The sequence below is a fragment of the Gilliamella sp. App6-5 genome (assembly GCF_001690525.1).
GTDB classification, from domain to species: domain Bacteria; phylum Pseudomonadota; class Gammaproteobacteria; order Enterobacterales; family Orbaceae; genus Gilliamella; species Gilliamella apicola_H.
This window is the reverse complement of the sequence record NZ_LZGT01000072.1, coordinates 1-57,671: the sequence shown is the minus strand read 5'-3', so window position 1 is coordinate 57,671 and position 57,671 is coordinate 1. Positions and strand designations below refer to the sequence as shown.

The 57,671-nt window shown below is 36.7% G+C and carries 49 protein-coding genes (1 of these 49 running past the window's edge); 9 read left to right on the top strand and 40 right to left on the bottom strand.

Annotated features, from left to right (window positions below; all coding sequences use genetic code 11):
- The 11 genes from A9G24_RS08575 to gss form a co-directional block, all read right to left on the bottom strand.
- Positions 1 to 304, bottom strand: partial view of a hypothetical protein gene (locus A9G24_RS08575; RefSeq protein WP_065638638.1) — the 5' portion only. 179 nt of this gene lie to the left of the window's left edge; only the first 304 of its 483 coding nucleotides appear in the window; the start codon lies at positions 302 to 304; its stop codon lies beyond the left edge, outside the window.
- A gap of 2 nt (positions 305 to 306) precedes the next feature.
- The gene (locus tag A9G24_RS08570) at positions 307 to 996 is read right to left on the bottom strand and encodes a hypothetical protein (RefSeq protein WP_081303142.1); all 690 of its coding nucleotides are present in this window, start codon (positions 994 to 996) and stop codon (positions 307 to 309) included.
- Positions 996 to 2,612 carry an SUMF1/EgtB/PvdO family nonheme iron enzyme gene (locus A9G24_RS08565; protein WP_081303141.1) on the bottom strand — a complete coding sequence of 539 codons (1,617 nt, stop codon included), beginning with the start codon at positions 2,610 to 2,612 and terminating at the stop codon, positions 996 to 998. Before A9G24_RS08565 ends, A9G24_RS08570 begins: the two co-directional genes overlap by 1 nt.
- On the bottom strand, positions 2,569 to 3,792 hold the full coding sequence (locus tag A9G24_RS08560; RefSeq protein WP_065638636.1) for an ABC transporter permease: 1,224 nt from the start codon (positions 3,790 to 3,792) through the stop codon (positions 2,569 to 2,571). Before A9G24_RS08560 ends, A9G24_RS08565 begins: the two co-directional genes overlap by 44 nt.
- A 3-nt stretch (positions 3,793 to 3,795) precedes the next feature.
- The gene (locus A9G24_RS08555) at positions 3,796 to 4,512 is read right to left on the bottom strand and encodes an ABC transporter ATP-binding protein (protein ID WP_065638635.1); all 717 of its coding nucleotides are present in this window, start codon (positions 4,510 to 4,512) and stop codon (positions 3,796 to 3,798) included.
- Between the two features lies 1 nt (position 4,513).
- The gene (locus A9G24_RS08550; protein WP_065638634.1) at positions 4,514 to 6,478 is read right to left on the bottom strand and encodes a vWA domain-containing protein; all 1,965 of its coding nucleotides are present in this window, start codon (positions 6,476 to 6,478) and stop codon (positions 4,514 to 4,516) included.
- 12 nt (positions 6,479 to 6,490) lie between these two features.
- Positions 6,491 to 7,483: a hypothetical protein gene (locus tag A9G24_RS08545; protein WP_065638633.1), complete on the bottom strand. Its 993-nt coding sequence runs from the start codon at positions 7,481 to 7,483 to the stop codon at positions 6,491 to 6,493.
- Positions 7,484 to 7,613: 130 nt separating this feature from the next.
- A complete protein-coding gene (locus A9G24_RS08540) occupies positions 7,614 to 10,286 on the bottom strand; it encodes a putative virulence factor (RefSeq protein ID WP_065638632.1) in 2,673 nt (890 codons plus the stop codon).
- Positions 10,283 to 13,309, bottom strand: coding sequence for a virulence factor SrfB (locus tag A9G24_RS08535; protein ID WP_065638631.1), 3,027 nt, complete (start codon positions 13,307 to 13,309; stop codon positions 10,283 to 10,285). Before A9G24_RS08535 ends, A9G24_RS08540 begins: the two co-directional genes overlap by 4 nt.
- Before the next feature lie 9 nt (positions 13,310 to 13,318).
- A complete protein-coding gene (locus A9G24_RS08530; protein ID WP_065638630.1) occupies positions 13,319 to 14,875 on the bottom strand; it encodes an SrfA family protein in 1,557 nt (518 codons plus the stop codon).
- Between the two features lie 284 nt (positions 14,876 to 15,159).
- Positions 15,160 to 17,034 carry a bifunctional glutathionylspermidine amidase/synthase gene (gss, locus tag A9G24_RS08525; protein WP_065638629.1) on the bottom strand — a complete coding sequence of 625 codons (1,875 nt, stop codon included), beginning with the start codon at positions 17,032 to 17,034 and terminating at the stop codon, positions 15,160 to 15,162.
- Positions 17,035 to 17,227: 193 nt separating this feature from the next.
- On the opposite strand from gss, the gene ybeD reads away from it, so the two are divergent.
- Positions 17,228 to 17,494: a DUF493 family protein YbeD gene (gene ybeD, locus A9G24_RS08520; protein WP_065638628.1), complete on the top strand. Its 267-nt coding sequence runs from the start codon at positions 17,228 to 17,230 to the stop codon at positions 17,492 to 17,494.
- Positions 17,495 to 17,787: 293 nt separating this feature from the next.
- Here the strand turns inward: ybeD and adk are convergent, their stop codons facing one another.
- From adk to putP, 11 genes are all read right to left on the bottom strand, one after another.
- The gene (adk, locus tag A9G24_RS08515) at positions 17,788 to 18,432 is read right to left on the bottom strand and encodes an adenylate kinase (RefSeq protein WP_065638627.1); all 645 of its coding nucleotides are present in this window, start codon (positions 18,430 to 18,432) and stop codon (positions 17,788 to 17,790) included.
- A 38-nt stretch (positions 18,433 to 18,470) separates the two neighbouring features.
- Positions 18,471 to 18,722, bottom strand: a complete 252-nt coding sequence (locus A9G24_RS12515) for a YfgJ family double zinc ribbon protein (protein ID WP_081303140.1) — start codon at positions 18,720 to 18,722, stop codon at positions 18,471 to 18,473.
- Positions 18,723 to 18,725: 3 nt separating this feature from the next.
- Positions 18,726 to 20,192, bottom strand: coding sequence for a ribosome biogenesis GTPase Der (der, locus tag A9G24_RS08510; protein WP_065638626.1), 1,467 nt, complete (start codon positions 20,190 to 20,192; stop codon positions 18,726 to 18,728).
- A 19-nt stretch (positions 20,193 to 20,211) separates the two neighbouring features.
- Positions 20,212 to 21,384, bottom strand: coding sequence for an outer membrane protein assembly factor BamB (bamB, locus tag A9G24_RS08505; protein ID WP_065638625.1), 1,173 nt, complete (start codon positions 21,382 to 21,384; stop codon positions 20,212 to 20,214).
- Between the two features lie 26 nt (positions 21,385 to 21,410).
- Positions 21,411 to 22,103: a YfgM family protein gene (locus A9G24_RS08500; RefSeq protein WP_065638624.1), complete on the bottom strand. Its 693-nt coding sequence runs from the start codon at positions 22,101 to 22,103 to the stop codon at positions 21,411 to 21,413.
- A gap of 18 nt (positions 22,104 to 22,121) precedes the next feature.
- Positions 22,122 to 23,399: a histidine--tRNA ligase gene (gene hisS / locus A9G24_RS08495; RefSeq protein ID WP_065638623.1), complete on the bottom strand. Its 1,278-nt coding sequence runs from the start codon at positions 23,397 to 23,399 to the stop codon at positions 22,122 to 22,124.
- Between the two features lie 24 nt (positions 23,400 to 23,423).
- A complete protein-coding gene (ispG, locus tag A9G24_RS08490; RefSeq protein ID WP_065638622.1) occupies positions 23,424 to 24,533 on the bottom strand; it encodes a flavodoxin-dependent (E)-4-hydroxy-3-methylbut-2-enyl-diphosphate synthase in 1,110 nt (369 codons plus the stop codon).
- A gap of 85 nt (positions 24,534 to 24,618) precedes the next feature.
- On the bottom strand, positions 24,619 to 25,059 hold the full coding sequence (locus A9G24_RS08485; RefSeq protein WP_065638621.1) for a helix-turn-helix domain-containing protein: 441 nt from the start codon (positions 25,057 to 25,059) through the stop codon (positions 24,619 to 24,621).
- Positions 25,060 to 25,113: 54 nt separating this feature from the next.
- Entirely contained in the window at positions 25,114 to 25,986 is an 873-nt protein-coding gene (gene pdxY / locus A9G24_RS08480; RefSeq protein ID WP_065638620.1) for a pyridoxal kinase PdxY, read from the bottom strand.
- Between the two features lie 4 nt (positions 25,987 to 25,990).
- Positions 25,991 to 27,262, bottom strand: a complete 1,272-nt coding sequence (gene tyrS, locus A9G24_RS08475; protein WP_065638619.1) for a tyrosine--tRNA ligase — start codon at positions 27,260 to 27,262, stop codon at positions 25,991 to 25,993.
- A 50-nt stretch (positions 27,263 to 27,312) separates the two neighbouring features.
- Complete coding sequence (putP, locus tag A9G24_RS08470; protein WP_065638618.1) at positions 27,313 to 28,806, bottom strand: sodium/proline symporter PutP; 1,494 nt, start codon at positions 28,804 to 28,806, stop codon at positions 27,313 to 27,315.
- Positions 28,807 to 29,056: 250 nt separating this feature from the next.
- Between putP and nth the strand changes: the two genes are divergently transcribed.
- Together nth and smrB are read left to right on the top strand one after the other, a co-directional pair.
- Positions 29,057 to 29,695, top strand: coding sequence for an endonuclease III (gene nth / locus A9G24_RS08465; RefSeq protein WP_065638617.1), 639 nt, complete (start codon positions 29,057 to 29,059; stop codon positions 29,693 to 29,695).
- Between the two features lie 6 nt (positions 29,696 to 29,701).
- Positions 29,702 to 30,244: an endonuclease SmrB gene (gene smrB / locus A9G24_RS08460; RefSeq protein ID WP_065638616.1), complete on the top strand. Its 543-nt coding sequence runs from the start codon at positions 29,702 to 29,704 to the stop codon at positions 30,242 to 30,244.
- A gap of 358 nt (positions 30,245 to 30,602) precedes the next feature.
- Here the strand turns inward: smrB and cgtA are convergent, their stop codons facing one another.
- The 4 genes from cgtA to rplU form a co-directional block, all read right to left on the bottom strand.
- The gene (gene cgtA / locus A9G24_RS08455) at positions 30,603 to 31,769 is read right to left on the bottom strand and encodes an Obg family GTPase CgtA (protein WP_065638615.1); all 1,167 of its coding nucleotides are present in this window, start codon (positions 31,767 to 31,769) and stop codon (positions 30,603 to 30,605) included.
- Entirely contained in the window at positions 31,769 to 32,734 is a 966-nt protein-coding gene (locus tag A9G24_RS08450; protein WP_065638614.1) for a DMT family transporter, read from the bottom strand. The genes cgtA and A9G24_RS08450 overlap by 1 nt, the downstream gene beginning before the upstream one ends.
- An 88-nt stretch (positions 32,735 to 32,822) precedes the next feature.
- Positions 32,823 to 33,083: a 50S ribosomal protein L27 gene (rpmA, locus tag A9G24_RS08445; protein ID WP_034915250.1), complete on the bottom strand. Its 261-nt coding sequence runs from the start codon at positions 33,081 to 33,083 to the stop codon at positions 32,823 to 32,825.
- 15 nt (positions 33,084 to 33,098) lie between these two features.
- On the bottom strand, positions 33,099 to 33,407 hold the full coding sequence (gene rplU, locus A9G24_RS08440; protein ID WP_025314436.1) for a 50S ribosomal protein L21: 309 nt from the start codon (positions 33,405 to 33,407) through the stop codon (positions 33,099 to 33,101).
- Positions 33,408 to 33,638: 231 nt separating this feature from the next.
- On the opposite strand from rplU, the gene narX reads away from it, so the two are divergent.
- The 3 genes from narX to A9G24_RS08425 all read left to right on the top strand — a co-directional run bounded on the left by narX (position 33,639) and on the right by A9G24_RS08425 (position 37,311).
- Positions 33,639 to 35,441, top strand: coding sequence for a nitrate/nitrite two-component system sensor histidine kinase NarX (gene narX, locus A9G24_RS08435; protein WP_065638613.1), 1,803 nt, complete (start codon positions 33,639 to 33,641; stop codon positions 35,439 to 35,441).
- 10 nt (positions 35,442 to 35,451) lie between these two features.
- Positions 35,452 to 36,105, top strand: coding sequence for a two-component system response regulator NarL (narL, locus tag A9G24_RS08430; protein ID WP_065638612.1), 654 nt, complete (start codon positions 35,452 to 35,454; stop codon positions 36,103 to 36,105).
- A gap of 183 nt (positions 36,106 to 36,288) precedes the next feature.
- Entirely contained in the window at positions 36,289 to 37,311 is a 1,023-nt protein-coding gene (locus A9G24_RS08425) for a DUF4272 domain-containing protein (protein ID WP_065638611.1), read from the top strand.
- 177 nt (positions 37,312 to 37,488) lie between these two features.
- Here the strand turns inward: A9G24_RS08425 and cysG are convergent, their stop codons facing one another.
- The 4 genes from cysG to nirB all read right to left on the bottom strand — a co-directional run bounded on the left by cysG (position 37,489) and on the right by nirB (position 42,749).
- A complete protein-coding gene (cysG, locus tag A9G24_RS08420) occupies positions 37,489 to 38,862 on the bottom strand; it encodes a siroheme synthase CysG (protein WP_065638610.1) in 1,374 nt (457 codons plus the stop codon).
- A 232-nt stretch (positions 38,863 to 39,094) separates the two neighbouring features.
- Positions 39,095 to 39,865, bottom strand: coding sequence for a nitrite transporter NirC (gene nirC / locus A9G24_RS08415; protein ID WP_065638609.1), 771 nt, complete (start codon positions 39,863 to 39,865; stop codon positions 39,095 to 39,097).
- A 27-nt stretch (positions 39,866 to 39,892) separates the two neighbouring features.
- The gene (gene nirD / locus A9G24_RS08410; protein ID WP_065638608.1) at positions 39,893 to 40,225 is read right to left on the bottom strand and encodes a nitrite reductase small subunit NirD; all 333 of its coding nucleotides are present in this window, start codon (positions 40,223 to 40,225) and stop codon (positions 39,893 to 39,895) included.
- A gap of 1 nt (position 40,226) precedes the next feature.
- Entirely contained in the window at positions 40,227 to 42,749 is a 2,523-nt protein-coding gene (gene nirB / locus A9G24_RS08405; RefSeq protein ID WP_065638607.1) for a nitrite reductase large subunit NirB, read from the bottom strand.
- 291 nt (positions 42,750 to 43,040) lie between these two features.
- Here nirB and A9G24_RS08400 point away from each other — a divergent pair, with 291 nt between their 5' ends.
- The 3 genes from A9G24_RS08400 (at position 43,041) to A9G24_RS08390 (ending at position 45,879) form a co-directional block, all read left to right on the top strand.
- Positions 43,041 to 43,538, top strand: a complete 498-nt coding sequence (locus A9G24_RS08400; RefSeq protein ID WP_065638606.1) for a MarR family winged helix-turn-helix transcriptional regulator — start codon at positions 43,041 to 43,043, stop codon at positions 43,536 to 43,538.
- Between the two features lie 74 nt (positions 43,539 to 43,612).
- The gene (locus A9G24_RS08395) at positions 43,613 to 44,725 is read left to right on the top strand and encodes an HlyD family secretion protein (protein ID WP_081303139.1); all 1,113 of its coding nucleotides are present in this window, start codon (positions 43,613 to 43,615) and stop codon (positions 44,723 to 44,725) included.
- Complete coding sequence (locus A9G24_RS08390) at positions 44,722 to 45,879, top strand: ABC transporter permease (protein WP_218056268.1); 1,158 nt, start codon at positions 44,722 to 44,724, stop codon at positions 45,877 to 45,879. Before A9G24_RS08395 ends, A9G24_RS08390 begins: the two co-directional genes overlap by 4 nt.
- A gap of 272 nt (positions 45,880 to 46,151) precedes the next feature.
- Here A9G24_RS08390 and A9G24_RS08385 read toward each other — a convergent pair whose 3' ends face one another.
- From A9G24_RS08385 to A9G24_RS08340, 10 genes are all read right to left on the bottom strand, one after another.
- Positions 46,152 to 47,540 carry a hypothetical protein gene (locus tag A9G24_RS08385; protein ID WP_065638605.1) on the bottom strand — a complete coding sequence of 463 codons (1,389 nt, stop codon included), beginning with the start codon at positions 47,538 to 47,540 and terminating at the stop codon, positions 46,152 to 46,154.
- Entirely contained in the window at positions 47,537 to 47,800 is a 264-nt protein-coding gene (locus A9G24_RS08380; protein WP_065638604.1) for a PAAR domain-containing protein, read from the bottom strand. Before A9G24_RS08380 ends, A9G24_RS08385 begins: the two co-directional genes overlap by 4 nt.
- 32 nt (positions 47,801 to 47,832) lie before the next feature.
- On the bottom strand, positions 47,833 to 48,702 hold the full coding sequence (locus tag A9G24_RS08375; RefSeq protein ID WP_065638603.1) for a T6SS immunity protein Tli3 family protein: 870 nt from the start codon (positions 48,700 to 48,702) through the stop codon (positions 47,833 to 47,835).
- An 11-nt stretch (positions 48,703 to 48,713) separates the two neighbouring features.
- On the bottom strand, positions 48,714 to 49,460 hold the full coding sequence (locus A9G24_RS08370; RefSeq protein ID WP_065638602.1) for a T6SS immunity protein Tli3 family protein: 747 nt from the start codon (positions 49,458 to 49,460) through the stop codon (positions 48,714 to 48,716).
- Positions 49,460 to 50,329: a DUF5110 domain-containing protein gene (locus A9G24_RS08365; RefSeq protein ID WP_065638601.1), complete on the bottom strand. Its 870-nt coding sequence runs from the start codon at positions 50,327 to 50,329 to the stop codon at positions 49,460 to 49,462. Before A9G24_RS08365 ends, A9G24_RS08370 begins: the two co-directional genes overlap by 1 nt.
- Positions 50,330 to 50,340: 11 nt before the next feature.
- Positions 50,341 to 51,087, bottom strand: coding sequence for a T6SS immunity protein Tli3 family protein (locus tag A9G24_RS08360; RefSeq protein WP_065638600.1), 747 nt, complete (start codon positions 51,085 to 51,087; stop codon positions 50,341 to 50,343).
- The gene (locus tag A9G24_RS08355) at positions 51,087 to 51,956 is read right to left on the bottom strand and encodes a T6SS immunity protein Tli3 family protein (RefSeq protein WP_065638599.1); all 870 of its coding nucleotides are present in this window, start codon (positions 51,954 to 51,956) and stop codon (positions 51,087 to 51,089) included. The genes A9G24_RS08360 and A9G24_RS08355 overlap by 1 nt, the downstream gene beginning before the upstream one ends.
- 11 nt (positions 51,957 to 51,967) lie before the next feature.
- Positions 51,968 to 52,711 (bottom strand): T6SS immunity protein Tli3 family protein, encoded by a 744-nt coding sequence (locus A9G24_RS08350; protein WP_065638598.1) that lies wholly within the window; start codon positions 52,709 to 52,711, stop codon positions 51,968 to 51,970.
- 3 nt (positions 52,712 to 52,714) lie between these two features.
- On the bottom strand, positions 52,715 to 55,306 hold the full coding sequence (locus tag A9G24_RS08345; RefSeq protein WP_065638597.1) for a T6SS effector phospholipase Tle3 domain-containing protein: 2,592 nt from the start codon (positions 55,304 to 55,306) through the stop codon (positions 52,715 to 52,717).
- Positions 55,307 to 55,309: 3 nt separating this feature from the next.
- On the bottom strand, positions 55,310 to 57,671 hold a 2,362-nt coding region (locus A9G24_RS08340; protein ID WP_065638596.1), incomplete at its 5' end, for a type VI secretion system Vgr family protein.

Sequence of the window (57,671 nt, the reverse complement as noted above, 5' to 3'; positions counted from 1 at the left end):
GTTTAGTTAAATCCGTTTTCAACTTTTGCTGCTGTGCCTTTTTTTGTTTAATACTTAACGCGGTGGCGTTTTTTTGCTTCTCGATAGTGGCATAAATCTCTTTAAACTGCTGATTAGCTCTTACTTCATCTTCTAGAATTTGTTTTTTCTGATCAATTCGAGCCTGATAATTTCCTGAATAATTACAGCTAATTTTATCCATAATTCCAATGTTGGTATTAGTTGGATCGCACTGCTCAGGCGTAGTTGAACAACCGGCTAAAAAAATAAATGGACTGAGTAATAAAATATATTTTTTTTTCATAATTAGCTAACCTTAACTGCTGAACGTTGTTTAGTAACAAGATTAATTTGATTTTCAAGTACTGCAATTTGTTTATGCAATTGGCTGATTTGTTGATCCAGTCTTGATACTCTAACACCTGATTGTCGTTCTTCGGAGGATATTGAAACCCAATCATTTTCAACTTTTTTCATGCGTTTTAATTTGTCTCTTAAATAAGCAATATTTGCATCAATTTGAGTCAAATCATTTTGTGCTTGTTTTTTATTGATCGTATCATTTTTTATCTGATTATTTAATACTTTAAGTGTTGCTAAATTCTTATCTAATACCGCTTTAGCAGTTTCGGTCACCGCTTGTACTTCGTAGGTGTTTTTTTGCACGTCTTGGATATAAACATCTAGACGCATCTCGTCATCAGCATATTCAGCTCGCTTACTATCAAGATAATAGTTAGCACCCATCAATACACCACAACCTACCGCCGCAGATGCAAGACATACCCCTGTTTTTCCACCTGCTAACACACAGCCAATACCGCCTAAACCAGCACCAATAGCACAAGATTGCCACGCTGATTTACTAAAAAATTTAGCCGTATTACTTTTAGTTAATGCAGGATCGACATTTCTAGAACTCGCTCGCCCTGTACCTTGACACCCAGTTAAAATAATCGATATACATAAAGTCAGTGTTACTATAATTTTGTTCATCATTTTTTTCCTTTTATCTCATTACACGTTTGTAGCCAAGTTGTTCGCTCGACCTTCCCCGATTCAATATATTGATTAATATGTTTGAAATAGAGTTTTAAATAATCGCTCATATTTGCTTTGCCACTATTTTCTAGAATAAATTGCGTTGATTTGACTTGATCATTAATCGTATTTTTCTCGTAATTTGACGCCGTATTAACAATCGTATCAGCATAATATTTCAATATAAAGTCCCGTGCATTTTTAGACTCATCAACAACCTGTTTTAAATTATCTAGCTTTACTTTTGAGCACATATTGTCATCGGCCACAGTATCGGTTTCTTTTAAATCACAAACTTCATTAATCATTGTTTTGTATAAATTATCATTATACTCAAACTTGCTGTTTAAATCTGAAACATTAGCGCACAAAAATGCACCTAATTGTAATGCTGATTGAATAGAACGATCTCGTTGCTCATCGCGCGCTTGATTAGCGCTACGTAAAAGTGCATTGAGTTGATTTAATTCTTTTTTTGTTTTTTCATCTTCAACTTGTTTAGTAATTTTTTCAAGCTCGCTGACAACATTACCATTTTTTGCGCTGTCCGTTTCACTACCTAATTGACTCCATTCTTTGTCTAGCTCTTTGATTTTATCATTCGAATTCATCACTTCAGTTGTATAAACTAAGCGAAATCCAACATCTTTACTTTTATAAGCACTTTTATCATCATAGAAAGGCTTTTCAATACGAAAAGCACTGGTGGTTGAAGATTCGGGCGTTAAATAGCTCCCCCCACGCACAATCATTCCGCCTTGTTGACCATGGTAGCGATCAAGTTTATTCATTCTAAACGAATCAAACATCATTTCGCTCGCATTACCTAAAATATCATACAGATCTAGGGGATTAGGATCTAACTTACCAATAAGTTGCAATTTACCATTAGCCGACTTAGCACCAGAAAACCACGCATAACTTTCGAGATTTTTAGTCATAGGGAATCGTGATTCTCGAAATTCCGATTCTGTCACTTTTGAACCACCACGCGCAGCATATTCCCATTCCGTATTATTGGGTAAACGGACATAACCATTCGGTAAACTCATTGATTTTATTTTTGACTGGTTTGCAATTAACCAACGATTATATTTATCTGTAAAAGCAATAGCATCAAACCAGCTAATATCCGTGATAGGAAAGGCAAGATTCACGTTAGGGGTTGGGCAAGTATCATTCATGACGGATTGATATTGCAATGTGGTAATCTCATATTTACCTATCAAATAATAGCGTTCTTTATCTGAATCAGAAAAACTACCCGCAATATAATTGGGTGTGGCATACTCGGCAAAACCGAACTCTTTTTGATTGCTCCCTAAAATGACTTTGACATCATCTAGCGGTTTATTGGTAGGGGTAAACACCTTTTTCATCACTAAACTACCGTCACATGGCATCGGTAAAATGACATCATCTTTTGTCGGCTTGGGATTATAAAATTTACTGTCCCAAGGTTCAGCAAAGCTTAATGCCGGTAGTAAGCTAATTGTAGCCAACCCCCAACAAGCTAATCGAGTATAATTATGCTTCACGTAAGCTTTCTGCTGGTTGAATTTGAATAGCATGTCGCCCTCCTATAACCACAATGCCCGCTGAAATCAATAAAGTCAGTAAAAATGCAATAATAAGATGATAAAATTGTAATTGACTCACAACGGATTGTGAAAGCAAATTTTTACCTAACACTGAATTAAAAGCACAATTTCCTACCGCAAACAGCCCACAAGAGATTATAAAAGCGAAACAGCTCAAAATCATTGCTTGGTTAACTAAATAAAACATAATGCCTTTTGAACGAAATCCAAGCAATCGCATAAAAGCAATATCTTTGCGTTTACGTTCAATATTCGATAAAAATGACCCCGTAAATGATAAAACACATCCCAATACTGCCGTAATGGCAATAACGCTAAAAATAAAATTAAGCACTCGATTAATCGCTTGCAGGTTTTCAATTGCATTAGCTTGGGTACGCGTTTCGATATGTTTTTCTCGTAATTTATACGCTAATGGTGCAACATTATCCAGCGAGTCCGCATAAATACGGGCTCGCGCAAACGAAGTATGATTAGGCGGATTTAATTGCCCCGTTGAGGTTAGAAAAACATCACTTTGATACCCATCGTAATAGTTTTCCATATCAATCAGTAAATCTAAAGAGACAAAAGCCCCAGCACGGCTATAACGATTTTCGGGAATAATGCCAACTACCTCTAATTCAGCCATTCCTTTTTCAAGTTTTCCATCAAGCTGCCTTGTGATCACCATTTTCACGTGACTGCCCATCGTGACTTGCATTTTTTCGGCTGATAACGAACTTAATAAAATTTGTTTTTTATTATTCGGTAATGGCAAATTTTTTGTTATTGGATCATCTTTGGCTGTAGGAATAACTTCGGCATTATTAACAAAATGGCTAGCATCTTTCATTAAATCAGCTTGCGTATTTAATGAACGCGTGAGTGGAATCACAAAAGCTGTTTCAGGTTGCTGTTTTATCCACTCAAACATTTCATCTTTAAGTTGCAAATTTCCCACAATTTTTACTTCTAAATTTTGCGGATCACTGAGTAATTGTTCTCGAAGTTGCGAAACAACCCCGTACTTTAAGCTAAATAACAATAACAAGGGTGTAATCACTGATATTACTGAGGCAATAATACAAAATGATACTTTTTTGTCATACCATAAGTCCGCTAACGATAAACGAGTAACAAGTAACCATTTTGATATTGCTTTAGTCATTTTTTACGCCTTATCTTGTAACGGTAAAAATTCTGATGATTGTGCCGAGGTTAACTTAGCCGATAAAGTCAATAATCCTTTGTCAGCGATGCGTTGCCAGTCATGTGTGACAATCATGGCAGCAATGTTATCTTGCTGAGCTTGTTCAATAATTAAATTAAACAGTAAATTCGCATTATAGGGATCCAATGCCGAAGTCGGCTCATCGGCAAGTAACAACGCTGGCTTATGAATAATCGAACGAATAAAAGAAGCTCGTTGCCTTTCACCAATTGATAACTGTTTAGGATATTTATTGAGCAAATGAACGATATTGAGTTTTTGCACTAGATAATCAAACCGGCTATTATCCACTTTTTTTTGTAATAACTTCAATGATAATAAAATGTTATCACGAATCGTCAAAAATGGCAGTAATCCACCTGTTTGCAGCATAAAACCTAAATATTGAGCACGAATATCAGCAAGTTCATCAATTTTATCTTGCTTGATTAGCGTTGCGATATCAATATTACAATTATCAACAACTAAGTTATAACCATCAATTTGGTCTGGTTTTAAAATCATTCCCACCATTTCAAGTAAAGTGCTTTTACCCGTGCCGCTATCACCTTGAATAACAACAACTTCCCCCGCTTTGACAGTAAGCATCGGCAGGCAAACGCTAAAAAAGGATTTGCCTGTGGAGCGTGAAATCGATAATTGCTTAATATTTAACATTTTACGGCAACATTTCTAATGGTATAGGATAAACATTTTCGCGAGGATCACTGCCGTCAGCTAATGAAATCCAACGATCGACATCCGCATTACATTTTTGATAATAGCGAATTTTACTGTTTAAATTACGAATAAATTTTTCTTGTTCAAGCCCACTCATACTTTTCCATGTATCTTGATCAAGTCCAGTGACATCGCTTTTATAAGGGATATTATCTAAATATTCACCCAGCAAACCTAAGTCAGCAATTTTTGTGACGGAATCAGATTTTAATTTACTTGGATCTTGCCCCATTGCAGCCGCAACAGAACGAAGTTGAGAGAACATATCATCGGCAGAAATCAATCCATCATTAGCCGCATTAGCAATTTTGCTAACCACATCGCTCAAATCACTCAGTTGCGATTTTGTTAATAATATACGTGGCTCTGCTGTTGGAATAGTCGGTTTGACAAAATCTTTATCGGCAATCCATGCTTTAAAAACTGACGGCGCTTGAGTACCCTTAACATCTCCCAAATAAGCCAGTTGCATGGCCTTGCTTAGTAGCAATGCATCTTTTAACATGTCTGAATTATCGTCTTTTGCATTGATGGCATTACCAACAGAAGCTTCACCTTTATAAGCCAGTTTAACTTGTTCAGACAATGCTTTTGCTAGCAAATCAACTTTTTGACCAAACTCATTTACATCACCTGCATTCACTGGGTAATAAAGTGATTTATGAATAAAATCGTTATACGTTAAGTCCGAATATTGTTCTGCCGCAATTTGATGATCTTTTGCACCACTTGGCGTTTTTAAATGTAATGCATAAATCGCAACACCTTTATGCTGCGCTTCAAGTCTTAATTGCGCCGCATCCATGCCTGTACTAGAGAGCTTATCATCACCCGGAATTGCACTTGCATCGGTTATCAAAATCATATAACGCGCCCCAAAGCTATTCCAATTAATATCATTTAATGCTTGAGCGATACCTGCATAGGAATCTTCGGCAAAATACGAGGTAGAAACAGAAGCTTGTTTAAGTGAAGCACTTAGTTGTTTAAAGTCCTCTTTATCTTTAACTTTATTGGGATCCGCAAAAATTTTGCTCACAAATTCAAGCTTATCAGAGGCTTTTAAACTTGACCGAAATGAAACCAAGCCAAACTTAACTTGATTTTGTAAATTTTCTTTTTCAATATGTTGATAAACTCGCGCTACTGCCTCCTTAGTTCTTGAAATATAAGGATCCATAGAAATAGTCGAGTCAATAACAAACACGATGGCGGCTTTAAAAGGGGCTACTTGGTTAGCACTATCATCAGTTGTTTGGGTAGTTGTTGATTTTGTGTTATTTTTTATCAATGATGCTTGTTTACTAACTGAGGCAACTTCTAACACTCGCTCATAAAACCCTTGCCCATTCATCACTTCTTCACCTTGTAAAATAGGTAATAAATAGAAGTTACTTTTAAAATCAACGAACTCTTTAGGTTCTTGAGCCACTACATCTAAAGCGGGTTTATTGGCTTTTAATGCATCACGAATAGGTTTTAATAAAGCTTCAGGCTTGTCTGCATCAACAATTGCCGTTAATGCGGCCTTATCTTTAAAAAATAGCAAAGGATCACGATCAACTGGATTTGTAAAAACCAATGTCATTTGCATATTCCAAGCAATCGCACATGAATTATTAATCCAACCAATGGTTTTCCCATAAGAATCAGGGCCAACACTAAGCCACTCTTGATTATTGTCATTTTTGCGTTCATAAACATAATAACGGGAAAATGCAGGCAAGGATTTGCCTGTAGCATCGGTAATATTGTTTTTTAATTCACACGTTGGGGTACTTAATACACGTTGGTATAAGGTTGTTTTTCCAGCCTGTTTAAGTGGCTCAGTTGCAAATCCCATCAAAGGCAGGCATGTTAGACCTAGTGTGCCAATGAGTTTCGAGATAGCTAGCTTATTCATTCTTGCTCCTCACTATTTTTGTAATTCGGTTAAACGATCTTTAACGAACGTATTATTTGCATCGTTAGTCAAAGACGTTTCATACCAATAAATAGCCGTTTCTTTATCCGCTTTAAAACAATTATTTGCTTCATAATATTTTTCGTCATACTCTTTTGCATATAACATCGCAATTTTAGGGTGAGTTTGAGCCTGATTGGCATATAACCGCTGAGCGATATTACATTTTTCAGCTTTTTTAGCTTCAGTGATGATCTGAATAATGGCATCTGTCTCTGGCTTGGTCTGTAAACATTGTTGAATAAAGGTTAAATCATCAGTAGAGGCGTTGTTCAAACTACATTGACCACTAATTTGCACTGCTGGAGTTGGTTGTGATGGATTTTTGAAATATAAAAAATACCATGCAGCCATGCCAAGTCCAATTAGCACTATACAACCGATAATAATAGCCATAATTAACCCTAGGCGACTTTTCGATTTAACTGGTGCTTCTGGTATGATTTCTGGTTCGATAGGTTCGGCTAACGTTTCATTTTCAGCTTTAAGGCTAGATTCTTCAATTAATGGTGTTTGATCTTCAATAATAGAATCACTAACAGGATCTGGCTGTGCTATAGTTCGCTCGTCATTAGGTAATGCGGTTTGCAAGTTTAATGCGGTTGATGCAAGAACCGAATCAGCAATGCTCACAACGCCCCCATCAACATACTTCTCATTTTGCTTATCACGAATTTGTATAAGAAATCGAATCTGACTTTCTTGTGATAATAAAGAGTCAACTAGCCATTCACCAATTTGTCCGGTTAATTGTCCATTATCAACAGACATATTTTCAACGGTGTGCCAGTTTTTTTCAGGGCTCCATTGATTTAAACCCGATAAATAATAGCCATCTTGATTTCGTTGTATCAGCATATCAATGTCAGAACTACCACTCCATTTTTGAGCTAAAAACTTCGCAATACCGGGTTTATAACTAGCTAATTCAATTCTTAATGCCATGATATCCTCTATTTTTATACTCAAATAGGTGAGTATTGTTTATCTGTGCTATTGAATAGGAAAGCTCTTTTTGCTCAAAAAGACTTTCCTACTATACTTTGTTATTTATTCAATATTGTGTTATTTAATTTTAATTAATCTGCGATTGCTTGAAAAAAGCAAGAATTTCACCCAATCGGCTATTTTGTTCTTGGCTAATTTCGCGTCCTGCATGATGCCCTACATTTTCTTGCGCAAGCATAGCAAAGGCAATAAACCAATCAAATATCGCATACTGAGAATAATTTTTAGTGTTATCGTCCAGTTTTGGTAATAAATGCGATGATTGCATATTAAATTCGCTTAGTGGTGAAGAAAATATTGGTTTTCCTTGATTAACTTTGCTCATGGGTATATCACTTGCTTGCCCTTGAATAAAACCCAGCCAAGCAATAAAGTCTGCCAGTAACGTATGAATAGTACTGACTTGTCTAGACTCTAGATCATCACGTTTACTACCTGTATTTTCATTATTCAAAATGCGTTCGCTTAAACTTGTTTCAAGTTTCATTCGATTCGCAGCAGTAATCAATTCTTCTACCATAAAAGAGAGTGATTTTTGATTGATACCGAAAAACTGCAAGATATGCTTATCTAGCACAATATTTCTTAAATGCTCTAACCATGCCGAGAAAACCGTTTTTGCAAACTTTGATTCGGTAGGGAATATGGCGACTTGTTTGGTGGATGGTGATGAACTCACATCAGAAAATAGCTCAAAATCAGCAGTTAAACCAAAATCATTAGATAAATTATCTAACACATTATCATTACCTGCTTGCTGCGTTTCATTTTCGACAGTATTGGAATGATAAAGCGCTCTAATGGTTTGATCTGGCAATTCAAACGCTTTTAGTAGCTCACCTAATAATAGTGCTTTACTCTGTAACTCTTTAACAACATCAGCAATGATTTGTTTTTTCTTGGCTAGTTCTTCATCATTGTCTGCTTGATACCAAGTATCAAAACGCATATTAATAATATATTCAATTTTTTCATTAAGCTGTTCAACAATTCGTTGCTGTTTGACTTCAGTAATAGCAACTTGTTCTAAGTATTGGCTAATTCGCCCTATACCACCATCATTGAGTTTTAACATGGCATCCCATGCTTCTTCTGGCTGGAACACGTACTGTTTGATATCACTGTTTTGCACAAATGTATTTCTTAATGCATTCATTTTATCTTGATAATTTGCATTATAAGATTGCTCTTGACAAGTGTTCGGCTCGACATTTAAAAACGGTACATCAAATCCTGGTTTGCGCACAAGAAAGACATTATTAAATTGATGATCGTTAGACCAGTTGCTTAACCAATCGTAACTCCCAAATCGCTCTAAAATGGTTTGCTGAAGTAACCCACCTTTACCCCAGCTATTTTTAAGATTGTCTTCTGATAGAGTTAATGAGGTACCAATGCGTTTATCAAACATGGTAATTGCCCATAATAATCCCGCTTTTTTCGTCGCTCTTTTTTCAGCTGTTTCACCTTGTGTTTTATCGATCCAACGTTCAAGTACTGGACCAACATCATTAACATCAGATTGTTTATCTGACGGAGTACACACAACTAGCACGTTCATTTCTTGGCTATCAGTATATTTTTCAAAAAGATAAGCAACTTTACCCCGTAATAAAAGCTGAGCAATAGGGTTACCTTCTTTCACATCTGAAATCGATATCAAATTTAAACGCCCTCGATATCCAGGAAAATCAAGTAAATCCACATTTTCAAAAGTTGGTACTCTGGTTTTATTGACTAATGGGAAAATCAATTCGGCGGTTAAAAAAGCCAATTGCGCTAAAGATATTGATGTTGGTTCACTATTTAACGGTGTTATGGTAATCGATGAATCTTTGTCGGTATTTAATCGCTCAAGAATATCAACATTCATAATACTGTCAATTTGCGACTTGGTGCCATTATTCTCTTTCACTAATACTGAAAGCGGCGCATACACAGTTTCAGCATGGTGTAAATTTGATAATGTTGTCGCTAATTGAGTATAAATTATCGTCAGCTCAGTAATTCCACCCCATAAGACAGAAAACAGCTCGCCACGCTCTGCTATTGATAAATAAGGAATAAGGTGCGTTACTTTTTCCCAATAGCCCCCTTTCAATTCTTCGAGCGAGTTACCAAAGTTTTCAGATAAATAATCGTAAAGATCAACAATATCATCCTCGCTAACACCACCGACATAATTAGTTTGTTTCTGATTTTCCAAACGTTGAATTGTCTGATTTAACGGTGCAAACTCGATTTTATTAGATACTTTTTGCTGATCAAAATCTTTAAAATAAGCATTTATCAAAATTTTGACAATTTCGATCTCTTTAAACAATTTTAATTCTAACGGATAGTTAGGTATGCCACCTTTGGCAATGCGGCTAAAGCGAGTAACAAGCCCCGTCGCCTCTTTGCCACTACCCACGGGATTAACATGGTCAATAAAATCTAACACTTCATTATCGACAACCGTTTCAAGCTTACCATTCTCACCAGCTGCAAGTGCTGAAATTAAATAGGATTTACCGGCCTGTGATAATCCAAAAAAACCAACTGCAACAGATTTTGTTGATACATCTCCCAATCGTTTTGCGCTGTTACGTAACCGACGCAAATCCAAAATTAAGTTATCCGCTTCGCTATTTAAACGTTTAGATGAATGGCGTGTTTGATTCACCCACTCAATGGCCTTTGCAGATGCTTGATAGACCTGATCCCAAGATTTAGGCAGCTGTTCGTTTAAGTTTTTCATCGTTTTATCATTCCACTATCAAGCCAATATTGCGTACTTATTAACCCCGAATTAACCATGGTGTTTAAACTGAGTTTAATATCCTGATTTTTATTACAGGCTCGACCATCAGAGGCTTTTACCTCTTTAATATAAAAATTCTCGACCATTTTTTGTTTATTTTTTATACCTAAAGTCACTTCTAGCACGACGCCTTCAGCGCTTAATCGCTTAGCCACTTCACTGCTTTCAATCGTTAAAATATAGATAGGCGATGCTGGCCAACGGTCAACTTCAAGTTGCCTAAAACCAAGTCTTGTGGTCCCTCGTATTTCAAATGAGAGATTAGGAAAATCATAATTAGGATTATCCAGATCAATATCTTGATAATAGACATTTTCTTTTTTAATCATATTAAGATTATCTAAAAGTCCAATGTACTTAACGGTTGAATATAAATCTATATTAGAGGCTCTAAAATAGAAATTAGGTAATCGTAAATTCTTACTTAAAAAACACAACATCGCCCCCACGGCGGCCGTTGTTTTAGGATCATCAATTCGTTCTTGTTTATGGAAAGGATACCAACCACCAGTATAATAACCATGCAAAGGTAAAATTCGCCCAGCAGGCATGGATAAGCGTGATCGAAAATAACTTTGGATACCCGGTAAACGCGAAGGACGACCAGTTAACAAAAGCACATCACACTGATAACAACTAATAATCTCCGATAGCGCATCAAACGTTTTACAAATATTGTAATAATCGCCCCGAATAAACAAATAATGAATACGTTTAAGGTTAATCTCGATACTTAAATCAAGTACTGAAAAATCAGGATTATTCAATGCGCGCTTAATCGGTTCATTAATAAAATTAAGCACGTTATCGGTCATCATATTGCGTTGTAATAATTCACCGAAAGTAGAACAATAGACATGTTGCTCTGCGTGTAATGGGTCATAAAGTTCATATGCTTTTAATATTTGTAACCCAACTGGTATAAATAGCTGTAAGGTAAGTTGCTGGCGCAATACCGCATCTTGAATTGATAGTTGCTGAGAACCAATCGTTATGGACAAAATAGGATTAGGATCAGCAATTCCAGCTTGTTTCAAACCATTTGTTAAAGCTGTTATAACGGTATCTTGGATAAGATCAAGTAAAATATCATCTCCAGCCACTTTAAATCCATCACGAAAACGCTGTGTTGGCACAATATAGGCATTACTGCTGTTGGCTTGCCCGCTAACGCCGTAGTCTAATTGATAATCGTTAATCACTAAATCGGTTGTACCACCACCAATATCAACTGTTGCAATAGTTAACTTTTGCTTATTGGTTTTATCTGGACGGATCATTGATGCAATAAACTCTTCGCATCGCCCATTATAATTATTTTGCGTTTCGTTAAAAAGATACACAACTTGGCCACAAGTCGCTTCATCCCATTGGATATAAACTTCAGGAATATTTGGCCAAACACTTTTTAATTGCTCAGAATTATTGAAATCAATATTGTCATCTGAACTATCCCAACCAAGGCTTTTCCAAACCAAACCAATGGCTTGATATACGCAACTTTTAAATATTGCTTGTTCGGGTTTTGGCATGGCTGGCGGAATCGTTAAAATGATTGAACGTAAATTACGTGGTGTTTTCGCATGCTCTAGTTTATTACGCTGAGCGACACTATTCATTTGCATTAATGCATGCATTAATACTTCACATAACATAAACGTCATCAAAGAACTGCGAGAGTATTTTGGGTGGAAAACCGGCATTTTGCGATCATACTCGTCTTGAATATCATTGCTAAGAATATGCAACGCTTCTCCATATTCATTAATTAAACTAGAAAAAGGTTCTGCTGTTGCAAATGGTTCATGATCACTTTTTACATAATGAGAGTTAAAACGCCACCCTTGTTCATATTTATCTTGATCCCATAAATAACGTTTTGGGCTTGAAAGCCCCGTTGCACCTTCATTGCCTTCACGCCGGCTAGCAAGTCGGCTTGCTTCTTGACCTACACGGACAATACTTGGCCAACGAAAAGTATCGCGTCGTCCACTTTGCAAAGAAAAATGTTCCTTGCCAAAAAAAGTTTGGGCAAATTCTACTCGACTTTCAAACGGTTCATTATAGATATGCTCAGGCTGAGTTAAATCACGGATTTCAAGCTCATAACGATGATTTAAACTATCTTTATCTTGAGCATGATCTTCAATTAGAATCCCACAAGTGCGTGAATTACCCACATCTAAAATCATATCGACAGGAATTGATTTCACCACATCATCTTTACTGTTTGACACAATTTTAATTGTCGGTAATTGCAATGAATCGGCAAGTAAATGGATGATATTTAGGTAGTGCCCATAATAAGATTTGTTTTTAATTTCTTGATTAAGATCATCTTTATGGATCTTTAACCGTTCAGATTGTGGCGCCAGCTCTTGAAAGAGATCAATTAACCAACTGGTTATCCATTTAAGCTCTAAATACCATGAAACCTGATCTGAACGATGTGCTAAACTAAAGACTGCGCCAGTCATCACATCATTTTCGGTTGGAGCAAGGTAAGCCACATCTTGTAAGTTAGCAAATACTTTTGTATCAAAAGCAAACGTAATTCGATGTGTATTGCCATCAGGATCTTCACCTTCAGGAATACTAACAATTCGAACTCGGCTCCAATTATGCGGCCCTTGATCAAAACGCTCTGGTGGTATTGAACGCAAAACAGGCACAGGTAACCAAATACCATCGTATAATTTTAACGACTGATCAACACTAATTTCTTGTGTCGGTTTGACAGCAAATGTTGGATTATCAGGTGTAAAAAATTGACCACTTTCCACATCTTCAAACAATCTGATGAGTGCGCCACTTTCTGATGGGTCAATAAAAGCCCCATTAACTTTACTGCGCCATTGATTATCTTTCCAATCGATTTTAAGTGCAAAATCAAGAAACTGAATACCACTATTCATAATCAGTGTCACTTCTTGACCATAATTGCGTAATTCTGGAAGCATATACAACCTTTATTGTTTTTTCATCGTTATTGGGAATAAAATCCCATTATTATAAATTCCTTGGCAATTGGCTTTATTATCCTTGCCTGGTGTGCATTGAATTTTGGGTAATTGATATTTGGTGTTATCACTACAAACAGCTTCAGTATTACCCGCTATACCTAAATTAGCGTTTTTAATATCAGTGCCAACATTACCCGTACATTTCACACCGTCACTACGCGTTATAGTAACTTCGCCATTGCCATCTTTAAAGTTATAACTTAATTGCAATGGTTTACCTGTGGCTTTATCTTGAATGCCACCATTGACAGACCATTGACCATCTAAGAACTTTGTGGTTCCTTGCTTGATTGCATCTGCTGGTAAAGCTAAATTATTTGTTTGATCAACCTCAGCGTTAGAATCTGCTTTATTATCTTTATCTGATGGCGAAGAAGTTTGGTTGGCGCTATCTTTGTCTTGTCCATTTTGAACATCTGTATTATCTTTTTTATCGGGATCGATAGGCGTTGATTTTTCATCTTTATCATCTGTTTTACCTATATCAGGCGGAGTCACTTGATCATTTTTATGATCTTGCGCATCTGGATTTGAAGTATTATTCCCCTCATTTGCATTATCTGGTGCTACAGAATGATCAACCGCATCACTTGCTACATTGGAATTAGTCGGAGTATTGGTTGTATTGTCTAAAATGGTACCATTTGGTATGGCGTTACCCGTGACAGCCAACCGATTATCAACAACCACATCTCTTGGCTCAGTTTTTAATTCTGGTTCTGTCGCTTTTTTATCCTGCTTGTCATCCTTTTCAGGTTGACTAATATTATTATCTAAAGATACATTCGGATTAATCGATATCTCAGGTTTTAACCAACAACCGCGTAGCAAAAACAAGGCTAATAAAAGCAACAATAACGGTAATAATCCCAGCAACCATATCCACCAACGCTTCCACCATGGTTTATTATCAATAGGCGTGGCAGAAGTAACGGCTGCTGCTTGTGCAACTTTTGCTACCGATTCTAAACTATAGAATGGAGAATTGGCCTGAGAGGTGTGCGGATACACAAATCCCCAGAAAGTAATCACCGGTTTACCGTTAACAATATAAACAAATTGATTACTTGGAAAACGTATTGCCATCAAATTAGGTTCGGCACTATCAACATTATTTTTGGGATCATAAATAAGACGACTAAAAAGCAGTTGATCGCCTTCTAAATTAGGATGACTGGCGAGTTGTTTGCCAAAATTCATCACTTTATGTTCAAATTCTTTCAGTAAAGCCAGCGCTGACTGTTGCTCAGATTCACTAGCTGAAGTCCAAGGAACAATATCATATTGCCCATCGGGCTGATTTGAATCAAAAGGAATATACCAATCGATAATATTGCCGTGATCATTACGTTGTGGAATAGCTAAATAATCAGCATATTGTTTACCTAATTTAACTCTAAACATTTCACGAATTTGAGCTGCAACTAAATAAGCGGCTTTACCATCATGCCCTAGCATTTTAAAATCTTTAATATCACCGCTTCGAAGTAATGTATTTGCCATATGTTCCTTTCTATTTCTTTCTATTATTTTATTTCTCAGCATTTGTACGCAACAAAAATAAGTTTAACAGAAAACACTATTATTGTAATTGATATCATTATGGATATTATGAATTTTTATTTATATTTTTGATAAGTTCCACTACAAATAAAACGCTTTATATAAACCATACATAAAAATTTATAACTATTTGGTTTATAAAGTTTTTCAAGTTAATTATGATTCTGCTAGCCTGTTACAAATTTATACTGAAACACATACTTTCCTGAAAGTTTTTTACAAAATTATTTTAAAAAATCTTGATCTGTTAATACGAGTAATGGTTGCATATCGCTTTCACCTTTTATCACTAATGTAGGATCTGAACGTAAACAAGTCCCACCATAATGGCCACCAACCGTAAAAGTACATAACTGCAAATACCTTTCATCAACTTTAGGTAAACACCATAACTCTTGATAAATATTTTCTTGTTTAGTAAATTTGCCAAGTGTTTTATCGAGTATTTGCTCTTTACTGTTGACCAGTTCAATATTACTGCCCCTTCGCCCCGCAATAGGTTTAATCGCATAACCTTTTTTTATTAAGTTATCGTTGAGTTCAAAAGTCGATTCTAATAAATAACGATGGTTAGGGAATAATGACCACAATACCGGCAAAATCGCCTTATTACTTGGAATAACAGTCCATAAAGGTTCAAAAACAGATACCTCAGGCCGTAAAAGCACATCAATTAATCTTACGGTATTATCAGGATGCCAAGTACGAATCGGCAAACCTGCAACTTGTGCTTCACTTTCTTGTCGAAGCTGTTCTAAAACAGTTTCCCAAGCCCATGTTTTCCAAACACAAGTGACTTGGCGATCTTCATCGTCCACTAACCGACCTCGTTTATCCCATCTCAGTCCACTTAGTCCGCGTAAAATTTTGCTATCTATTCCGGCCAAAGTCATGGCGTTTTGCATAAATAAAGCGTGATAATTTTCTTCACTATCATCATCACGCATAATATGTACAAATGCTTGCGCATCACTATGCTTCCAGCAATTAGCTAAAGCATTAAGTAATCCCTCACTCGGATTTGTTCCTACACTGATTCTTGCCTGTGTCGCCCAGTTTGATAATATTTTCCCTGCTTCGGTATGACAAGAGGCTGAATCGGCATTATATTCATAGACTTTAAAGCCACGTTCATCCATACAAAAATCTAATCGTCCTGTAATCATTTGATAACGACGCTGCTGCCACGAAAGTCTTAATCTTGGCCATAATATTTCAGGAATATTAAAATTAAGTAATAAATTATCGTCCTTTAATACCTTGTCGGTGGCATGTAAATACATTAAATGTAATTCATTGGTAGCCCGAATTAACTCTTGCTCAGCACTTTCTGAAATAGTGAAATAACGATAATGATCATCATGGCTAATCGCATGACCTGCCGCTAATACATACGCATGTTCTAATGGATCTGATTCATCTAACCATTTTTTATCAAATTGACCTTGATTTTCAATATGAGCACTATGAATTTGAAGTAAAGGCTGAGGAATTTTAGGTTGAGGTAAACTATACTCTGTCTTATCAGTTTGAATCATCCAACCTAAAATTTTCGTGTCATCAAACGTATCATGTAAATGATAACCTTCACTAGACACCGTCATTTTAAGTTCACGCGTCCATTGCTGTCCAATGGGTAAACGGGTATGTATTACATTTTGTTCAGCAACTCGGACTTTGTCTTCAAATACTTCAGTGATAATAGCTACATGGCCTGTTCTGTCAAATACACCACCATCATCCCATACCAATAAAGAGCCTGCTTCTGGCATTTTTTTGCTACCATTAGCAAATGCTTGCAAAGGTAAAATCGCCTCGTTAACAACTTGCCTTAAAAAACGTAGTGAAAAAATTTCGTGCGCCATTCCTACATCAGTAAAAACGATACCATAATTTAAGAATAAAAAACGCCTTGCAAATTCAACACATTGCCATTTATATCCCATATACTCATAGCCAGAATAGCTACGAAATGATCCATCATTCGGGTATTGATTTCGATCTAATGTTTCATAATCAGAAGAATAAATAGCAACCCCGCCCGGTGCATAACCTAATAATGTGCCAAAAGGTTCTTTATTTTTGGATTTAGATGACATATTGTTTTAGCCTTATTGGTAAATAGTAAAAACGCTTATTTCACTATGTTAGAATTTTCTTATCATAGCTCAAAATATATACTTTAAAAAGCAATGTTTATTATTCGTTACTTGAAGAGTGATAAACAGCCTATATATAGTAATCATTCTTGATACCAATACATTGAACCTATTAACTGAGAAAAATAAGATTATGCAACCAACTAAATTAAATGAATTATTAGAGTTCCCATGTTCTTTTACTTACAAAGTAATGGGCGAAGCCAAACCTGAACTTGTTGACAAAGTGGTATCAGTCATTCAACGTCATGCTCCGGGTGATTATACGCCATCAATCAAACCAAGCAGTAAAGGCAATTATCATTCAGTTTCAATTACTATTAATGCCACGCATATTGAGCAGGTCGAAAATCTTTATAAAGAATTAGGCGAAATTGATATTGTAAGAATGGTTTTATAATACTTTACTTTTTTGCTAAAAATAGAGCCTTACTATTATAGATAAGGCTCATCACAAAAAAACAAATAAAATCAATACCCTAATTGAGGTTTTTTCTGAAGAATCTACCCTCTGCTAAAACAAAACTCACTTTAAAAAATCGAATAAAATCAGTGCATTTTCTGAAGATTTTTAGGCGATGTTTATCGTGGCTCAGCTTTTAGTTGATCGCTGTATAGGCGGTGATATTAATCTATTTGAAATAAAAAGCGCAAGATAGTTAACACTACCTTGCGCTTTTTATAGATAACCAATTATTCTAAAATTTTAGCTAATTCTTTTGTTACTTCGGCAACAGGCTGTGTTCCATCAACACGGAAATAGTGTGTACGCCCTTCTTTTGCTTCATGTTGATAATAATTAATGAGTGGTTTAGTCAAATCATGATATTCAACAAGACGTTTACGAACGATTTCTTCATTATCATCTTTGCGAATAGTGAGGGGCTCACCTGTCACATCATCCACATTTTCAACTTTCGGTGGATTATGACGAACATGATAAACACGACCTGAAGCAGCATGTATACGGCGCCCACTCATGCGATCAATAATGACAGCGTCTGGTACATCGAATTCAAGCACATAATCAACATTAATACCGGCCGCTTTCATAGCATCAGCCTGAGGAACAGTTCGAGGAAAACCATCTAATAAAAAGCCATTAGCACAATCGCTTTGCGCAATACGCTCTTTCACTAATGCAATAACAAGTTCATCAGTAACCAATTTACCTGCATCCATTAATTCTTTTGCTTGCAAACCAAGCGCTGTACCTGCTTTTACTGCTGCACGCAACATATCACCAGTGGAAATTTGGGGAATTTCATATTTTTGCATAATAAATTGTGCTTGGGTTCCCTTTCCTGCTCCTGGTGCGCCTAATAAAATAATTCGCATAAAATAACCTCTTATGGCTTTAATATAGATAATATCTTCTATTCTGGTAAATAATGAAATATCACCTTACTGCTGGAGATTAAACCATCAGTTGGGCAAATATAGTTCACCGATCCACAACCCTTAATCATCTGCGCTTTTTGCAGACAAGTCGGGCAAATATATTGTTCAAAATAATGTTGCTTGCAATGAAGACAATTAAAATGTTGAGGCGAAACAACACTCATTTTATGATGACACGTTGGGCAAAGACCTTCTTGTCCACCATCACCTCTCTTTATTTGAGACATAAATTATTTTCGACCTCTAACATGTTTCATCAATCGACGACGTTTGCGTTGCTGTGATGCGGTTAAACTATTTTTTCTCCCTTCAAATGGGTTTGCTCCTTCTTTAAACTGAATTCGAATTGGTGAGCCCATAATTTTTAGTGAGCGTCTAAAATAGTTCATTAAATAGCGTTTATAAGAATCAGGTAGATCTTCTACTTGATTACCGTGAATCACAACAATTGGTGGATTGTAGCCACCCGCGTGCGCATATTTTAATTTAACGCGGCGTCCTCGCACCAAAGGTGGCTGATGATCGTCTTGTGCCATTTGCATAATCTTAGTCAATAAGGCGGTGTTGACACGGCGCGTTGCGCAATCATATGCTTCTTGTATTGAATCAAATAAGTTACCAACTCCACTACCATGCAAAGCAGAAATAAAGTGAACACGAGCAAAATCAATAAAATCTAATCTATCATCTAGTGTTGTTTTCACTTGCTCTTTGATATCTTGTGACAAGCCATCCCATTTATTAACAGCTATAACAAGTGAGCGCCCACTATTAATAATAAAACCCAGTAATGATAAGTCTTGATCGGATATACCTTCACGGGCATCTATAACTAAAATGGCAACATTAGCATCTTCAATGGCTTGTAAGGTTTTAATGACAGAAAATTTTTCAACGGTTTCGGTGACTTTGCCACGTTTACGTACACCCGCGGTATCAATCAAGATATACTCACGTTCATCACGTGTCATTGGTATATAGATGCTATCACGCGTGGTGCCTGGCATATCATATACAACGACTCGCTCTTCACCTAAAATTCGATTAGTTAGTGTTGACTTACCTACATTAGGTCGACCCACAATAGCAACCTTGATGGGTTGATTAATAAGAGATTCTGTTTCATCGACAAAATCATCGCAAGATTCAGTTAAGTCCTCAACTTGTTCTTTATTCTCAAAATCACTTTCTTGGTTATTATCAAACTGAAAAATAGGATCTAATACCGTTTCAATTAACGAGCTTACGCCTCGACCATGGCTAGCTGCGATTGGATGAATTTCGCCCAACCCTAAGCCATAAAAATCAGAAATTGCAGTATCCGCATCAATACCATCAATTTTATTAGCCACTAAAAAAGTGGCTTTTTGACGAGAGCGTAAATGCTTAGCAATAGCCTGATCGGCAGGCATGGCACCGGCTCTGGCATCAACCAAGAAAAGGACAATATCCGCTTCTTCTATGGCTTGCAGGGATTGCTCAGCCATAAAACTTTCAACCCCATCTTCAGATCCATCAATACCACCAGTATCAATCAAAATATATTCATGGCCCTTGATTTCTGCTCGGCCATATTTGCGATCACGAGTTAATCCGGGAAAGTCAGCCACTAAGGCATCTCGGGTTCGCGTTAACCGATTAAATAAAGTCGACTTTCCAACATTTGGACGACCAACAAGTGCTACTACAGGTACCATGATTCTTCTCTAAATTACTTTAATTTTTTGTAAAAGCGTAAATATCACCATTTTTGGCTTGAACAATTAATTTATTGTCCACAACAATTGGTTTCGATATTAATCCACTACTGCTCACTTGAGTCTTAGCTGCAAGCTCTCCATTTTCAGCATTTAACCAATATAGGTAACCTTCAAAATCACCAAATACCACATATTTTTGGTAGATAACAGGATCGGTTAACTGACGATGTGTAAGATTTGATTGCGTCCAAAGCTCACCGCCACCATTCTTGGCAATAGCTTGAACATTGTCATTTTGGTCTACAACAAATAATCGATTAGTATCAACCGCAAAGCTATGAGTAGAACCAAGTCCTTTACGCCAAACAGTTTGACCATTACTTAAATCAAGCGCAACCAAACTGCCATTATAACCAACAGAATAAACTAAATTACCCTCAACTACGGGAGTTGAATCAACATCGTTTAATTTTGCAATTTCAGTAGATCCTGATGGCTGTGAAATACGTTGCTGCCAAATTAATTGGCCATCATTAATAAAGTAAGCATTTACTCGACCATTATCATCACCAACAATAGCAGCACCATGAGCGATGGTCGGTGTAGAGTTGCCTCTTAACGACAATGCTGGAACGTCGAAAGAAACATCCCACAAATAATCACCTGTATCACGATTAAGACCTTGAAGAATACCATTTGCAGTATGGATTATTAATTTTCCATCAGAAGATACTGGGCGAGCAAGCACTTCACCTTTTACGGTTTTTTCCCACACCACTTTACCATTGTTACGATCTAACGCATACACAACAGCACGTTCACTACCTACGTAAACATATTTATCATCAGCACTTACACCACCTGAAAATAGTGCCGTTTTACTGCTAAAAAGCGTACTTTGCGATAAATTTACATCCCATAGCGTATGACCACTTACTAAATCAATTGCTTTAACCTGTCCACTACGACTTGCAACATAAATAGCATTATCATAATTGATCGGACCTAATAATGAATAAATATGAGTATTACCAGCAGTACTATTTTTCCATACTTGTTGGATAGAAAATTGATTATCTACTTTCGGTGACGGTGCAATTTGTACAATCTCATCTTCTCTACCGAATAAAGAACACCCAGCTAGTGAAAAAACAAAAACACCAACAAAAAGATATTTTGATAACTTCATTGTATAGCCCCTTATAGCAGGATAAATTAATTTTTACTTTCTTCCGTTGCAGTTTTTTTTGCCTGAGCTTCTTGTTCAGCTTGTTGTTTTGCTTTTAAATATTCAACTTGATTCAACTTCATTTTAATATTTTCTTCTAAATCTTTGGTTGGGTTAGAAGTTAAAGCAACGTTATAAGCGCTCACTGCATCAGCATAACGAGTCATTTTAACTAACACATCACCACGAAGATCATTAATTACAGATCCCCAGCTTTCGCTAGTCACATGGCTTAGCGATGTTAAACTGTCTTGATATTGACCTTGTTGGTACTGTAAACGCGCTATACGAATATTGGTAATTGCTTTGACTGGCTCTGAATCGGTTTTCTTTAATGCATCGACTAATAATGTTTGCGCACCAGAATAATCTTTTAATACTTCAACATAAAATTTTGCAGCACGTAAATTAGCAAATACACTATAAATAGTATCGTTGTCTTTAGCAAAAGCGACTAATTCATTGACAGAATCTGGTTTATTATCATCTAATTGAGCTATTAACTGTTCATACTTATCTGACGATTCAATCGCCTTTTCAGCTTTATATGATTGCCAATAACGCCAGCCATAAAAAGCCAATAACCCGATCACAAGGACCGCAACCATAATTTTCCATGTTTTAGCAAAAAAGCCCTTTATCTCTTCAAGTTGTTCTTCACTCGATAACTGATGACTCACGTTTTTCTCCTATTTCTTTTACTTTATCGACAAGCAAGTTTGGACAATTTCTTTTTGTGCAACTTCAACTTGTTCGCCTGTTTGTAAATTTTTAATCGTTACAGACTGATTAGCTAGTTCATTTTCACCAATAATGACTGCTATTTTAGCACCTAACTTATCGGCTTTGGCAAATTGTTTCTTAAAATTACTACTACCGTAATTTGTCATGATTCGCCAATCTGGTAAGCCATCGCGCAACTGCTCTGCAACACGTTGTGCTGCTGAAATTGTTCTTTCATCACCAGAAGATATCATATACACATCAATCAAATTATCGCGATTGAATGTTGGATTAACGGCTTGAACTAATAACACTAAACGCTCAACGCCCATGGCAAAACCCACTGCTGGTGTTGGTTGTCCGCCAAGTTGGCTTACAAGCCCATCATAACGACCACCACCACAAACGGTACCTTGTGCACCTAAGCTACTTGTTACCCATTCAAAAACAGTTCGATTATAATAATCTAATCCACGAACTAATCTTTGATTAATATTGTATTTTATTCCAGCGTTATCCAATAAGCGACATAACCCTTCAAAGTGCTGTTTAGATTCTTCATCTAAATAATCGAACAATTTTGGTGCTTGATTAAGTAGCTCTTGCACAAGTGGATTTTTTGAGTCAAGTACTCTTAATGGATTAGTATACATTCTACGTAAGCAGTCTTCATCCAATTTATCTTTATGTTGTTCAAGAAAAGCAACTAATGCATTTCGATAATTGGCTCTAGCTTCAATCGAACCTATTGAATTTAGCTCAAGAGAGGTATGCTGTTCGATACCCAAAGCTTTCCAGAAACGTGCAGTTAAAAGGATAAGTTCAGCATCAATATTGGGGCCTTCAAGGCCAAAGACTTCAACGCCAAATTGATGAAATTGGCGATAGCGCCCTTTTTGCGGTTTTTCATAACGGAAAGCAGGCCCTAGATACCAAAGGCGTTGTTCTTGATTATAAAAAAGACCATGTTCAATGCCAGCACGGACACAACCTGCGGTAATTTCTGGACGTAAAGTAATACTTTCATCATTACGGTCATTGAATGTGTACATCTCTTTTTCAACAATATCGGTCACTTCACCGACTGCTCGCTTAAATAGCGCAGTGTCTTCAACAATGGGCGTTCTAATTTCGTTATAGCCATAACTGTTTAATACGCCTTTAACAATGTTTTCAATCTGTTGCCAACTTGCACTATCTGTTGGGAGTAAATCATTCATACCTCGTATAGATTGGATCTTTCTCTCTGTCATTTATTTATTCGCTATCTAATAAAATTATAATTCAGTTGCTGTAATTCTGTTTTTCAATATTAATGCTTTAGCCCGAATTTTAGCTTCTAATTCATCAATCATTTTTTCATTATCAATACGGCCAATACGCACACCATCTTCATAAAAACCACTTTTGTTATGACCGCCAGCAACCCCCATGGTTGAAGCTAACGCTTCGCCCGGACCGTTAACCACACAACCAATAATTGACACATCCATTGGTGTAACAATATCTTCTAATCGCTGCTCTAATGCATTGACGGTATTAATCACATCAAACTCTTGGCGCGAACAGGTTGGACACGCAATAAAATTAATACCACGAGACCGTATACGCAGTGATTTTAAGATATCAAATCCAACTTTAACTTCTTCCGTAGGATCGGCAGCTAGGGATACGCGGAGTGTATCGCCAATCCCTTCTGATAGCAATAATCCTAATCCAATGGCCGATTTAATCGCACCACTCCGCACTCCACCCGCCTCAGTTATGCCCAAATGCAATGGCTGCTTAATTTGTTTAGCTAACAAACGATAAGCGTCAACCGCAGTAAACACATCAGATGCTTTTACACTAACTTTAAACTGATCAAAATTAAGCCTGTCAAGTATATCAACATGACGCATCGCTGATTCAACAATCGCTTTTGGAGTAGGCTCACCATATTTTTCTTGAATATCTTTCTCAAGCGATCCCGAATTCACCCCAATACGTATTGGGATGTTTTTATCTTTGGCACAATCGACAACGGCACGAATTCTTGACTCATTACCTATATTGCCGGGATTAATTCTTAAACAATCAACACCATATTCTGCAACTTTTAAAGCAATACGATAATCAAAATGAATATCAGCAATCAGTGGAACTGTAGCTTGTTGTTTAATTAATTTAAACGCTTCAGCCGCATCCATTGTTGGAATAGAAACACGCACAATATCCACTCCAACACGTTCAAGTGCTTGAATTTGAGCTACCGTTTTTTCGACATCAGTAGTTCGAGTATTTGTCATCGATTGAACAGCTATTGGGGCTCCGCCACCAATAGGAACATTGCCGACATAAATTCGGGTAGATTCTCGCCTAACAATTGGTGACTCCTGATGACTCATACACACTTAACCATATTACAAAATAACTAGCCAGCAATCTTAACAAGATTTAAGGCAAATGTCTGTATGAGAATAAGAAAATTTGCTAACTATTAACACGGGTAATAGGGGATGGAGAAATATAATGACTTACTTCAATAAGGTTATTTTTATCATCCTTATTAACATAGTATAAAGTTATACCAAGCGCACAAAGAAGAACAAATATACCGATTAAGATAAATGGAGCCTTTCCTGGTTTTTTTGTTATAAACGTGTGAGGTTGAATTTTTTTTTGTTGTGACTTAGATTGTTTGGTTAATTCATCGATATGAGGTTGATACTGATCAGCTGATAAGCCGACAATTTCTGCATAAGAACGAATATAACCTTTTACAAAAACAAGAGGGGCATGAGGCAACTGATTTTTTTCGATATCGTCAATCACAGTTTTACGAACATGAATTTTATTGGCAACATCATCCTGAGTTAATCCCATTTGTTCTCGTAAATCAGCAAGCATCACTCCTAATGAAATATTGTCCATTATCCCCTCATAAATTTAATACTAAACGCTAGTTAATTTCATTCTTACATAATTTTACAATGAATCAATTTTTTTTGCATTAAACCATTGTGTTGGTTTTTCAATTTCATGTTGAGCTGCAACTAATTGTAATTCATATTCATCTTGTTTTAAGGTTTCAAGCATAACCGCATACACCGCCGAAGTAGTATGTTCTAGGGCTTCAACCAATGATTTTCCAAGTAAAATATTTGCTAAAAATAGTCCACTTGTCATATCACCAACACCAACAGGTTGTCTTACACCGAAATCAACTAATGGGCGATCAATATGCCATGCGTCATCTTTAGTCACAAGTAACATTTCAAACCGATCAATTTTATATCCAGCTCGGCTTAAATGTTTAACTAAAATCGCTTTAGGCCCTTTTTTACATAATTCTCGACAAGCTAGAATAGCTTCTTCAACATTATTGACACGTTGCTTACCATTTAGCTCTTCAAGCTCCAAAATATTTGGTGCCATCATATCTGCCATAGGCAGCGCAGTATTGCACAAAAACTCTGATACACCTGGGGCAACAAAGCAACCTTTTTCAGGATGCCCCATTACCGGATCGCAAAAATAAATCGCATTAGGATTAACCGATTTTACTTTTTTAACAATCTCAATAATAGCATTGCCTTGCTCAGGTGATCCCATATAGCCACTTAATACCGCATCACAACGTTTTAGTTCACCAATTTCATGAATTCCATCAGCAATCTCAGTTAAATGAGATGCTGACATTACCGTTCCAGTCCATTGGCGATATTGAGTATGATTAGAAAATTGTACAGTATTTAAAGGCCAAACATTTACCCCTAATCGACGCATAGGAAATTCAGCAGCACTATTTCCTGCATGACCAAATACAACATGAGACTGAATCGATAAAATATTTTTCATGAAATTAGCTCCAAATTAACAAGCAATAATATTTTTTACCACGACGAAGCAAAGTATAACGATTAAAAAGCTTATCACTATCTAAAAAACGGTAATCTGTTGTTGTATTACGTTCCCCATTAATTGAAATGGCATTAGATTCAATCATCGTTCTTGCTTGACCTCTTGAGGGTGCAAACTGCGCATTAACGATTGCTTGCTGTAAATCAATGTCACTTTCAACAACTAACGTTGGCATACCATCTTGGGCTAACTGCTCAAAATCAGCTTCAGACAAATCAGTTAATTTGCCAGAGAATAGGCTTTCAGTAATGCGTTTTGCCGCTATAAGCCCTTCTTCACCATGAACTAAGCGAGTAACTTGTTCCGCAAGTACATATTGAGCACGAGGCGCAACACCACTGTTTTTATCTTCTTCTTCCAATGCATCAATTTCATTTAACGGCATAAATGTGAAGAACTTTAAGAATCGATAAACATCAGCATCAGCAGTATTGATCCAGAATTGATAAAATTTATACGGACTTGTCTTTTTAGGATCCAGCCATACAGCACCACTTTCAGTTTTACCAAACTTAGTCCCATCTGATTTAGTGATTAATGGCACGGTTAGACCATAAACCTGTTTTTGATGTAATCGACGCGTCAAATCTATACCCGCGGTAATATTTCCCCACTGATCAGATCCACCTATTTGTAAAACAACGTCATGCGATTTATTCAAACAAGCAAAATCATACGACTGTAATAAACTATAAGAAAACTCTGTAAATGAAATCCCTACCTCGTCACGATCAATACGTTGCTTAACTGATTCTTTATTGATCATCGCATTAACCGAGAAATACTTACCAACATCACGTAAAAATGTCAGCACATTCATACCACTAAACCAATCGTAGTTATTGGCAACAATTGCCGCATTTTCACCACAATTAAAATCTAAAAATGGTGAAACTTGTTGTTTAATTTTTTCGCTCCACTCAACAACTGTCTCTTCAGTATTGAGTTTTCGCTCAACGGCTTTAAAACTTGGATCACCAATTAATCCTGTTGCTCCACCGACTAAAGCTACAGGTTTATGTCCAGCTAATTGAAAGCGCTTTAAACAAAGCAACGGTACCAAATGTCCAAGATGCAAGCTATCGGCTGTTGGATCAAAACCACAATAAAGCGCAATAGGATTTTGTTCAATTTGTTCTATTAATGCTTTTTCATCGGTAAGCTGCGCAATCAGTCCACGCTCTTGCAGTTGTTTGATCACATTTTTTGTCATATATTTTACCTATTAAATTTTATTACGTTTATATTCTACTTTAATGAAATTTATACTGTTTTATTATGATAACGTTTATACGCTTGTTTAAAATGATCTTCCACTATTTCATTAGGTTTTTTATCACATAAGCTAAACACGACAATCGCAATTGAAGCAAATAAAAACCCAGGAATGAGAGAGTATAGATTAAACCAATTAAAATTAATCCAAAGCAATACGGTTATTGCACCAATTATCATACCAGCTAATGCGCCATTACGTGTCATACGTGACCAAAATACCGAAAAAACAATAATTGGACCAAACGCTGCACCAAATCCAGCCCAAGCATGGCTGACTAAATCAAGTACGCTATTATTCGGATTAATGGCTAATAAAATCGCAATAACTGAAACTAGTAACACCATTATACGCCCAACCCAAACAAGTTCTTTTTGTTTTGCTTTTGGTCTAAAAAAGGCGCGGTAGAAATCTTCCGTTATAGCACTTGAACAGACTAATAGCTGGCAACTTAATGTGCTCATTACCGCCGCTAATATAGCTGCAAGCAATACACCAGCAATCCAAGGATTAAATAATAACTTTGAAAGCTCAATAAAAATGCGTTCATGTTTGCCGTTATTAACCAAATAGACAAATTCTGGATGATTGGAGAAAAAAGCAATACCAAAAAAGCCAACCGTAATGGCTCCGGCTAAACATAAAATCATCCAAGTCATACTAATTCGACGTGCATTTTTCATCACTTCATGGGAATCAGCTGCCATAAATCTGGCTAAAATATGTGGTTGACCAAAATAACCAAGTCCCCAACCTAACAATGAAATAATGGCAATAAAATCCATGTGAGCAAATAAATTGGTGTAATTAGGATTAAGCGATTCAATATATGCCATTGCATCAGAAAAGCCCCCGGCATTCACCATAACCATAATAGGGGTTAAAATAAGTGCAAACATCATTAAACTTGCTTGAATAGTATCAGTCCAGCTTACAGCTAAAAAGCCACCAATAAAAGTATAAGCAATTGTTGCACCAGCACCTGCTAGCATTGCCCAGCCATAACTCATACCAAATGTACTTTCGAATAATTTTGCACCAGCAACCACACCGGAAGCACAATAAATAGTAAAAAAAATAAGAATAATCACCGCAGAAATAATACGAAGTAAAGAACTTTTATCATCAAATCGACGAGCAAAATAATCGGGTAATGTTAAAGAATTATGGTTGATTTCGGTAAAAACACGCAACCGTCCAGCAATCAGTAACCAATTGAGATACGCGCCAATTATCAAACCAATGGCAATCCAACTTTGTGATATACCAAACAAGAAAACCGCGCCAGGTAGCCCCATTAATAACCAACCACTCATGTCTGAAGCACCCGCTGAAAGTGCTGTGACAACACTACCAATACGGCGTCCACCTAGAATATAATCACCAAAGTTTTGCGTTGCACGAAACGCAAAAAAACCAATCGCAATCATCCCTAAAATGTACACTGCAAAGGTGACAATCATTGGTAACGACATTTTTATAACAAACCTTGTATTATGAAATTAAAAATAGTGAGCTAGCTTATCACAAAAAGCCCATGCTAAAAAGCAGACGATTTATGTATTTGAGCCAATAAAAAATAGATGATATTGTTATTTGGTAAAATTACAATCTACATATATCGTTGATAGCCAAAACTAAAACGCCTATACAAACTAAATTTAACTTACAGATAAACTGCAAATACGGTATATAATACCAAACAAACTATTTTAGGATATTAATCATTTTGTGAAACAATCAACTCGAATTCAAATTTTAGACAGGCTAAAAGATCATATTAAAGATCCAACCACCGAGCTTGTATACCAAACGCCATTTGAATTACTTATTGCTGTTGTTCTATCAGCTCAAGCAACCGATGTAAGTGTCAACAAAGCAACAAAACCGCTTTTTGCTGTAGCCAATACAGCACAACAAATTTTAGCACTCGGCGTTGATCAATTAAAAAGTTATATTCGTACCATTGGGCTTTATAATAGTAAAGCTGAAAACATTATAAAAACATGTCAAATTTTAGTTGATAAATATCAAGGCGAAGTACCAGAAAATTTTGATTCACTTATTGAGTTACCTGGTGTGGGTCGTAAAACAGCCAACGTTGTGTTAAATACGGCGTTCGGTTGGCCGACCATTGCTGTTGATACGCATATTTTTAGAGTAAGTAACCGTACAGGTTTTGCACCTGGTAAAACTGTCGAAGCAGTTGAAGAAAAATTACTGAAAGTCGTACCGAAAGAATATAAAATAAATTGCCACCATTGGCTAATATTACACGGTCGTTATACCTGTATTGCCAGAAAGCCTAGATGCGGTTCTTGTGTTATAGAAGATTTGTGTGAATTTAAAGAAAAAGTTTACCCAGAGTGAAAATTAATGCCAAATAAATTTAATTTAGACCAAGATGACATAAACTTGTTTAAAAATAGTATTGGTAACACCAAAAAGCTAAAACAAGATACTGTTATTCATAAACCGATGAAACGCTCCAAAAAAATAATGGAAACACAAAAACTACAACATGAAAAAACGCATGCTGAGTTTTATTTTTCCGATAATTATCAACCTCTATTGCAACAAGATCCTATCAGCTATAGTCGAGAAAATGCCGATCCCTATGAAGTAAAAAAATTACGCCGTGGATTTTATGAGCCAGATTTTTTTTTAGATTTACATGGACTCACCCAGCAAGAGGCTAAAAAAGAGATTGCAGCGCTTATCGCAGCATGTTTACGTGAAAGAGCCCATTGCGCATGTATCATGTATGGACATGGAAAGAATATCTTAAAAAAACAAACGCCAATGTGGCTTGCACAACACCCTCGCATTATGTGTTTTCACCAAGCACCCAAAGAGTTTGGCGGCAGCGCAGCATTACTCATTTTATTTGATATCAACAATGAATTAGCAAATAACTAGTACTTAAAAATTAAAATAGTTGTGAATAACCCAAAAATAAAAAAGCCAGCTTAGCGATGCTAGTCTGGCAAACATTGGAAGCAATGTGAGCAATGTGAGCAATGTCATACTTTTTCAGAAGCTGTTTAGTGCTCTAACAAAGTACATTATAATGATAATGATTCTCATTACTAAAAGCAAGCATTTTTTGGGATTTCCTAAATTAGATGAAAATAAATACCTGACTTACTTATGTCATAAAACTAATTTTATATTCAACTCGATAAAAATTAACAAAAATAGCAGAAGATTGCTTTTCTGCTTTTATAAAACGATTTTACACAATAGCTAAATTCAGATAAAAAGACCGTAATAATGACTATTTTTGATAAATAAACTCTACGCCCTCTTCATCACTTTCATCCCAATCATCAAAATCATCGTCATCCTCAAAAGCTTCTTCCATTGCTTGTTGATGATAATCATCCCACATAAATTCAACTTTTTCGGGCGATGATTCTTCTTGTTCGGCTTCACGTGGATGAGCATTGATATATTCCATTAAATCCCAGCATAACGCTTTTACGCTTTCTTGATTAATGGCAGAAATAACATAATATTTATCCTGCCAGTCAAGCGCCTTAGCAATTTCAGCCGCTCGTTTAGCACTCTCCTCTGGCCCTAATACATCCATTTTATTAAATACTAACCAGCGCGGTTTATTCGCTAATTTTTCGCTGTATTGTTGAACTTCTTGAATTATAACTTTAGCGTTTTCTATCGGATCTGATTCATCTACTGGTGCCATATCAATTAAATGAACTAAAACACGACAACGCTCAAGGTGTTTTAAAAAACGAATACCAAGTCCTGCTCCATCTGACGCGCCCTCTATCAAACCAGGGATATCAGCAACAACAAAACTTTGCTCATTATCCATTCGAACAACCCCCAAACTCGGCACTAAAGTCGTAAATGGATAATCGGCAACTTTCGGTTTAGCAGCCGAAACTGCACGAATAAATGTTGACTTACCAGCATTAGGTAAACCTAACATGCCAACATCAGCAAGCAATAATAGTTCTAATAATACATCGCGTTTTTCACCTGGGGTACCATCGGTTTTTTGTCTTGGAGCACGATTCACTGAAGATTTAAAACGCGCATTACCCAAACCGTGAAAGCCACCTTTGGCAACCAATACTTTTTGTTGATGATGCGTTAAATCACCAATAATTTCACCTGTATATTTATCCGTGATGCGTGTTCCCACGGGCACTTTAACAGTAATATCTCGACCGCGTTTTCCCGTACAATCAGAACCTTGTCCATTTTGACCGCGTTCTGCGCGATAATTTTTTTCAAACTGGAAATCAACAAGTGTATTTAAATTCTCATCAGCAATAAAAAAGACATCACCACCATCACCACCGTCGCCACCATCAGGGCCACCTTTGGGTATATACTTTTCTCTGCGAAAACCGACACAACCGTTTCCACCATCTCCTGCTTCAACTCGAATTGATGCTTCATCAACAAATTTCATTATTCTTCCCCTTTATTGCGGTTAATTAGCCAGCCTTTTCTTGGATGCCAAAGATAATGCCCAATGGTCGCAAACATTGCGCCCGCAACAACAGACACGGCGCCAATATAACCTAAAATATTTAAATACTGCATAGCAAACTTTTCAGGCCAAATTAATGCAAACAAATCTGAAAAGATCAGTGCAAATAATGGTGTTAAGGTTGTTATAGCACTCACTTGTGCCGCTTGCCACCGTTCCATTGCCATCACTAACGCACCGTAAGCAATAATGGTATTTAAACCACAAAATATGATAGCAAGTAGTTGCGTTGCATCAGCATTGGCCATTTTACTTGGTGAGGTAAAAGGCAACAAAAATACAGTGCAAATCAGATAGATTAACCAAAGTAATTGTTCTGCACGTAATTTACGTAGTAGCACTTTTTGAGCAAGCGCATAGCAAGCCCACGATACTGAAGCCAATAAGCCAAGCCAAATACCAATGCCATACGCAGACATATTAGAAAAAAGGTCGACAATATTTTTATTAAAAAATAGTGCAAGCCCTGTGAGTAATACTAAGATACCAATAATCTGTGTCGGCCTTAGTCGCTCTTTAAAAATAAAAGCACTTGAAATCATAAATATCACAATGCCAGTTTGCCCAACCACCTGCGCTGTTGTGGCAGAAAGATACTGAACAGCACTTGCAAATAATGCAAAATTACCCAACAATCCAAATCCAGCAATCATCAATAAAATAAAACGACGACGCTTTTTAAACATCATTACATTAGGGATTTGCTTTTTGTAAGCCAGCCAGATAGTAATACCAAGTGCTGAGATAGCCAATCGCGACCAAGCTAATGTTAATGGATCAACAACGACTAGTGCATATTTCATTGCAATTGGCACAATGCCCCACATCACTGCTGTTAACATGGCAAGTGCAAAACCTAATTTAACATTTTGCTGTTTTATCATATCGCCATCAATTTTATATGAATTTCAAGAAATGAAAAAAGCCCCACAATAACTGTGAGGCTTCTATAACTTTTGAACTGTTTTTAAATTAGCTATTAGCAACTACACTAACATAACGACGGTTTTTAGGTCCTTTAACTTCAAACTTTACTTGTCCATCAATTAAGGCAAATAGAGTATGGTCACGACCACAACCTACATTAGTACCTGGGTGGAATTGAGTTCCACGTTGACGAACTAAAATATTACCAGCAAGAACTTCTTGACTACCATAACGTTTAACACCTAAACGTTTACTTTGGGAATCACGACCATTACGTGATGAACCACCAGCCTTCTTATGTGCCATTGTTCGATACTCCTATTAAGCGATTGCAGTGATCTTCACATCAGTGAACCACTGACGGTGACCTTGTTGTTTACGATAGTGTTTACGACGACGGAATTTAACAATTTTCACTTTGTCACCACGACCGTGCTCAACAATTTCTGCTTTAATTGTTGCACCTTCAACAAACGGAGCACCAACTTTGATGTCTTCACCATTTGCTACCATTAAAACTTTATCGAAAACAACTTCTGCACCTGTTTCGACTTCAATTTTTTCCAAGCGAACGACTTGTCCTTCGCTAACTCGGTGTTGTTTACCACCACTTTGGAAAACTGCGTACATACTTAACTCCGCAATAAAAAGCAGACGATTACTTGATTAAACATATATGTCTGCGTAATTAATCTTATAGGGCGTGAATTTTACGCAAAATTTATCCTTGTTGCAAGCGCTGTTTGCCAAAAGATTGCAAAAAGTGACAAAAAAAATCAGAGATATACTCTTTTCAGGCTACAATAATCATAAATTGCTATTTATCTGAAATAAAATTATAAAATAATATTGAGTGTTTATATGTCGAAAAGAAAAATTGGCTACAGTGCATCAATTATTAATCGTTTAACACTATTAATGTTTTTTTTAGGCGCTATTGCTTTAATCGCCTTATCGTTTTCAATTCAGGTAGCTAATGATGCAAAAGGTGGGGCATATATGGTTAATCAATTAGGTTTACTAAGAATGAAGAACTACCAACTGCTTACCATGATTCCTCTTAACAAAAAAGAGTATAACCACTTAAACATTTTTATGGATATTTCTTCATCCAAGCAGCATCTCATGCTCTTAAAACGCTACGGCTTAATGAATGAATTTAATCGGTTAGAAACTGATTGGCAAACTCGACTTATCACCAAAATAAAGCAAGCACAAAAAATGGATGATATAAAAAGTGACATTGAAAATTATGTTATTCGTATTAATGATTTAGTACATAAAATTGATCAAAATACCGAGAAAAAAATTCAACATATTTCTCAAATACAACAATTATTTATTGTTATTATTGCCCTATTTCTTATCGCTCAGATCTACTATTTACGTTACTGTCTTCTTGCTCAATTGAAAAAACTAATTGATATGGCCGAAGCTATTTCGAACCACAATTTTAAAGCGCGTTTCGATATTAGAGCTAAAAAAAATGAATTTGATCTATTAGGGCAGGCTTTCAATAAAATGTCAACTCAGATCGAGTCACAATATTTATTGCTAGAACAACAAGTTGCTGAAAAAACCGCTAAATTACAACAAACCAATAAGATAGTTTCCTTTCAATATCAAGCAATCAAGCAACTACATACTTCAGAACCATTATGTGAACGTTTTTTAAGAATATTACGCGAGCTGGAGGAATTAGTCCCACTAACTCAATTTCAAATTCGCTTTTATGAATCAGATGATCCTAAGCATTATCAACAAATCAGTTATGATAATGAGCAAAAATTACCCTATTGCCAAAACCCCACTTGCAGTGCATGTTTGATCTCATCAAAACCTGAACAAAAAAATGGTTTTCAACGTCATTGGTATCTTCAAGAGAACGCCGAAAAATATGGAATACTATTCGCTTTACAGTCAGATGAGGTCATATTAACCGATGAGCAAGAAAACTTAATTATGGGATTGATTGAGCAAATGACCACTGCAATGAAGCTAGAAAGAAAAATAGAACAACAAAAGCAATATTTATTAATGAAAGAACGCTCAGCAATGGCCAGAGAACTGCATGACTCCATCGCGCAATCACTATCTTGTTTAAAAATACACCTGAGCTGCTTACAAATGCAGTCAGATTTAACATCTCAAAACAGTATTGATTTATTAGCAACTATGCGCAAAGAGATCAATATCACCTATTCTCAGTTAAGAGAACTGATTACCTCTTTTCACTTACGCCTTAATCAAACTGGCTTTTATGCAAGTTTAGTAGAATTAATTGAAGAATTTAATCAAAAATTACAACTCAACATCCAATTTGAATACCATTTACCATTAAATATTATCAATAGTAAATATGCATTTCATTTATTGCAGATTATTCGAGAAGGACTTAATAATATATACAAACATGCTAAAGCCACACATGTAATTGTAAGTTTAAAAATTGATGACAATCAAATTATCTCAGTTTGCATAAAAGACAATGGCATTGGCTTACAAAATGATATTAAACAAGAAAATCATTATGGTTTGATCATTATGCGTGATAGAGTTGAAACACTAAATGGTAATTTAACAATAAATAGCCCCCCCAATAAAGGGACACAAATTATGGTAACATTTAAAGCCAATAAAACCATTCCATTTAAGGCAATATAAAGAGTAAAAAATGGAACAAATAAATAGCTCAATACTTCTTATTGATGATCACCCAATGTTAAGAAATGGCGTAAAACAGTTAATCAATACTGACAACCATTTTGAAATTGTGGGTGAGACTGGCTCTGGAATAGAAGGCGTTAAACTAGCACAAGAGCTTGATCCTGATATTATTCTGCTTGATATCAATATGCAAGATGTTAATGGACTAGAAATATTACGCTATTTACGAGAAAGAAACATCGCTAGCCGTATCATTATATTTACGGTATCAGATGCGAAAGAAGATATTATCACCGCACTAAAAACCGGTGCTGACGGCTACTTATTAAAGGATATGGAGCCAGAAGACTTTTTAACATCACTAAAGGAGATTTCGGTAGGCAAGCTCATTATGGATAATGCTATTTCACATATTATCCTCAATTACATGCGTCATAACAAAGAGCCAACCACAAAGCAAATACATGATGTCAGCTTGTTAACACCAAGAGAAAATGAAATCTTTAATTTATTAGTCCAAGGGTTATCAAACAAACTGATCGCAAAAGAGCTTGGTATCGTAGAAAGCACAGTCAAAGTACATATTAAAAGTATATTCAAAAAACTTAATTTTAAATCCCGAATGGAAATGACCGTATGGTATCTACAAAGTCAGGAATAATCTTATCCACTTCGGCGATTTGGTAACTAACATTATTTATTCAACAAAATAAAAAACATCACAAAAAATGAAACAGGACATTGAAAACTAGAATGATACGATAACTTATAATAGAATTGCACAAACAAATAGCCGCTACTTATAACCATAAAATATACAAAATCTAAAATAGGAAAGTTTGAAATGCCAATATTGATCAATGCTTATTCTACAGTCACTCATCCACCAGCCATTGATTTCCCTTGTGAACGTTTATATCATCGTGGATTAGATGATGCTGAATTGATGAAACACCTTGATGGTTTTATCGGTTATGTCATGCAAGCAGGAGATGGGCAGATGAATTCACGTCGTTATGCTTTGTATCGCCATATCCAACGAGTTAAACATCAATTTACCTTTGAGATTGAAGAAGATAAGTTCAATAAATTTACCTCTTGGGGCTGGCAGGCAAATGCCATTATATTTATGCCAGATGGAACTATTCGAAACCCTGATGGAGATGTATTGCAATATCCTGATGGTGATATGGATTTAGAGGCAATTGTCCCTTACCCACCAGAAGCATTAAAGCGCAAAACAAAAACTGAACAGTATTTAGCGAAATTGGGATTGCATACGCCGACACATTTACCACCAGTTATTGCCGAATCCGAAGTAATACTTAGAACGCCTGACGCGGTAGCTAAACGTGCGTTCGCGATAATGTTAACAGGTATTCAAGCCGAAAGTTTTCGAGAAAATGATCCGATTAATCCGATGGAATTTAAAGAACGTTGCCCAACAGGGTTTGCGGCTTTATCAAATAATGAACGTGACTTTATTTATAGCGAGCAACCAACAGAGCAAGATGTGATAGATATGTCTTGGAAATATGAGGCGCTATTACCTTTACAATGGGCTATCAATTGGCAATCTGAGCTCCCTTTTGCTGATACTATCTGTAATGTTTCATCGTTAGTGGACGAAGGAATGCAACATAGTGAGCAAGATATTTCTACAATGACCTTAAGACCTGTTAGTGAATTGTTAGATGCTTTAGATTTGCACTACCGCTTACATTGGATAACCACAGATTTTAGAATGAAAGATAAACAACCACCCGCATCGATTATAAGTGATGTTATTCAAGAGCGGCATTATGCATTAAATTGGTTAACTTGCTTTGAAAATGCGGATTGGGATGATGTCGATACACCGACCTGATATTTTGTCTTATTATTTAGCAGGCTAAATGCCCGTATTAAATTGATAGATACTTTATTTATTGGCTAATGATCCATTTCATTAGCCATTTTTAAAGTGAATAACTGAACCTTTTATCAGTGGCGAAAAAATACAATCGCAGAATGGCGCACAATAAAACTGACCTATCTATTCCAATTAATGTTCAGAAAACCAACTCAGTTTTTCACGTAATGCCACAACAGGTCCAATAATAATTAAACTTGGGCTACCAGCTTGTAAAGATAATTGCGCTAAATCACATAATAAGCCCGATACTACTTTTTGTTTTGTCGTGGTGCCTTCTTCAACAATGGCTACCGGCGTATTTGCATTCATACCATGCTTAATTAATTGTTTTTCAATATTTTCAGCTTGCGACAATCCCATATAAAAAACTAACGTTTGTTTTTCAGCCGCTAGGCTTTGCCAATCAAGGTGACTACCGTCCTTTAAATGACCGGTGATTAAACGCACACTATGGGCATAATCTCGATGCGTTAATGGGATCCCACTATAAGCAGAACAACCCGAAGCAGCTGTAATTCCTGGGACAACGGAAAAAGGAATATCAGCGTTAAATAATGTTTCAAGCTCTTCACCGCCACGACCAAAAATAAAGGGATCTCCGCCTTTTAGGCGTACAACACGCTTACCTTTTTGCGCTTGCTGTAAAAGAATCTGATTTATTTGCTCTTGCGGTACACAATGAAATCCTGCTCGTTTACCAACAAATACACGCTTAGCATCACGACGAGCAAGATTCATAATATCATCTGAGACCAATCGATCATAGACAATAATATCCGCTTGTTGGATCTGTTGTAATCCCTTTAAAGTCAATAATCCCGCATCACCAGGCCCAGCGCCAACTAAAACCACTTCGCCACGAGCATCAAGTGATGTATCAAATAACTCATTCGTGAGTTTTTCAACATCATCAGAATCACTATTAGCAAGCGCTTGAGCTAATCTATCATGCGAAAATAGTCTTTCCCAAAAACGACGTCGTTCCGTCATTGATTGATAGGTTAGTTTAACTTTATCGCGTAAATAACCAGCATATTTAGCTAATTTACCTAAATGTTGGGGTAATATAGACTCTAGTTTTTCGCGCAATAATCTGGCCAAAACAGGGGCATGTCCTTCCGAAGAGACGGCAACCATAATAGGAGAACGATCAATAATTGAAGGCATAATAAAACTTGCCGCTTTAGGAGCATCAACAACATTACAAAAAATACATCGTTTTTCTGCCTCAATACTCACTTTTTGATTAGTCTCTTGGCAATCTGTGGCAGCAATGACTAGCCACTTATTATCAAGTAATTCAGCATCAAATTCCCCTTGAGCTAGGGCAAGTTGTTTTTGCGCATGCCAACACATAAATTGTTCATTAAATGTTTGTGCATTCACCGTCAAGCGAGCACCTGCTTCAAGCAATAATCGAGCCTTACGTTCAGCGACTTCACCACCGCCGACTAATAAGCAATCACGGTTTTCTAACTTACAAAATAGGGGGAAATAATCCATAACACCTCAAAATAGAACACTCACTGTTTAATAATTTATCAACACCTAGCCTCTAATAATAGAATTTTATTGCTTATCCTAATTTTTAATCGCCCCGCTATTTTGTATCACTAATGGCCATGAAAACAAAATAGAAGACTAAACAATTTAACACTTTTTAAGAGAAGGGGAATTATTCACTATACATTCCCCCTAGGTTGATTATGGTAATCACATCTTGTTAATTAAATCGTTATGCTGGGCGCTCTGCTTTCGGCGTTGAATACCAATATCCTAGCCCCATAAATAATGCACCAGAGACAATATTACCCAACGAGACCCAAAGTAAATTATGACCTATTCCAGTTAATGTATAAGTATCACCGTGGTGACCAAACCAAGAAAGTGAAAAAAGCGTCATATTTGCAACAGAGTGTTCATAACCACAAGCGATAAATGCTAATAAACACCACCAAATAGCAATAAATTTTGCCGAGCCTTCAACTCGATTAGCCATCCAAATCGCTAAACAAACTAACCAGTTACATAACACACCTCTAAAAAATAATGCGGACGCCGTAGCCGATGTTTTGGCTAAAGCTGCGGCATGAACCAAGCTGGTATCTGTGGATAATAAAGGCGTTGCAGCATAGTAATACAATGCAGCTACAAAAATTGATCCTAATAAATTACCTAACCATGTTTGCGGTAATACCAACCACATTTGGGCATGGGTAATTTTTTTGCATTTAACACCAAGCGTTAAAAACATGGTATGCCCAGTAAATAATTCCGATCCAGCTATCACAACCAACGTTAATGCAATACCAAACGTTGCTCCCATCACTAACGGTCTCATTGCCGGATCAACGAGATTTCCTAAAGTAAAAATTAAAATAATACCAAGCCCTACATAAGCCCCAGCCATAGCAGAACTTACCCAAAAACCAAATGGATTCGTTTTTACCAAACGAACAATGCGCGCAGCATTGGCTGCACATTTATTAATTGTTTCAGTATACATAACCACTTTATCCTTTTAAAAATAGGTTTAGTGCGACTTTACTTGTACCATCCCATCGTCATTAACGGTGACTTCATAATGAGCGATCGAGTATTGTTCATCTTCAAAACAATAGCCATCTTTTAAGCGAAAACGTTGTTTCTTCAGCGGGCTTGCCACCCATAACTGATTTTCATGCTCCGCAATAATGCCACGAGATAAAACACTTGCCTTAGCGAAGGGATCAATATTACTAATCGCATAAAGCTCAGCATTATTATAAGGACGAAAGATAGCAACATGATCATTACCGACAAGAGCACAAACGCCAGTGCCTGGCAAAATATCATCAAGTTTACAAACAGTTATCCATTGACTCATATTATTCCCCTAACATTACTTTACGTTCTTCTGCTGTCGCGGGTCGATGCTGATCGCGTTCAGGTACAATTTGGACATTCTCATCACGTTTGCTGCTGTTAATAAAATGCGCAAATCGAATTTGGTTTGCATTATTTTCAACCGTTTCTTTCCATTCGCATACCATTAATTTACGTAAGCGTGCCATCTCACTTTCTAGCTCTGCATTAACACCTAACTTATCGTCTATAATGACACTGCGTAAATAATCAATACCACCTTCTAGATTTTCAAGCCAAACTGACGTTCGTTGTAACTTATCTGCAGTACGAATATAAAACATCAAAAAACGGTCAATAAATTGAATTAGTGTATTTTTATCGAGATCCGCAGCAAGTAAATCGGCGTGACGAGGCTTCATTCCCCCATTACCGCAGACATAAAGATTCCATCCTTTTTCAGTGGCAATCACCCCAATATCTTTACCTTGAGCTTCGGCACATTCACGCGTACAACCTGATACACCCAGTTTAAATTTATGTGGTGCACGAATGCCTTTATAGCGGTTTTCGAGTTCTACCCCCAATCCCACACTATCGCCTACACCAAATCGACACCAAGTGCTACCCACACAGGTTTTTGCCATTCTTAACGCTTTGGCATAAGCATAACCACTTTCAAACCCTGCTTCTATTAGATCTTTCCAAATAGCCGGCAGATCATCTTTTTGTGCGCCAAATAGACCAATACGCTGTGATCCGGTAATTTTAGAATAGAGTTGATATTTTTTAGCGATTTGACCCATGGCAATTAATCCTTCTGGTGTAATTTCGCCACCTGCACTACGGGGAATCACAGAATAAGTCCCATTTTTTTGAATATTACCTAAGAAAATATCATTACTATCTTGCAAAGGAATCAAATTATCTTTAAGGATATAATCATTCCAACACGAAGCTAATAACGATCCAACTGTGGGTTTACAAACCTCACAACCGTAGCCATTACCATGTTTTTTAATCACTTCATCAAATGACTTTAAGCCTTCAACACGAATTAAATGATATAACTCTTGGCGCGAGTATTTAAAATGTTCACATAAGGCATCGCTGACTTCGATTCCTTGTTTAGCTAATTCCAAATTAAGAATTTGCGTAACTAATGGAATACAGCCGCCACATCCCGTTCCGGCTTTTGTTTCTGCCTTAATGGCGGCAACTGTATGACAACCTGCATTAATCGCATGGATAATTTTTTCTTTAGTCACATCAAAGCAAGAACAAATTTGTGCTGAATCGGGAAGCGCATCAACGCCCATAGTGGGTTTTGCGCCTGCATGTGCTGGTAGTATCAACGTATCTGGATGTTCGGGGAGATCCATATCATTAAGCATTAATTGTAATAAATTACTATAATCCGACGTATCGCCAACCAATACCGCACCCAAGAGTTTTTTATTATCACCCGAAACAACTAATTTTTTATAAACTGGCGTTGTCTCATCTAAATAAACATAACTACGACTACCCACTGTTTTCGCTTTAGCATCACCAATACTGCCAACATCGACACCCATCAGTTTTAGCTTGGCGCTCATATCGGCACCTTCAAATTTATCAGCTTGACCCATTAAATGCGCTAAAGCAATCTGAGCCATTTTATAGCCTGGCGCAACCAAACCAAAAACCTTGCTTTGCCAACAAGCGCATTCACCAATAGCATAAATATCCGAATCCGATGTTTGGCAATAATCATTAATCACAATCCCACCACGAGGACCGATTTCTAACTCACATTCTTGAGCTAATTTATCGTTTGCTCTAATGCCGGTTGAAAAAATAATAAAATCGATTTCCAGTGAAGAACCATCTGCAAATTGCATGATTTTACCTTCAGGTGTGTGAATAATTTCTTGGGTATTTTTACTGGTGTGAACCCCTACTCCCATCTCCTCAATTTTACGACGTAATTGTTCTCCGCCCTGCACATCAAGTTGTTCAGCCATAAGCACTGGGGCAAACTCAACCACATGCGTTTCCATACCTAAGTTTTTTAAAGCACCCGCAGCTTCAAGCCCTAGCAACCCACCGCCCACAACAGCGCCTTTTTTACAACGCTTCGCACATTCGCGAATGGCATCAAGATCTTCAATCGTACGGTAAACAAAACAATCAGAACCCTCAGCACCTTTAATCGGTGGCACCCAAGGATAAGATCCTGTCGCAATAATCAATTTATCATAAGCAACAATGCGCCCTTGTTGAGAATGAACTTCCTTACGCTGACGATTGATTAAAATAGCCCGTTCATTAAGTAAAACATTAATATTATTCTCTTCGTATAATCCTTCGCGAACTAGAGAAAGTGCTTCGGCAGTATGACCAGAAAAATAAGAAGAAAGATGCACCCGATCATAGGCAAGACGCGGCTCTTCACAAAAAATAGTAATATTGAATTGATCGGACAGCATTTTATCGATTAATTCCTCAACAAAACGATGCCCAACCATCCCATTACCAATAATAACGAGATTGGTTTTACTCATACAAAAACTCCAATTTTATTTTAATTTAATGATTTAATTTTATTTTGATAACATTGTATGAAACTTTGTACAGAATATAACTACCCTCAAGGGTTACTACTTTAGTGGTAGGAGTGATTGTTGAAGTCATAATTTCAAGATAAGGCTTGTTTAAAAATAGATAAAAATCAAAAATAAAGATCAAAATACCCGACTTAATTACCCAGCAAATAGATAAAAAACCGTTAAAAAAGTTGCCAACCCTAATTAAACGCTTATAATTAGCCGACTAAATAAATTGAGTAATGATAATTGAATTACAATTCAAGAAAGCTTCCTTCACGTGAAACCTTAGCTCGAGCGCAAAGATTTAACGATGACATCGTTGATGTTTCTGGTGTTGATTTGGTTTTAAGTTTAATCACAACCGCCGATCTCATTCGCACGAATATCTATGCACAATTAGATCAAGATTACGGCGTTTCTGAGGGGAAATTTGCCTTATTAATGTCACTATTTTCAGAAGGTGAAACCTGTGCCAGTGATCTTGCTTTGCGCATTGGCGTAACACCGGCGACGGTATCAGTCATGGTTAAACGAATGCTGGCATCTCCAGAGCCTTTAATCTCGATGACAAAAAGTGGTGTAGATGGGCGTGCTCGCCTAATCACTTTAACAGATGCTGGTGAAAGGCTGATTCAAGCAGCATTACCTAACCACCTTAAATCGATTCGCGCTTTTGCGCAGGTGCTAAACTCGCAAGAACAAGAGTCTTTAATCGCGATGTTGCGCAAATTATTACGAAAATAACGGACTTTAATCATTAAAGTCATTCTTTTTACTTAAATAGTTAGCTGACTAAATAAATGGAAAATAAACTCTATATGAAAAAAAATATCAAAATTCCTGTTATCTTTTTAATTCTGCTAATGTTTGGCTCATTTTTAATCTTTGTAGGTTCAAGAAATGATGCGGTATCTGTTGCCAAAAGCATTAAATCTGGCGTATTAACCGCTGATGAGATAAATATTGCCTTTCAAAATGTTGGCGGAAAAGTCACCCAACGATTTGTGCAAGAGTCACAAATGGTTAAAAAAGGGGATCGATTAATGCAATTAGAAGATATCGATACCAAGCTGGCTATCGATCGCTTACAAGCTTTAGTTGATAGTCAAAAAGCAGCAGTCAATCAAGAACAAGCAGCCATTGAAATTACGGAAAACGAGACTAACCTTTCAGAATTAACAACTTGGCGCAAAATTGAAGAAGTACAAGCTAATTTAGAAGCAGCAAAATCTGCTCAAAATTTAGCGAAAACTGAATTTGATCGCCAAACCCAATTACGAAAAACAGGTGGCAACTCACAGTCACAACTAGATAATGCACGTAATGCATTTATTAATGCCAAAATGCAAGTTGTGCAAATTGAAAGCCAATTATCGACTTTAATGATTGGCGCAACACCAGAACAAATCAGCCAATTTGAACAAACACAAAATGCAACCGGCATGACATTACAGTCCATCTTAATTGCACGACAAAAACTGCAAAACCGCCAAAATCAATTAGCACAGCTTAAAGCACAACTCGCACAAGGCGAAGCTGAATTAAAACAGTTACAACTCAATTATGAACGACTAACATTAATAGCACCTGAAGATGGAAAAATATTAAAACTGATGTTTGAAGATGGCGAAATGGTACCAAACGGCGCCCCCGCAGTATTGTTAGAGACTAACCGTAAATATATCGATATTTATGTGAATGAAAAAATGGTGAATGATTATCAACCTGACACCACTGTCACCGCTAATGTGATTGCGCTGAATAAAGAAGTAAAAGGTAAAGTTCGCTTTGCCACCGCTGCGCCATCATTTGCCGATTTACGCATGACGCGAGAACGCGGCCAAGCCGATCTAACCTCTTATCAAGTTAGAATTTATATAGAATCGATTCCAAAATTATTAACCGGAATGACACTTGAGGTGGATCAATGATGCAAAACATCATTAAATCTATGCTCGAAGAACTTGACGCCATGTTGTCAGGTCACTTTATACCTTACTATAAAGTTTCGCTTGGCTTAGCGGCAATTGTTTCGCTGGTATTTTCAATCGTATTAAGTCACGGCGCCGTATTTGAAGGTAAAATTGCGGTGATTGATCTTGACGGTTCAAATTATTCGACAGAATTAATTAGTAAAGTCAATACATCGCCTTACATTGAAGTGACGGAAGTGATAAGATCGCCAGTAAACCCCATAACATTAGTTTCACATGACCGTAATTTAGGCGTTTTATATATTCCCAAAGGCTTAGAAAAAAGCGTAAAGAAAGGCGATCAAACTGTCCGTTTGGGTTATTTTGCTGATGATACCAATGATGCACAAAATGCCAAAGTACTACAAAGCCTTAATGAATATATTCCTGAATTAGGTGCAGAATTAAGTGTAGGTAAAGTTGCCGCATTAGGACTTGGCAAAGAAGGGATCGAAGCCACTTTATCACCCATGCAACTTAAAACACGATATCTGTTTAACCCTGCAAGTTCATCGACAATTTCGACAATTATTTATTTTGTTTACTTTTTCTCCTCACTGACTTATGGGTTAACTTCATTGATGATTATTGGCCGATTAAAAGTCACCGGTATGTGGCAAATAGCCATAGAAAGAGGCTTCTTATCTCTATTAGCAAGAACGATTCCTTATGCACTATTTTACACAACCGCATTAACCCTTATTACCGCCATACTGGTAATATTTGGGCAACTACGTTTTGAAGGTAACTATTTTGCTTTTGTGCCGAGTGTATTTATGACAGGACTTGCCTTTGGTTGGTTAGCCTTTTTACTTTCTTGGACAACAAATAATCCGGGCGAAGGTGCAAGTCGAATGATCTTCTTAGTTCCGCCAGGGTTTATTATGGGGGGATCAACAATGGCAGTGGGTATTATGCCAATTTGGACATACTACGTCAGCCACGCGTTTCCATTAGTTTGGTTATTTAAATTTTTCCGTGATTTTGCCATGCGAGGGCGTTCACTAATTGATATGTTAGCAACTTATGGGGCTTACATCATCTATTTAACCATGATTGCTTTTGTCGTGATGATGTTTGTTGAGCGAGTAAAAAAGACAGAAAAGAACTAATTTTTGTCAAAAACTTTCAGGTAACACCTACGTTTAAGTAAAAATTTGATACAACATCACATCTTTTTTACCCCCCTAGGTGAATTTTCACCTAGGGTGAAATTTATTATTGATACCTCCTTTTGTTTTGGAGTATCACAACAATAACTTTATAAAGCTGATGCTCACTAAAGCAACTTTTCCAATCACAAAATTTAGATAACCGTGCACAATAAAATACTATTCACACAATAACTCAAATCACTTCCCCTATAAAAACTACCTTTAAGTTATCATCTAAACGATTCAAACCAAATTTCATCAAACTCTTCTTGATAACGCTGTAGTTTAAAATAAAGCGGAATACAAACTGCAATCACCGATAAAAAAGTACTCAAAACAATTATTGATAATATTTCCTTTAATTCAATATAATTAACAGCCAATAAAGCAACAATAGAATACAGGCAAAAAACAAGACTAAAAAAATAAACCGTTGGGAAAATCAATAATTCATCATTTTCTTCGATACGTTGGACGGTTCTATCCGATACTTGCATAATATAAATTTCATTACTTCCTTGCGCAGCAATCATTTGCCCCTTTTGTCCCTGATTTACCCCATCAGCAGCCAGTGCTAATGCAAGCCATGCATGGCTTTCGCTTAATTTACCTAAATTAAGATCTAATGGATAAACTTTATTTGGCGCAATTATAATTTCGCCATTAATATCAAAAAATGTCTCCTTTAAAATATTTAACGCAGAAGAAGATAAAGATGTCGTCCATAATTGATTAACTCGTTTCTTTTCAACCTGCTCGGCTTTAATTAAATAACCAATATCATCACTTAAATCAGTAAGTTCGGTTTTAAAAGGTCGAAACACTCTTAATTTGGATAGATTTAATGCTTTCTTAACATTAGAAAATAATAATGCACAGCAATATTCACTAAAAGATAATTGGTTCTTAACATCGTATACCAAATTAATCATTAAAATAGATTCATCATATTTTGTATCTATCCATTCATGGATGATTTCAGGCGAAGGTATGCAATCGGATAACACAATATCAGACTCGTTAATATTAATATGATTTGAACGACAATAATTAGCTAAAATCATAACCGCAGCATCTGAACTTTGAGTCATATTTAATAGCACTTTGATTTTTGACAAGCTATTAATTTTAGCCTTCATTGGCATAATAATTTTTTCAAACACATAAAATAGTGGTGAACTACTCATTTCATGTATAACTGAAATCGGCATTACTTTATCGGGATTCATTGGTTGACTGCCTTCTAGCCCCATAACTTTTAAAGCAAGATTATCGATTTCTGTTAAATAACAATAATCAACTAACCCAATTGATTTTCTTGCCCATATCTGCCATCTTGCTAGTTTATTTTTAATATTTAAATTAAAAAATAGAGCTTTAATTAATTGTGAATGGTAATAACTATAAATAAACCCCGTTATAGATAAACTAAAAAATAGCGGTACGATAACAAGATAAAAACCCCCTAATAATAAATTAGATAGCACACTATTTCCATTAATGAGTAACACTATAAATTCAAAAAAAATGGCGCTCAACACAAAAACCAATAAATAAATCCAGATAGAAAAATTCTTAGGTAGTGCTTTTTCTGGTATGTTAGGTACTCTCCATTTCATGCTTCACTCCCTACAACAGATAATGTTGAAATAAGCTCACAGCCGCAAGCGGCTTTACAACCATTAATGGCAACAGATCGATTATACATTTTCCAAGTCGGATGCCCGTCAACAATATTATTTACACCATGCCCCTTTATCGGACAAGATACCTGATCGCCAACTAATGCAACTGGCTTACCGTCAAAAATAGCACCAGATGCACTTATCACACATCCTCCATGGGAATGCGGATCGCCTAATCGAATTACACCTTTCATAAAGTCATTCCTAAAATTAGTCTAAAATATTTTTACCTTTCCGCCCCAACCTCACAACGTATTTTGTCCCAACCTTGGTAAGGTTCGGGTTTTAGATTTTTTATTGAATTTACCCGTAATTGATATTCTTTATTATCAATAAGACTATCATAGGCACCAAATCTAGAGCCATCTCTAACTCTTTTATCAGAAAACGCCGCTGATGGGTAAAAAATTTGATAGTTACTTAATCCATGTTCATAATCAATTCGATTATATCTATAAGAAGCCCCAAATATCACCTCATGATTTTTTAAGACAAAATAGCCAGTATTACCCGAAATAGTAATCGGTGTATTTGGTTTTTCTGGTTCATAATAAGTATCCTCAATTGGCGAATCATCCACCCCAATAAAATAATCAACTTCTTCTCCTGGTACAGCTGCCATTGGGGAAACCATCGCTTTTATAAAATGTCTGCCACCATCGACTGAAAAAACAAAATCGGACAGATCATTGGTAGGAATGGCAATATACTGTTTGCCGGGGTTATAGTAGTTAAATTTCGGTAAATGATAAGCTGTATAAAATCGACTGGTAATTAAGGTATGAATATTATTTTTGTCATCATGATACCAAATCAATCCACTGCAATTTTCACCTTGTAGCTCTAAATAACGATCGGCATCATAACGATAAATCACCTGTCGCTTTTTACTGACATAATAAAAGGAATAATCTAGCAAATCACCATTTCTGGCAATACTATGGAATAATTGATAACCTTCTTTGGGTAATGGTTTAGGCCGCATAAGTGGCATTGGCTCGGTAGAGGGGAATGGAGCAAAAGTCGATAAAATCACGACCAACACCACGGGGACAACCAATAACATTATCAACAATTGAGTTATTTTTTGTTTCATGCCTTAATTCCTTATTTAGCTGTGCCTAACAAGTGTTGATAGACCTCTAACACGGTATGGTTATCGGGCAATTTAGTTCCTTTGGCATTATAATCACAGCGCATTTTATCCCAACCGGTATAGTCACTTGGAATAGGGGGAATACTTTCGGGAATTATTTGGCTTCTGCCTAAAATTGCTTCTTGTTCAAGCTGGTCTTTTTTCAATAACATATGCGGACCTTTGGTGCCAAATGGCGCTTCTGATACATAAAGCTGACCATCTTTGCCTAGAATAAAAGCCTGATCATTCACCACATCGTATTGCGGTGAATCATGATTACCTAAATAATTTCCAACCCCTAAACGGATACTTCTAAATGAACGACCCCCATCAATGGAAGTATATATTGCCGACACATCCGACAATGGGATTGAAAGATAGTTTTTTGCTGGATGCCGATAAGGCTCTGTATATAGATCCCAAGAATGAGCGGCTAAAAGGTAATAAACTTGTTCTTTATCATCAATAAAATAAGCTTGCCCTTCACATCGATAACCTGTCAATAAAATATAACGGTTTTCATCAAAACGGTACACAATTTGCGAGGGAGGAACAATGATAGGCTTTCGTATATTATTAACTGGCGAAAGTGCCAATATCCCCAAAATAAAGAACAGATAACTCACCATTTGCCATCGCTCACGATATTGCTTAATTAGCATAATAATAAATAACGCCCCCCCAATAAGGGTCGATAGTATTGCTAACATCATCATTACCTTTCCGCTCCAACCTCACAACGTATTTTGTCCCAACCTTGGTAAGGTTCTGGTTTTAAATTTTTTATTGAATTTACCCGTAATTGATATTCTTTACTATTGAGCATTTTTTTATAAGCACCAAACCTAGAGCCATCTCTAACTCTTTTATCAGAAAATGCCGCTGATGGGTAAAAAATCTGAAAATTCCAAAGGCCATTTTCATAATCAAAATCATGATAATTATGTGAAGCCCCAAATATTACCTCGCCATTTTTTAAAACAAAATAGCCAGTATTACCTGAAACACTAATAGGCTCATTACTCTTAACAATTGAATCATAAATTGCTTGAATAGGCGAATCATCCACCCCAATAAAATAATCAACTTCTTCTCCTGGTACAGCTGCCATTGGGGAAACCATCGCTTTTATAAAATGTCTGCCACCATCGACTGAAAAAACAAAATCGGACAGATCATTGGTAGGAATGGCAATATACTGTTTGCCGGGGTTATAGTAGTTAAATTTCGGTAAATGATAAGCTGTATAAAATCGACTGGTAATTAAGGTATGAATATTATTTTTGTCATCATGATACCAAATCAATCCACTGCAATTTTCACCTTGTAGCTCTAAATAACGATCGGCATCATAACGATAAATCACCTGTCGCTTTTTACTGACATAATAAAAGGAATAATCTAGCAAATCACCATTTCTAGCAATACTATGGAATAATTGATAACCTTCTTTGGGTAATGGTTTAGGCCGCATAAGTGGCATTGGCTCGGTAGAGGGGAATGGAGCAAAAGTCGATAAAATCACGACCAACACCACGGGGACAACCAATAACATTATCAACAATTGAGTTATTTTTTGTTTCATGCCTTAATTCCTTATTTAGCTGTGCCTAACAAGTGTTGATAGACCTCTAACACGGTATGGTTATCGGGCAATTTAGTTCCTTTGGCATTATAATCACAGCGCATTTTATCCCAACCGGTATAGTCACTTGGAATAGGGGGAATACTTTCGGGAATAATTTGGCTTCTGCCTAAAATAGCTTTTTGTTCAAGCTGGTCTTTTTTCGATAACATACTCCAACCTTTGGTGCCAAATGGCGCTTCTGATGCATAAAGCTGACCATCTTTGCCTAAAATAAAAGCCTGATCATTCACCACATCGTATTGCGGTGAATCATGATTACCTAAATAATGACCGACCCCTAAATGGATACTTCTAAATGAACGACCCCCATCAATGGAAGTATATATTGCCGACACATCCGACAATGGGATTGAAAGATAGTTTTTTGCTGGATGCCGATAAGGCTCTGTATATAGATCCCAAGAATGAGCGGCTAAAAGGTAATAAACTTGTTCTTTATCATCAATAAAATAAGCTTGCCCTTCACATCGATAACCTGTCAATAAAATATAACGGTTTTCATCAAAACGGTACACAATTTGCGAGGGAGGAACAATGATAGGCTTTCGTATATTATTAACTGGCGAAAGTGCCAATATCCCCAAAATAAAGAACAGATAACTCACCATTTGCCATCGCTCACGATATTGCTTAATTAGCATAATAATAAATAACACTCCCCCAATAAGGGTCGATAGTATTGCTAACATCATCATTACCTTTCCGCCCCAACCTCACAACGTATTTTGTCCCAACCTTGGTAAGGTTCGGGTTTTAGATTTTTTATTGAATTTACCCGTAATTGATATTCTTTATTATTGAGCAATTTTTTATAAGCACCAAACTTAGAGCCATCTCTAACTCTTTTATCAGAAAACGCCGCTGATGGGTAAAAAATTTGATAGTTGCTTAATCCATTTTCATAATCAAGTCGATTATATCTATAAGAAGCCCCAAATATCACCTCATGATTTTTTAAGACAAAATAGCCAGTATTACCCGAAATAGTAATCGGTGTATTTGGTTTTTCTGGTTCATAATAAGTATCCTCAATTGGCGAATCATCCACCCCAATAAAATAATCAACTTCTTCTCCTGGTACAGCTGCCATTGGGGAAACCATCGCTTTTATAAAATGTCTGCCACCATCGACTGAAAAAACAAAATCGGACAGATCATTGGTGGGAATGGCAATATACTGTTTGCCGGGGTTATAGTAGTTAAATTTCGGTAAATGATAAGCTGTATAAAATCGTTTGGTAATTAAGGTATGAATATTATTTTTATCATCATGATACCAAATAAATCCACTGCAATTTTCACCTTGTAGCTCTAAATAACGATCGGCATCATAACGATAAATCACCTGTCGCTTTTTACTGACATAATAAAAAGAATTTTTAACAACAAATCCATTATTGGTTACATAATAAAAGAGTTGATAACCTTCTTTGGGTAATGGTTTAGGCCGCATAAGTGGCATTGGCTCGGTAGAGGGGAATGGAGCAAAAGTCGATAAAATCACGACCAAAACCACGGGGACAACCAATAACATTATCAACAATTGAGTTATTTTCTGTTTCATGCCTTAATTCCTTATTTAGCTGTGCCTAACAAGTGTTGATAGACCTCTAACACGGTATGGTTATCGGGCAATTTAGTTCCTTTGGCATTATAATCACAGCGCATTTTATCCCAACCAGTATAGTCACTTGGAATAGGGGGAATACTTTCGGGGATAATTTGGCTTCTGCCTAAAATAGCTTTTTGTTCAAGCTGTTCTTTTTTCGATAACATACTCCAACCTTTGGTGCCAAATGGCGCTTCTGATGCATAAAGCTGGCCATCTTTGCCTAGAATAAAAGCCTGATCATTCACCACATCGTATTGCGGTGAATCATGATTACCTAAATAATGTCCAACCCCTAAATGGATACTTCTAAATGAACGCCCCCCATCAATTGAGATTTCAAAGCCTGTAAGATCATAATAAGGAATAGAAATATAATTTTTAGCTGGATGCCGATAGGGTTCAGTATAAATACGCCAAGAGTGAGGAGCTATGCTGAAATAAACTTGTTCTTTATCATCAATAAAATAAGCTTGCCCTTCACATCGATAACCTGTCAATAAAATATAACGGTTTTCATCAAAACGGTACACAATTTGCGAGGGAGGAACAATGATAGGCTTTCGTATATTATTAACTGGCGAAAGTGCCAATATCCCCAAAATAAAGAACAGATAACTCACCATTTGCCATCGCTCACGATATTGCTTAATTAGCATAATAATAAATAACGCTCCCCCAATAAGGGTCGATAGTATTGCTAACATCATCGGTTAACTTCTCCTTTCTGTATCTGGCACTGGCAGTGGCCATTGTTGTTTTGGATTAATATAGAAACCAAAAACTTTACCGCCCACCGTGACTGCTAGTTTAGCGGCTTGTTTGGCAGCGACTTTCGTTATAATATTTCCACCACCAACAAGCAAAGCCATTTGGTAAATAGTTTCAACCTGCTTAAATTCATTTATTACACCGTCTGGGACTTTCCCCTGTAATAGGTGCATCATCGACTTAATTGGGACTGGCAAAATACCATCATTTTTATACTTTATTGTGTCTGAGTCTTCATTTTCTGGTGATCGCCAATCGGCAAGGTGAATTAATTGTTGCCACGTTCGTCGGTTTTCTTTACTGCAAATATTGACTTCGCCCAACGCAAGATCAAATGCCATGATATGAGAAGGGACTTGCTCGTTTAAAGTAATACCTGAATGATGAGAACTGTCTTCGGCTTGCTCTGTCTGTTTTTGGACATATTCATAAACCTTTTGTTTCAGTTCTTCACCAGACGGAAAACACCATACCTCGAATTTATGCGGATCATCTGTAAAACGAAAATGGGAAAATCCCGGCAACCATTCGGGATGCTCATTTAATCTGTCTTTAGGCCATGGATAATAATAAACACTATCAAGTGAATGATTAGAACTACCGATGCGTTTTTTGGGTCTATCTGGATGAGGATAATAAAATTCATATTTAGGATAAGGTTTATACTCGTCAGATTCTTTATACCACCTTTCATGTTCATCATATTTATTTTTATCTAAAAACAGATCATTATAATAAATCGCTTGAGCTAATTTTGTTTTCGCACTTTTTCCACATCCGGTATAAATAATTGGTTCAGGGACTTGTTCACCATTAATATTTAACTTTTCTCTAACTCGATATCTCGCATTACTAACCGATCCCGTTTCAGTTGGTGAATAAACACCATGCTCCTTATCTTGTTCTAATTGCGCAATAATTTTTTCATCCACTTGATAATAAATAATAATTTTATCTTTAATATTATCGTAATAGCCATAAACAAAGCTGCCGTTCTCAATGGGGTTATGTTGATTGACTAACGCGATTTCATCTTTGGTTAAATAAATATACATTTTATACATAAAAGAAAAGCTTTCTTGTTCGGCATCATATTTTTTTATAATATCGATCTGTCTATCCTTTAACGCCTTTTTATCAAGGTATTCAGGCACGGCTATTTCAAAGGCTCCTTTGGGTCTAAAACAGATAAATTTAGCGGGATCTTCACCCACAGTCATACGATGACCAAATGCACGTTGCTTTAAATTGTCACCACATTGCTTAAATACGTGATTAGGTATACCTTGCCAGCCCATGCCCTCAACACTACGCAATGAAACCACTTGATCATTAGGACTAAAGTAGTTATACACTTTGCCAAAGTTATTTCGACAATAAAGCGGATTGGTAAAATCATAATCCTGCTTTGAAGGATTAAGCATATCGCCTTTAATAGTTTTAACAGCAACCCCTTTTTCAATTAACGTTTCGGGATCTTCATATTTGTTTTCTCTTAAATCTTGCCCATCTTTTATGGCTTGCACAAAATTAATAAAGGTTTGCTTACGCGCTTTGTTAGTTTGCACCCCCATGCCAGATTCTTTCGATTGTGATTCTAAAAAAGTGTAATCAAAAGCATACGGTGAGTGTGCAAGTATCACACAATCAGCTGGTAAATAACCTTCCTCAGCTAGCATCATATTAGCTAACATGGTAATAATTGTCCCTTGACTATGCGCCACAATATTGATTGGTGCTTCCGTCAACTTTTCATCTTTTCTAATTTTAATAATTAAATTGGCTAAGCGACGAGCGGCAAACACCATATAGATGCGATGTGGGTTATAATAAGCTTTAGCCCCATTTTGCGATCCCAATCGGGCAACTAAATTCGTAAACGAGGTAAACCCTGGACCATACATATCGGGAATGCAGGTGGTTGCATCCGAAAAAGGACCACCATTGCGAGTAAAATGGTAATCAATCCAATTACCAAAATGATCATGATTTAATTTTGAAAAACCATAAATTTCAGCCAGTTCTTTAGTCTCTTGTTCAATCCAATAGGCATCATAAGGTAGTTCATCTGGCTTGCCCTTTTCTAATCTGGCTTTATAGGCTTCTTGTTCACTATAGTAAGTATCAACATCGACTGGTTTATAACCCCAATAAAATGGAATAACAGGCGAATTACCTTTATGTTTTTCTACTTTAGGTTTTAGTGGTGGTTTAATTTTTGCTGTTTCTTCCCACTCAGTTAACATTTGCATTCTGGGTGAAAAGTCGTCATCATCAACTTTAGCCCATTGCCATTTGTTAGGCTTTAAGTCACTACGTCCTAAACGCTTATTTAATCCCTCACAAATCCCTTTATCTAAATTTGGGAACGCTTCGCCAACATCATTCACGCCATGAATCAAAATCACAATACATGGCAATGGCGCAGGCACGCAAACATTTTGGGTTAACATGGCATCAGTAGAGTTTGAGGGTAAACCAATTACACCGTCAACCTCGGTGATGCAATCGTCTGAAGTATGTGTATTAGACATCGGTTAATCCTTGGTTAATATTTCTATTTTCAATTGTTCTAATTCTGTCATTGGTAACATTTGTGTTTCACCATTTTCATCAGTCATCCCGTCTTGTGTGCTGCCATCGCTAAAATGAATTCGATAAGGATGGTTTTTTAATACTTGCGATGATGAACCATTGAAATGTAATTTAAACTTGCGTGAAAAGTCGCCTTTATTAAATGAAGGGGTCACTTCTTTAATACTTTCGGCACCAGAATAAGAGAGTAAAGCTGTTTTTTGTAAGATGCTAGTTGGCGCAATTAACTCTATCGTGCCATTTTTAATACGAATGCCAGCGCCACCACTAAGTAGCAATAACTCTTGTTGAGCGTTGATTGTTACTTTGCCGCCACTACTGGTTATAAACATATTTTTTTCTGCAGTGAGTTCTAATTCATCTGACTGCGCTTGAATTTCAACCCTGCCCGATGCGGCAATCAGCTTAATCCCCAATTTATGCGCAAAAATAGAGACCATTTCACCGGCTGCCATTGACAGTTTTTTGAAAATATTCACGCTAGCGTTTTTACCAGCAGTAACAATAATATTTTCACTGGCTGAACTTTGGATGCTTTTTGATGAAGTTTGCGCTATGCCTTGATCACCATGAATAACAACCGTTGGTTGCTGTAATTGGTTGGTTGCTGATTGCAATGCTTGTTGTTGGCTGATTTCGGCAGGTTCGGCACCGCTTGATTTTCCACACTCAATTAGCGTATAAGAAATATTTAAAGATTTTTCGATTTGTTTTATTGAATCTTGCATTTCAAGCTGTTGGCCGGCAGCTTTTTCTTGCGCTGTGGTGGTAACATAAACCCCTTTACCCGCTCGTATTGCCCCCCACTCATCGGTGCGCAGCTCAAAGCCTTCACCTCGCTTACTTTTTTTATTATCAACTAAATGCCCTAGATTGAGTTGTGTTTTACCGTATTCGGTGGCTAGTTTGATATGCTCTTGCCCGCGCTTATCATCCATTCGCAATTTGTTATTGGCGGGTGTTCGAATTACATTGCGGTGTTTATTGCGGATAGACACATGGTCTGGGTGGGCGCTGTCATGCATTGCATGGGCAATATAGGGGCGGTCAGGATTGCCATTCGTAAAAGCAACGGCAACTTCGGTACCCTCAATAAGGGGAAAATGAAAACCATAGGTATTCCCTGAATAAGGCTTGGCAAGCCTAACCCATAAACTTTCTTCGCCTTTTTTCCAGTTTTTTAAATCAAAGTTAAACTTAATACGATAGCGCCCCTGAGGGTCAATATAGCCATAGGTATCGTGATTAGGACTGGTCACTCTTGCTGGTAATGTACCGCTCACTTGTGGCCACGGTAATGGCGCAGGACGATAAGGTTTAAGTACATTAAACGGTATAGCGGTAAAGTGGGTTTGGTATGATTCGGTTCGGTCACCATGACTATGGGTTGCAACAATCATAATGCCGTCTTTGATATCGTTAATTGGGCAGCCATCAATAATAAGAAGTTGCCCTGGCGCTAACTGGTAATCATTACATTTGCCATAAATAGTTAATTGTTCGGTAATATGTTGTTGATGGCGGATGTGGGCATACCATTTGCCACTTTCAACAGTTTGAATATCTCCCTCTGTTTTATGATGCTCTTCATAACGATAGTCATCGCCACGGGTTGTGATATCTTTTTGTTGACTATTATCGGTGATGTGAAGGTTGTTATTTGCCGTGCGGTAGTTGTAATCATTAATACGCACCTGATTGGGTTTGGTTTTGCTGCTAAATTGCAAATCCCATACGCTATGACGGCGACTATCATTTAAACCACTGGGCTGCTTAATTGCAATATTACCCGCCTTTTTTAATCCTTGTTCATAATCACTCATGACCATGACATCACAGCGATGTTTTGGATGCGTTTCAAAATAAAACCAGATACCGACATCAGCTAATAATCGCTGAATAAAGGTTAAATCACTTTCTTGCCACTGGGTAATGAACTCACGAGCAGGGTAAGTTTCATTTAACTCCATTCGAAAATCAATCCCGATAAAACCGTGATTACGCAACACCTCTTCAACGACTTCAACGACGCTTCTATTTTGAAAAATAGCACTTTGATGATGGTTAGCTAGCAATGCCACTTTAGATTCAAACACCACCCGATAGTGAGCTTGGTCTTCACTCATTGAGACAAAACTAAATTCAGTAATCACCCCATAGAGTGTGCGGGGTTTATCTTCAATATCCAGTGAGCTTATTTGGGTGAGTGTAAGTGGTAAGGGGTTGGGATGAAAAGTCAGTGATGCGGTTTGGCTGAGTACTGAATCGATGGATATCTGACGATTTGTGCTGGTAAAATCAATG

Bases quoted from the DNA above. Each gene is read 5' to 3' on its own strand.
- narL (WP_065638612.1), top strand. From the start codon at position 35,452: ATGGAACAAATAAATAGCTCAATACTTCTTATTGATGATCACCCAATG.
- A9G24_RS08350 (WP_065638598.1), bottom strand. From the start codon at position 52,711: ATGATGTTAGCAATACTATCGACCCTTATTGGGGGAGCGTTATTTATT.
- ybeD (WP_065638628.1), top strand. From the start codon at position 17,228: ATGCAACCAACTAAATTAAATGAATTATTAGAGTTCCCATGTTCTTTT.
- A9G24_RS08550 (WP_065638634.1), bottom strand. From the start codon at position 6,478: ATGAATAAGCTAGCTATCTCGAAACTCATTGGCACACTAGGTCTAACA.
- A9G24_RS08570 (WP_081303142.1), bottom strand. From the start codon at position 996: ATGAACAAAATTATAGTAACACTGACTTTATGTATATCGATTATTTTA.
- A9G24_RS12515 (WP_081303140.1), bottom strand. From the start codon at position 18,722: ATGTCTCAAATAAAGAGAGGTGATGGTGGACAAGAAGGTCTTTGCCCA.
- A9G24_RS08370 (WP_065638602.1), bottom strand. From the start codon at position 49,460: ATGATGATGTTAGCAATACTATCGACCCTTATTGGGGGGGCGTTATTT.
- A9G24_RS08565 (WP_081303141.1), bottom strand. From the start codon at position 2,612: ATGCTATTCAAATTCAACCAGCAGAAAGCTTACGTGAAGCATAATTAT.
- A9G24_RS08560 (WP_065638636.1), bottom strand. From the start codon at position 3,792: ATGACTAAAGCAATATCAAAATGGTTACTTGTTACTCGTTTATCGTTA.
- rplU (WP_025314436.1), bottom strand. From the start codon at position 33,407: ATGTACGCAGTTTTCCAAAGTGGTGGTAAACAACACCGAGTTAGCGAA.
- A9G24_RS08385 (WP_065638605.1), bottom strand. From the start codon at position 47,540: ATGAAATGGAGAGTACCTAACATACCAGAAAAAGCACTACCTAAGAAT.
- A9G24_RS08545 (WP_065638633.1), bottom strand. From the start codon at position 7,483: ATGGCATTAAGAATTGAATTAGCTAGTTATAAACCCGGTATTGCGAAG.
- hisS (WP_065638623.1), bottom strand. From the start codon at position 23,399: ATGACAGAGAGAAAGATCCAATCTATACGAGGTATGAATGATTTACTC.
- A9G24_RS08530 (WP_065638630.1), bottom strand. From the start codon at position 14,875: ATGGCAAATACATTACTTCGAAGCGGTGATATTAAAGATTTTAAAATG.
- rpmA (WP_034915250.1), bottom strand. From the start codon at position 33,083: ATGGCACATAAGAAGGCTGGTGGTTCATCACGTAATGGTCGTGATTCC.
- tyrS (WP_065638619.1), bottom strand. From the start codon at position 27,262: ATGACAAAAAATGTGATCAAACAACTGCAAGAGCGTGGACTGATTGCG.
- cgtA (WP_065638615.1), bottom strand. From the start codon at position 31,769: ATGAAATTTGTTGATGAAGCATCAATTCGAGTTGAAGCAGGAGATGGT.
- A9G24_RS08425 (WP_065638611.1), top strand. From the start codon at position 36,289: ATGCCAATATTGATCAATGCTTATTCTACAGTCACTCATCCACCAGCC.
- A9G24_RS08450 (WP_065638614.1), bottom strand. From the start codon at position 32,734: ATGATAAAACAGCAAAATGTTAAATTAGGTTTTGCACTTGCCATGTTA.
- der (WP_065638626.1), bottom strand. From the start codon at position 20,192: ATGGTACCTGTAGTAGCACTTGTTGGTCGTCCAAATGTTGGAAAGTCG.
- A9G24_RS08375 (WP_065638603.1), bottom strand. From the start codon at position 48,702: ATGAAACAAAAAATAACTCAATTGTTGATAATGTTATTGGTTGTCCCC.
- bamB (WP_065638625.1), bottom strand. From the start codon at position 21,384: ATGAAGTTATCAAAATATCTTTTTGTTGGTGTTTTTGTTTTTTCACTA.
- cysG (WP_065638610.1), bottom strand. From the start codon at position 38,862: ATGGATTATTTCCCCCTATTTTGTAAGTTAGAAAACCGTGATTGCTTA.
- gss (WP_065638629.1), bottom strand. From the start codon at position 17,034: ATGTCATCTAAATCCAAAAATAAAGAACCTTTTGGCACATTATTAGGT.
- A9G24_RS08540 (WP_065638632.1), bottom strand. From the start codon at position 10,286: ATGAAAAACTTAAACGAACAGCTGCCTAAATCTTGGGATCAGGTCTAT.
- A9G24_RS08360 (WP_065638600.1), bottom strand. From the start codon at position 51,087: ATGATGATGTTAGCAATACTATCGACCCTTATTGGGGGAGTGTTATTT.
- A9G24_RS08555 (WP_065638635.1), bottom strand. From the start codon at position 4,512: ATGTTAAATATTAAGCAATTATCGATTTCACGCTCCACAGGCAAATCC.
- A9G24_RS08395 (WP_081303139.1), top strand. From the start codon at position 43,613: ATGAAAAAAAATATCAAAATTCCTGTTATCTTTTTAATTCTGCTAATG.
- nirC (WP_065638609.1), bottom strand. From the start codon at position 39,865: ATGTATACTGAAACAATTAATAAATGTGCAGCCAATGCTGCGCGCATT.
- A9G24_RS08355 (WP_065638599.1), bottom strand. From the start codon at position 51,956: ATGAAACAGAAAATAACTCAATTGTTGATAATGTTATTGGTTGTCCCC.
- pdxY (WP_065638620.1), bottom strand. From the start codon at position 25,986: ATGAAAAATATTTTATCGATTCAGTCTCATGTTGTATTTGGTCATGCA.
- A9G24_RS08390 (WP_218056268.1), top strand. From the start codon at position 44,722: ATGATGCAAAACATCATTAAATCTATGCTCGAAGAACTTGACGCCATG.
- narX (WP_065638613.1), top strand. From the start codon at position 33,639: ATGTCGAAAAGAAAAATTGGCTACAGTGCATCAATTATTAATCGTTTA.
- smrB (WP_065638616.1), top strand. From the start codon at position 29,702: ATGCCAAATAAATTTAATTTAGACCAAGATGACATAAACTTGTTTAAA.
- A9G24_RS08535 (WP_065638631.1), bottom strand. From the start codon at position 13,309: ATGCTTCCAGAATTACGCAATTATGGTCAAGAAGTGACACTGATTATG.
- adk (WP_065638627.1), bottom strand. From the start codon at position 18,432: ATGCGAATTATTTTATTAGGCGCACCAGGAGCAGGAAAGGGAACCCAA.
- ispG (WP_065638622.1), bottom strand. From the start codon at position 24,533: ATGAGTCATCAGGAGTCACCAATTGTTAGGCGAGAATCTACCCGAATT.
- A9G24_RS08345 (WP_065638597.1), bottom strand. From the start codon at position 55,306: ATGTCTAATACACATACTTCAGACGATTGCATCACCGAGGTTGACGGT.
- nirD (WP_065638608.1), bottom strand. From the start codon at position 40,225: ATGAGTCAATGGATAACTGTTTGTAAACTTGATGATATTTTGCCAGGC.
- A9G24_RS08485 (WP_065638621.1), bottom strand. From the start codon at position 25,059: ATGGACAATATTTCATTAGGAGTGATGCTTGCTGATTTACGAGAACAA.
- A9G24_RS08365 (WP_065638601.1), bottom strand. From the start codon at position 50,329: ATGAAACAAAAAATAACTCAATTGTTGATAATGTTATTGGTTGTCCCC.
- A9G24_RS08380 (WP_065638604.1), bottom strand. From the start codon at position 47,800: ATGAAAGGTGTAATTCGATTAGGCGATCCGCATTCCCATGGAGGATGT.
- nirB (WP_065638607.1), bottom strand. From the start codon at position 42,749: ATGAGTAAAACCAATCTCGTTATTATTGGTAATGGGATGGTTGGGCAT.